The organism is Lactobacillus colini, assembly GCF_017874575.1.
GTDB classification, from domain to species: domain Bacteria; phylum Bacillota; class Bacilli; order Lactobacillales; family Lactobacillaceae; genus Lactobacillus; species Lactobacillus colini.
Genome location: NZ_JAGGLU010000012.1, coordinates 1 through 53,582, shown reverse-complemented (window position 1 = coordinate 53,582; position 53,582 = coordinate 1). Strand labels below are relative to the sequence as shown.

General features: G+C 34.4%; 74 protein-coding genes, 1 tRNA gene and 1 pseudogene (1 of these 76 running past the window's edge). 61 read left to right on the top strand and 15 right to left on the bottom strand.

Annotated features, from left to right (window positions below):
• The 3 genes from J2Z60_RS09170 to J2Z60_RS09160 form a co-directional block, all read left to right on the top strand.
• Nucleotides 1–911, top strand: partial view of a thymidylate synthase gene (locus tag J2Z60_RS09170; RefSeq protein ID WP_209687400.1) — the 3' portion only. Its footprint begins 46 nt before the window's first position; only the last 911 of its 957 coding nucleotides appear in the window; its start codon lies beyond the left edge, outside the window; the stop codon is at nt 909–911.
• A 10-nt stretch (nt 912–921) separates the two neighbouring features.
• Nucleotides 922–1,428, top strand: a complete 507-nt coding sequence (locus J2Z60_RS09165; protein ID WP_209687399.1) for a dihydrofolate reductase — start codon at nt 922–924, stop codon at nt 1,426–1,428.
• 226 nt (nt 1,429–1,654) lie between these two features.
• Complete coding sequence (locus J2Z60_RS09160; protein WP_209687398.1) at nt 1,655–3,319, top strand: YSIRK-type signal peptide-containing protein; 1,665 nt, start codon at nt 1,655–1,657, stop codon at nt 3,317–3,319.
• A gap of 411 nt (nt 3,320–3,730) precedes the next feature.
• Here the strand turns inward: J2Z60_RS09160 and J2Z60_RS09155 are convergent, their stop codons facing one another.
• Genes J2Z60_RS09155 through J2Z60_RS09145 form a run of 3 tightly spaced genes read right to left on the bottom strand, consistent with a single transcriptional unit; the run spans nt 3,731 to nt 6,838 of the window.
• Nucleotides 3,731–4,561: an energy-coupling factor transporter transmembrane component T family protein gene (locus tag J2Z60_RS09155; RefSeq protein ID WP_209687397.1), complete on the bottom strand. Its 831-nt coding sequence runs from the start codon at nt 4,559–4,561 to the stop codon at nt 3,731–3,733.
• A gap of 2 nt (nt 4,562–4,563) precedes the next feature.
• Nucleotides 4,564–6,276: an ABC transporter ATP-binding protein gene (locus tag J2Z60_RS09150; protein WP_209687396.1), complete on the bottom strand. Its 1,713-nt coding sequence runs from the start codon at nt 6,274–6,276 to the stop codon at nt 4,564–4,566.
• 1 nt (nt 6,277) lies between these two features.
• Entirely contained in the window at nt 6,278–6,838 is a 561-nt protein-coding gene (locus J2Z60_RS09145) for an ECF-type riboflavin transporter substrate-binding protein (RefSeq protein WP_209687395.1), read from the bottom strand.
• A 196-nt stretch (nt 6,839–7,034) separates the two neighbouring features.
• On the opposite strand from J2Z60_RS09145, the gene J2Z60_RS09140 reads away from it, so the two are divergent.
• Nucleotides 7,035–7,622, top strand: a complete 588-nt coding sequence (locus J2Z60_RS09140; RefSeq protein WP_209687394.1) for a DUF4767 domain-containing protein — start codon at nt 7,035–7,037, stop codon at nt 7,620–7,622.
• Between the two features lie 47 nt (nt 7,623–7,669).
• On the opposite strand, the gene J2Z60_RS09135 is transcribed toward J2Z60_RS09140, so the two are convergent.
• Nucleotides 7,670–8,560, bottom strand: coding sequence for a metal ABC transporter solute-binding protein, Zn/Mn family (locus J2Z60_RS09135; protein ID WP_209687393.1), 891 nt, complete (start codon nt 8,558–8,560; stop codon nt 7,670–7,672).
• 166 nt (nt 8,561–8,726) lie between these two features.
• Here J2Z60_RS09135 and J2Z60_RS09130 point away from each other — a divergent pair, with 166 nt between their 5' ends.
• The 3 genes from J2Z60_RS09130 (at nt 8,727) to J2Z60_RS09120 (ending at nt 10,691) form a co-directional block, all read left to right on the top strand.
• Complete coding sequence (locus tag J2Z60_RS09130) at nt 8,727–9,362, top strand: DUF4767 domain-containing protein (protein ID WP_245328780.1); 636 nt, start codon at nt 8,727–8,729, stop codon at nt 9,360–9,362.
• A 158-nt stretch (nt 9,363–9,520) separates the two neighbouring features.
• A complete protein-coding gene (locus J2Z60_RS09125) occupies nt 9,521–9,874 on the top strand; it encodes a hypothetical protein (protein ID WP_209687392.1) in 354 nt (117 codons plus the stop codon).
• Nucleotides 9,875–9,899: 25 nt separating this feature from the next.
• Nucleotides 9,900–10,691, top strand: a complete 792-nt coding sequence (locus J2Z60_RS09120; RefSeq protein ID WP_209687391.1) for an SGNH/GDSL hydrolase family protein — start codon at nt 9,900–9,902, stop codon at nt 10,689–10,691.
• Nucleotides 10,692–10,705: 14 nt separating this feature from the next.
• Here J2Z60_RS09120 and J2Z60_RS09115 read toward each other — a convergent pair whose 3' ends face one another.
• Nucleotides 10,706–11,287, bottom strand: a complete 582-nt coding sequence (locus J2Z60_RS09115) for a hypothetical protein (protein WP_209687390.1) — start codon at nt 11,285–11,287, stop codon at nt 10,706–10,708.
• Between the two features lie 115 nt (nt 11,288–11,402).
• Between J2Z60_RS09115 and J2Z60_RS09110 the strand changes: the two genes are divergently transcribed.
• Nucleotides 11,403–11,654, top strand: a complete 252-nt coding sequence (locus J2Z60_RS09110) for a hypothetical protein (RefSeq protein WP_209687389.1) — start codon at nt 11,403–11,405, stop codon at nt 11,652–11,654.
• A 58-nt stretch (nt 11,655–11,712) separates the two neighbouring features.
• Here the strand turns inward: J2Z60_RS09110 and J2Z60_RS09105 are convergent, their stop codons facing one another.
• Together J2Z60_RS09105 and J2Z60_RS09100 are read right to left on the bottom strand one after the other, a co-directional pair.
• Nucleotides 11,713–12,288 carry a DUF4811 domain-containing protein gene (locus tag J2Z60_RS09105; protein WP_209687388.1) on the bottom strand — a complete coding sequence of 192 codons (576 nt, stop codon included), beginning with the start codon at nt 12,286–12,288 and terminating at the stop codon, nt 11,713–11,715.
• Nucleotides 12,288–13,760 (bottom strand): MDR family MFS transporter, encoded by a 1,473-nt coding sequence (locus J2Z60_RS09100; RefSeq protein ID WP_209687387.1) that lies wholly within the window; start codon nt 13,758–13,760, stop codon nt 12,288–12,290. The genes J2Z60_RS09105 and J2Z60_RS09100 overlap by 1 nt, the downstream gene beginning before the upstream one ends.
• A gap of 163 nt (nt 13,761–13,923) precedes the next feature.
• On the opposite strand from J2Z60_RS09100, the gene J2Z60_RS09095 reads away from it, so the two are divergent.
• Nucleotides 13,924–14,367 carry a MerR family transcriptional regulator gene (locus J2Z60_RS09095; RefSeq protein ID WP_209687386.1) on the top strand — a complete coding sequence of 148 codons (444 nt, stop codon included), beginning with the start codon at nt 13,924–13,926 and terminating at the stop codon, nt 14,365–14,367.
• Between the two features lie 41 nt (nt 14,368–14,408).
• Here the strand turns inward: J2Z60_RS09095 and J2Z60_RS09090 are convergent, their stop codons facing one another.
• On the bottom strand, nt 14,409–15,143 hold the full coding sequence (locus J2Z60_RS09090; RefSeq protein ID WP_209687385.1) for a MurR/RpiR family transcriptional regulator: 735 nt from the start codon (nt 15,141–15,143) through the stop codon (nt 14,409–14,411).
• A gap of 226 nt (nt 15,144–15,369) precedes the next feature.
• Here J2Z60_RS09090 and J2Z60_RS09085 point away from each other — a divergent pair, with 226 nt between their 5' ends.
• Together J2Z60_RS09085 and J2Z60_RS09080 are read left to right on the top strand one after the other, a co-directional pair.
• On the top strand, nt 15,370–16,848 hold the full coding sequence (locus tag J2Z60_RS09085; protein ID WP_209687384.1) for a glycoside hydrolase family 1 protein: 1,479 nt from the start codon (nt 15,370–15,372) through the stop codon (nt 16,846–16,848).
• Between the two features lie 106 nt (nt 16,849–16,954).
• On the top strand, nt 16,955–17,674 hold the full coding sequence (locus tag J2Z60_RS09080; RefSeq protein WP_209687383.1) for an SDR family NAD(P)-dependent oxidoreductase: 720 nt from the start codon (nt 16,955–16,957) through the stop codon (nt 17,672–17,674).
• A 713-nt stretch (nt 17,675–18,387) separates the two neighbouring features.
• On the opposite strand, the gene J2Z60_RS09075 is transcribed toward J2Z60_RS09080, so the two are convergent.
• A complete protein-coding gene (locus J2Z60_RS09075) occupies nt 18,388–19,119 on the bottom strand; it encodes a DUF554 domain-containing protein (protein WP_209687382.1) in 732 nt (243 codons plus the stop codon).
• 110 nt (nt 19,120–19,229) lie between these two features.
• Here J2Z60_RS09075 and J2Z60_RS09070 point away from each other — a divergent pair, with 110 nt between their 5' ends.
• From J2Z60_RS09070 to J2Z60_RS09015, 12 genes and pseudogenes are all read left to right on the top strand, one after another.
• The gene (locus J2Z60_RS09070) at nt 19,230–20,090 is read left to right on the top strand and encodes a LysR family transcriptional regulator (protein WP_209687381.1); all 861 of its coding nucleotides are present in this window, start codon (nt 19,230–19,232) and stop codon (nt 20,088–20,090) included.
• Between the two features lie 99 nt (nt 20,091–20,189).
• Entirely contained in the window at nt 20,190–21,671 is a 1,482-nt protein-coding gene (locus J2Z60_RS09065) for a UbiD family decarboxylase (protein WP_209687380.1), read from the top strand.
• A gap of 18 nt (nt 21,672–21,689) precedes the next feature.
• Nucleotides 21,690–22,259: a UbiX family flavin prenyltransferase gene (locus J2Z60_RS09060; protein ID WP_209687379.1), complete on the top strand. Its 570-nt coding sequence runs from the start codon at nt 21,690–21,692 to the stop codon at nt 22,257–22,259.
• Nucleotides 22,252–22,695 (top strand): prenylated flavin chaperone LpdD, encoded by a 444-nt coding sequence (lpdD, locus tag J2Z60_RS09055; protein ID WP_209687378.1) that lies wholly within the window; start codon nt 22,252–22,254, stop codon nt 22,693–22,695. Before J2Z60_RS09060 ends, lpdD begins: the two co-directional genes overlap by 8 nt.
• A 34-nt stretch (nt 22,696–22,729) precedes the next feature.
• Entirely contained in the window at nt 22,730–23,713 is a 984-nt protein-coding gene (locus J2Z60_RS09050; protein WP_342590249.1) for an alpha/beta hydrolase fold domain-containing protein, read from the top strand.
• A 106-nt stretch (nt 23,714–23,819) separates the two neighbouring features.
• Entirely contained in the window at nt 23,820–24,149 is a 330-nt protein-coding gene (locus J2Z60_RS09045; protein WP_209687377.1) for a hypothetical protein, read from the top strand.
• A 214-nt stretch (nt 24,150–24,363) separates the two neighbouring features.
• Complete coding sequence (locus J2Z60_RS09040; RefSeq protein WP_209687376.1) at nt 24,364–25,212, top strand: PRD domain-containing protein; 849 nt, start codon at nt 24,364–24,366, stop codon at nt 25,210–25,212.
• A gap of 132 nt (nt 25,213–25,344) precedes the next feature.
• A complete protein-coding gene (locus tag J2Z60_RS09035; RefSeq protein WP_209687375.1) occupies nt 25,345–27,336 on the top strand; it encodes a beta-glucoside-specific PTS transporter subunit IIABC in 1,992 nt (663 codons plus the stop codon).
• A 377-nt stretch (nt 27,337–27,713) separates the two neighbouring features.
• Nucleotides 27,714–28,613 (top strand): ROK family protein, encoded by a 900-nt coding sequence (locus J2Z60_RS09030; RefSeq protein WP_209687374.1) that lies wholly within the window; start codon nt 27,714–27,716, stop codon nt 28,611–28,613.
• Nucleotides 28,613–29,494 carry an AraC family transcriptional regulator gene (locus J2Z60_RS09025; protein ID WP_209687373.1) on the top strand — a complete coding sequence of 294 codons (882 nt, stop codon included), beginning with the start codon at nt 28,613–28,615 and terminating at the stop codon, nt 29,492–29,494. Before J2Z60_RS09030 ends, J2Z60_RS09025 begins: the two co-directional genes overlap by 1 nt.
• Before the next feature lie 94 nt (nt 29,495–29,588).
• Complete coding sequence (locus tag J2Z60_RS09020) at nt 29,589–30,491, top strand: alpha/beta hydrolase (RefSeq protein ID WP_209687372.1); 903 nt, start codon at nt 29,589–29,591, stop codon at nt 30,489–30,491.
• 14 nt (nt 30,492–30,505) lie between these two features.
• A pseudogene (locus J2Z60_RS09015) lies at nt 30,506–31,474 on the top strand (MFS transporter); the annotation flags it as partial.
• Between the two features lie 94 nt (nt 31,475–31,568).
• Here the strand turns inward: J2Z60_RS09015 and J2Z60_RS09010 are convergent.
• Nucleotides 31,569–32,708, bottom strand: coding sequence for a tyrosine-type recombinase/integrase (locus J2Z60_RS09010; protein ID WP_209687370.1), 1,140 nt, complete (start codon nt 32,706–32,708; stop codon nt 31,569–31,571).
• 130 nt (nt 32,709–32,838) lie between these two features.
• Between J2Z60_RS09010 and J2Z60_RS09005 the strand changes: the two genes are divergently transcribed.
• On the top strand, nt 32,839–33,483 hold the full coding sequence (locus J2Z60_RS09005) for a hypothetical protein (protein WP_209687369.1): 645 nt from the start codon (nt 32,839–32,841) through the stop codon (nt 33,481–33,483).
• On the opposite strand, the gene J2Z60_RS09000 is transcribed toward J2Z60_RS09005, so the two are convergent.
• Nucleotides 33,480–33,635: a hypothetical protein gene (locus J2Z60_RS09000; RefSeq protein WP_209687368.1), complete on the bottom strand. Its 156-nt coding sequence runs from the start codon at nt 33,633–33,635 to the stop codon at nt 33,480–33,482. The genes J2Z60_RS09005 and J2Z60_RS09000 overlap by 4 nt on opposite strands.
• Nucleotides 33,636–33,725: 90 nt before the next feature.
• Here J2Z60_RS09000 and J2Z60_RS08995 point away from each other — a divergent pair, with 90 nt between their 5' ends.
• Nucleotides 33,726–33,971 (top strand): hypothetical protein, encoded by a 246-nt coding sequence (locus J2Z60_RS08995; RefSeq protein WP_209687367.1) that lies wholly within the window; start codon nt 33,726–33,728, stop codon nt 33,969–33,971.
• A gap of 382 nt (nt 33,972–34,353) precedes the next feature.
• Here the strand turns inward: J2Z60_RS08995 and J2Z60_RS08990 are convergent, their stop codons facing one another.
• The 3 genes from J2Z60_RS08990 to J2Z60_RS08980 all read right to left on the bottom strand — a co-directional run bounded on the left by J2Z60_RS08990 (nt 34,354) and on the right by J2Z60_RS08980 (nt 36,010).
• Nucleotides 34,354–34,968, bottom strand: a complete 615-nt coding sequence (locus tag J2Z60_RS08990) for a hypothetical protein (RefSeq protein WP_209687366.1) — start codon at nt 34,966–34,968, stop codon at nt 34,354–34,356.
• Between the two features lie 270 nt (nt 34,969–35,238).
• Complete coding sequence (locus J2Z60_RS08985) at nt 35,239–35,649, bottom strand: ImmA/IrrE family metallo-endopeptidase (protein ID WP_209687365.1); 411 nt, start codon at nt 35,647–35,649, stop codon at nt 35,239–35,241.
• A gap of 13 nt (nt 35,650–35,662) precedes the next feature.
• Nucleotides 35,663–36,010: a helix-turn-helix domain-containing protein gene (locus tag J2Z60_RS08980; protein ID WP_209687364.1), complete on the bottom strand. Its 348-nt coding sequence runs from the start codon at nt 36,008–36,010 to the stop codon at nt 35,663–35,665.
• 239 nt (nt 36,011–36,249) lie between these two features.
• Between J2Z60_RS08980 and J2Z60_RS08975 the strand changes: the two genes are divergently transcribed.
• Nucleotides 36,250–36,459, top strand: coding sequence for a helix-turn-helix domain-containing protein (locus tag J2Z60_RS08975; protein WP_209687363.1), 210 nt, complete (start codon nt 36,250–36,252; stop codon nt 36,457–36,459).
• A 4-nt stretch (nt 36,460–36,463) separates the two neighbouring features.
• Nucleotides 36,464–37,279: a phage antirepressor gene (locus tag J2Z60_RS08970; RefSeq protein WP_209687362.1), complete on the top strand. Its 816-nt coding sequence runs from the start codon at nt 36,464–36,466 to the stop codon at nt 37,277–37,279.
• Nucleotides 37,280–37,363: 84 nt separating this feature from the next.
• On the opposite strand, the gene J2Z60_RS08965 is transcribed toward J2Z60_RS08970, so the two are convergent.
• A complete protein-coding gene (locus J2Z60_RS08965; protein WP_209687361.1) occupies nt 37,364–37,915 on the bottom strand; it encodes a hypothetical protein in 552 nt (183 codons plus the stop codon).
• 61 nt (nt 37,916–37,976) lie between these two features.
• On the opposite strand from J2Z60_RS08965, the gene J2Z60_RS08960 reads away from it, so the two are divergent.
• The 34 genes from J2Z60_RS08960 (at nt 37,977) to J2Z60_RS08805 (ending at nt 53,517) form a co-directional block, all read left to right on the top strand.
• Nucleotides 37,977–38,267, top strand: a complete 291-nt coding sequence (locus J2Z60_RS08960) for a helix-turn-helix domain-containing protein (RefSeq protein ID WP_209687360.1) — start codon at nt 37,977–37,979, stop codon at nt 38,265–38,267.
• Complete coding sequence (locus J2Z60_RS08955) at nt 38,236–38,445, top strand: hypothetical protein (protein ID WP_209687359.1); 210 nt, start codon at nt 38,236–38,238, stop codon at nt 38,443–38,445. Before J2Z60_RS08960 ends, J2Z60_RS08955 begins: the two co-directional genes overlap by 32 nt.
• 14 nt (nt 38,446–38,459) lie before the next feature.
• Nucleotides 38,460–38,675, top strand: a complete 216-nt coding sequence (locus tag J2Z60_RS08950; RefSeq protein WP_209687358.1) for a hypothetical protein — start codon at nt 38,460–38,462, stop codon at nt 38,673–38,675.
• Between the two features lie 20 nt (nt 38,676–38,695).
• Entirely contained in the window at nt 38,696–39,016 is a 321-nt protein-coding gene (locus J2Z60_RS08945; protein WP_209687357.1) for a hypothetical protein, read from the top strand.
• Nucleotides 39,016–39,150 (top strand): hypothetical protein, encoded by a 135-nt coding sequence (locus J2Z60_RS11015; RefSeq protein WP_281063423.1) that lies wholly within the window; start codon nt 39,016–39,018, stop codon nt 39,148–39,150. The genes J2Z60_RS08945 and J2Z60_RS11015 overlap by 1 nt, the downstream gene beginning before the upstream one ends.
• A 51-nt stretch (nt 39,151–39,201) precedes the next feature.
• Nucleotides 39,202–40,050 carry a DUF1351 domain-containing protein gene (locus tag J2Z60_RS08940; protein ID WP_209687356.1) on the top strand — a complete coding sequence of 283 codons (849 nt, stop codon included), beginning with the start codon at nt 39,202–39,204 and terminating at the stop codon, nt 40,048–40,050.
• Between the two features lie 5 nt (nt 40,051–40,055).
• Nucleotides 40,056–40,877 carry an ERF family protein gene (locus J2Z60_RS08935; protein ID WP_209687355.1) on the top strand — a complete coding sequence of 274 codons (822 nt, stop codon included), beginning with the start codon at nt 40,056–40,058 and terminating at the stop codon, nt 40,875–40,877.
• Nucleotides 40,855–41,850, top strand: a complete 996-nt coding sequence (locus tag J2Z60_RS08930) for a conserved phage C-terminal domain-containing protein (protein WP_209687354.1) — start codon at nt 40,855–40,857, stop codon at nt 41,848–41,850. Before J2Z60_RS08935 ends, J2Z60_RS08930 begins: the two co-directional genes overlap by 23 nt.
• A 19-nt stretch (nt 41,851–41,869) precedes the next feature.
• The gene (locus J2Z60_RS08925; RefSeq protein WP_209687353.1) at nt 41,870–42,070 is read left to right on the top strand and encodes a hypothetical protein; all 201 of its coding nucleotides are present in this window, start codon (nt 41,870–41,872) and stop codon (nt 42,068–42,070) included.
• Entirely contained in the window at nt 42,070–42,486 is a 417-nt protein-coding gene (locus J2Z60_RS08920; RefSeq protein WP_209687352.1) for a helix-turn-helix domain-containing protein, read from the top strand. Before J2Z60_RS08925 ends, J2Z60_RS08920 begins: the two co-directional genes overlap by 1 nt.
• Nucleotides 42,487–42,503: 17 nt before the next feature.
• Nucleotides 42,504–42,701, top strand: coding sequence for a hypothetical protein (locus J2Z60_RS08915; protein WP_209687351.1), 198 nt, complete (start codon nt 42,504–42,506; stop codon nt 42,699–42,701).
• Nucleotides 42,702–42,758: 57 nt separating this feature from the next.
• Nucleotides 42,759–43,043, top strand: coding sequence for a hypothetical protein (locus J2Z60_RS08910; protein ID WP_209687350.1), 285 nt, complete (start codon nt 42,759–42,761; stop codon nt 43,041–43,043).
• 18 nt (nt 43,044–43,061) lie between these two features.
• The gene (locus tag J2Z60_RS08905; RefSeq protein WP_209687349.1) at nt 43,062–43,433 is read left to right on the top strand and encodes a hypothetical protein; all 372 of its coding nucleotides are present in this window, start codon (nt 43,062–43,064) and stop codon (nt 43,431–43,433) included.
• A 13-nt stretch (nt 43,434–43,446) separates the two neighbouring features.
• Nucleotides 43,447–43,818, top strand: coding sequence for a helix-turn-helix domain-containing protein (locus J2Z60_RS08900; RefSeq protein WP_209687348.1), 372 nt, complete (start codon nt 43,447–43,449; stop codon nt 43,816–43,818).
• Nucleotides 43,819–43,940: 122 nt separating this feature from the next.
• On the top strand, nt 43,941–44,438 hold the full coding sequence (locus tag J2Z60_RS08895) for a hypothetical protein (protein WP_209687347.1): 498 nt from the start codon (nt 43,941–43,943) through the stop codon (nt 44,436–44,438).
• A 45-nt stretch (nt 44,439–44,483) separates the two neighbouring features.
• Nucleotides 44,484–44,948: a RusA family crossover junction endodeoxyribonuclease gene (locus J2Z60_RS08890; protein ID WP_209687346.1), complete on the top strand. Its 465-nt coding sequence runs from the start codon at nt 44,484–44,486 to the stop codon at nt 44,946–44,948.
• Nucleotides 44,941–45,144, top strand: a complete 204-nt coding sequence (locus tag J2Z60_RS08885) for a hypothetical protein (RefSeq protein WP_209687345.1) — start codon at nt 44,941–44,943, stop codon at nt 45,142–45,144. The genes J2Z60_RS08890 and J2Z60_RS08885 overlap by 8 nt, the downstream gene beginning before the upstream one ends.
• A gap of 13 nt (nt 45,145–45,157) precedes the next feature.
• Nucleotides 45,158–45,604, top strand: a complete 447-nt coding sequence (locus J2Z60_RS08880; protein ID WP_209687344.1) for an ArpU family phage packaging/lysis transcriptional regulator — start codon at nt 45,158–45,160, stop codon at nt 45,602–45,604.
• Nucleotides 45,605–46,216: 612 nt separating this feature from the next.
• A tRNA-OTHER gene (locus J2Z60_RS08875) sits at nt 46,217–46,305 on the top strand.
• 617 nt (nt 46,306–46,922) lie between these two features.
• On the top strand, nt 46,923–47,093 hold the full coding sequence (locus J2Z60_RS08870; protein WP_209687343.1) for a hypothetical protein: 171 nt from the start codon (nt 46,923–46,925) through the stop codon (nt 47,091–47,093).
• 223 nt (nt 47,094–47,316) lie between these two features.
• A complete protein-coding gene (locus tag J2Z60_RS08865; RefSeq protein WP_209687342.1) occupies nt 47,317–47,469 on the top strand; it encodes a hypothetical protein in 153 nt (50 codons plus the stop codon).
• A gap of 148 nt (nt 47,470–47,617) precedes the next feature.
• Complete coding sequence (locus tag J2Z60_RS08860; protein ID WP_209687341.1) at nt 47,618–47,836, top strand: helix-turn-helix domain-containing protein; 219 nt, start codon at nt 47,618–47,620, stop codon at nt 47,834–47,836.
• Between the two features lie 20 nt (nt 47,837–47,856).
• Nucleotides 47,857–48,303: an ASCH domain-containing protein gene (locus J2Z60_RS08855; protein WP_209687340.1), complete on the top strand. Its 447-nt coding sequence runs from the start codon at nt 47,857–47,859 to the stop codon at nt 48,301–48,303.
• A gap of 79 nt (nt 48,304–48,382) precedes the next feature.
• A complete protein-coding gene (locus J2Z60_RS08850; protein WP_209687339.1) occupies nt 48,383–49,051 on the top strand; it encodes a phosphoadenosine phosphosulfate reductase domain-containing protein in 669 nt (222 codons plus the stop codon).
• Nucleotides 49,051–49,428, top strand: coding sequence for a hypothetical protein (locus J2Z60_RS08845; RefSeq protein WP_209687338.1), 378 nt, complete (start codon nt 49,051–49,053; stop codon nt 49,426–49,428). The genes J2Z60_RS08850 and J2Z60_RS08845 overlap by 1 nt, the downstream gene beginning before the upstream one ends.
• Nucleotides 49,429–49,431: 3 nt before the next feature.
• A complete protein-coding gene (locus J2Z60_RS08840; protein ID WP_209687337.1) occupies nt 49,432–50,130 on the top strand; it encodes a ParB N-terminal domain-containing protein in 699 nt (232 codons plus the stop codon).
• Between the two features lie 14 nt (nt 50,131–50,144).
• Nucleotides 50,145–50,429, top strand: coding sequence for a hypothetical protein (locus J2Z60_RS08835; protein WP_209687336.1), 285 nt, complete (start codon nt 50,145–50,147; stop codon nt 50,427–50,429).
• A gap of 47 nt (nt 50,430–50,476) precedes the next feature.
• A complete protein-coding gene (locus J2Z60_RS08830) occupies nt 50,477–51,355 on the top strand; it encodes a DNA adenine methylase (RefSeq protein WP_342590250.1) in 879 nt (292 codons plus the stop codon).
• Between the two features lie 122 nt (nt 51,356–51,477).
• Nucleotides 51,478–51,690: a type II toxin-antitoxin system HicA family toxin gene (locus tag J2Z60_RS08825; protein WP_209687335.1), complete on the top strand. Its 213-nt coding sequence runs from the start codon at nt 51,478–51,480 to the stop codon at nt 51,688–51,690.
• A gap of 71 nt (nt 51,691–51,761) precedes the next feature.
• Nucleotides 51,762–52,157: a type II toxin-antitoxin system HicB family antitoxin gene (locus J2Z60_RS08820; RefSeq protein ID WP_209687334.1), complete on the top strand. Its 396-nt coding sequence runs from the start codon at nt 51,762–51,764 to the stop codon at nt 52,155–52,157.
• A 74-nt stretch (nt 52,158–52,231) separates the two neighbouring features.
• A complete protein-coding gene (locus J2Z60_RS11010) occupies nt 52,232–52,357 on the top strand; it encodes a ParB N-terminal domain-containing protein (RefSeq protein WP_281063422.1) in 126 nt (41 codons plus the stop codon).
• A 70-nt stretch (nt 52,358–52,427) separates the two neighbouring features.
• On the top strand, nt 52,428–52,577 hold the full coding sequence (locus tag J2Z60_RS08815; protein WP_209687333.1) for a hypothetical protein: 150 nt from the start codon (nt 52,428–52,430) through the stop codon (nt 52,575–52,577).
• Between the two features lie 191 nt (nt 52,578–52,768).
• Nucleotides 52,769–52,948 carry a hypothetical protein gene (locus J2Z60_RS08810; RefSeq protein WP_209687332.1) on the top strand — a complete coding sequence of 60 codons (180 nt, stop codon included), beginning with the start codon at nt 52,769–52,771 and terminating at the stop codon, nt 52,946–52,948.
• 89 nt (nt 52,949–53,037) lie between these two features.
• Nucleotides 53,038–53,517: a hypothetical protein gene (locus tag J2Z60_RS08805; protein WP_209687331.1), complete on the top strand. Its 480-nt coding sequence runs from the start codon at nt 53,038–53,040 to the stop codon at nt 53,515–53,517.
• Nucleotides 53,518–53,582: the final 65 nt, after the last annotated feature.

The window sequence follows — 53,582 nt, the reverse complement described above, 5'->3', positions numbered from 1 at the left end:
TGAATCAAGGTCATGATAAAGATGATCGGACGCAGACAGGTACGCGCAGTATCTTTGGGGCACAAATGCGCTTTAACTTAAGCAAAGGCTTTCCTTTATTAACTACAAAAAAAGTGCCATTTGGATTAATAAAAAGTGAATTGTTGTGGTTCTTACATGGGGATACTAATATTAGATTCTTACTTGAACATAATAATCATATTTGGGATGAGTGGGCTTTTAAAAATTGGGTAGAAAGTAGTGAATATCAAGGCCCTGATATGACTGACTTTGGTTTGCGTAGTCAAAAAGATCCAGAGTTTAATCAAATTTATCAAGAAGAACTGAAGAAATTTGATCAGCAAATTTTAGATAATGATGAGTTTGCTAACAAATATGGTGAGCTGGGTAATGTCTATGGTGCACAATGGCGTCATTGGGAGAAACGAGATGGTGATTTCATTGATCAAATAAAAAATGTTATTGACCAAATTAAACAAACACCATATTCTCGACGTTTAATCGTTACAGCTTGGAATCCTGAAGATGTGCCAACTGCAGCTTTGCCACCATGTCATGTTCTATTTCAATTTTATGTCAATGATGGTAAGCTGAGCTTGCAATTATATCAACGTTCTGGCGACATGTTCTTGGGTGTGCCGTTTAATATTGCCAGTTATTCATTATTGTTAAATTTAGTTGCTAGAGAGTGTAATTTGGAAGTCGGGGAATTTATTCATACTTTGGGGGATGCTCATATTTATAGTAATCACTTTAATCAAGTAAAAGAATTATTAAGTCGGAATCCCTATGATGCACCCCAATTATGGCTTAATCCTGATAAAAATAAGATTGCAGATTTTGAAATGAAAGATATTAAAGTGAAGAATTACCAGCACCATGGGACAATTAAGGCGCCGGTAGCTGTCTAGAGGTTATATAATGATAAGTTTTGTGTGGGCTGAAGATGAAGCAGGGAATATTGGCTATCAGGGTAAGTTACCCTGGCACTTGCCAGCTGATTTGCATCATTTTAAAGAAAAGACAATTGGTCATTCAATGGTAATGGGAAGAAAGACTTTTGATAGTTTTCCGGGAATTTTACCTAATCGTCAGCACGTGGTATTGACCCATAGTTTAAAATTTAAAGAAAAATATCAAAATGATTCTCGAGTAAAAGTGTTTACTAATATTATTGATTTAAAAAAATGGCTCAACAAGCAAGTTAATGATGTTGCTGTTATCGGTGGAGCTAGTTTATTCAAAGAGTTAGAAGATGAAGTAAATATCTTAGAAAAAACAGAAATACACCACCATTTTAAGGCTGATGTAAAGATGATACCAATTAATTATAAAAAATTTGAGTTAATTGATAAGCAGGCACATCATGCCGATGAAAAAAATAAGTACGACTATACTTTCTTAACATACAAAAAGAAGCTGAATTAGTTTTCAACTTCTTTTTTTAACGATAATTTTAAGCCGTTGTGAAAATAATTCTAACAGTTACTATTATTCTTAGCTGCAAAGGCTATAAATTATTTAATTACATCAACTATAATTTGAGATATGAGGGTTAAAAAATCTTAACCCTTTTTTTATTGCTATCAGAGTATGGAATATCCTATAATATAAGCGTTGAATAGTTTTTAACGATATTCGGAGGAATTCAACATTGAAAAAAGAAGAAAAGAAACTTAGGTTTTCAATTAGAAAATTCGCCATTGGTGCAGCATCTGTTGCCATTGGCGCAACTTTACTTGGTGTAGCTGGGCAAGGCCAAGTAGTTCACGCTGCGGATAATACTGCAACTGTTTCAAGTTCAAATACTCCTAGCCAGGGATCACTTAAGATTAATAATATGTCAGTTAATATGAGTGATGCTGAGTTTGCTAAAATTAACGATGTCGGCTTTTTCAATAGCGGTACTAATGCTCAAATCGTGATTGATTTTGCTAAGCAAGTGCAAAGTGATAATCCTGGATATGAAGTATCTGCTGATGCAATTGATGGTGAGGTTATTGTTAAGAAGGATAATACTACCGTTCAAACTATCAAGGTTGCAGAATATTTAACAAATTCAACAAGCTCATTGACTAATGTTAAATTTGTTACCCCTAATACTAGTGAAGATTTACATATTCCAGTTAAAGTTAAAAGTTTAACTTCACTAACTGATGACGAATTTAATCAAGTGCAAAGCTTAATTAAGTCTTTAAATTCTAATGTTGAATCTGTTACCCAATCAGGTACTAAGGTAATTATTAAATTTAGTGATGGTTCAACTAAGAATTTATCTAATAAAGCCTTGGTAAATGAAGGTTGGATCAGTACTTTTAACAGAACTGGTAGCTTAAATACTTCTGCAACTACTGTTAGTCTTCCGGATAAAAAGGTAGTTGTAAAGGATGCCAAGAATCTAACCGATAGTGAGAAAGCACAAGTAATTGAAAGCCTTGATAATGCTAACAGTGGCCTTTCTGATAGAGCAACGATCAAGGTTTCTGATAATGGTTACGTACGAGTTATTTTCAATACTAATCAAGGTGGATTTGTATGGCTTCAGCCTAGTGACATTATATCTACTGATGCAACCATTAAGGTTAATGGTACCGTTAAGGTAAAGAAGAATACACGTTTATATACTTCAACTGGTAAACTTACTAAGACCACTGTTAAGAAAAATAGCAAATGGAAGACTACTTCTAAGATAGTTATAAATAGTAAGACTTACTACCAAATCGATGCAAAAAAGAAGTGGATTCCAGCTTCTAGGGTTACTTTTACAGCAACAAAGAAAGCTACTACTTCTAAGAAGTCTAAGGCTACTTACCCAGCTTATTCAGCTACTGTAGTCCTTAACAATAATGTTAAAAAAGTATCGCTTTATGATTATAAGCTGAAGAAGGTAACTGCTACACTTTCTAATGTTTCTTATATCTACACTACTAATGTCAAAAAGGTAAATGGCAAGATTGTAGCTTACCGTTACAAGAGTAATCAATGGATTAAGGCTGAAGATGTTGCTAGTGTAGCTAAAGGACACCACAAGCCAGCTGCTAGTTCTAAGAACTCAACTTCATCTAAAACTAGCAAATCTACTACTAAAAAGTCTAGTTCAACCAAAGCTCCTAAAATGACGGCAACTAATCAAACTTGGAAGATTGGTTGGCCAACTAGCAAGGCTTACTTAATGGATGCTTCAGGCAAGAAAGTTAAAAATATTGCTTATGGTAAGACCGTTAAAGCTGTAGCAGTAGGAACTATTAATGGTAAGCGCGCATGGAAGTTAAGTGATGGTAATTACATCTATGCCATGTTCCTTGTACCAGTAAAGTAATTATAGATTAAATTGTTCATAGACCTAAACTAACTAATTAAAGCTTTTAGCTAATAAGATTAATTTTATGCGCAAACATAATACTTGAAGGGTATTGCTCAAGGTGAATTTTTCGATATTAAATTTACGTAAAAAAGTTAATTTTACCAACGAAAAGCAATATAATTATTAATATAGAGATACATTTAAATTCAATCTTGGAAACTTTTAAGAAAAAATATTAGCTTTTGTTAGTTTATATAACCGCAAATCTAATAATGATTCTTAAATCTGACATAGTCAGGGAAAAGAGTGAGTTTAACTGTATATAAGACAAGAGAGCTGAAACTTACCTAGAGGGTAGACAGCTCTTTTTGTTTTGCAAGCAAGTAAAAGCCACCTGTTCTAAAAATGAAGCAGGTGGCTTATTCATTAGATAAATGGATTATAAAAGCGTCCAGAATTGACTTTAAATAATATAACTACAATTATCACTGATAAGAGAGCTATTAGAATTACCAAATAATCGGCTAAATTAAATGATTGAGTTACATACCAAGTTCTTTTTTTCTTAGAGCCGAAGCGGCGTAACTCCATAGCAGTACTGATAGTGTCAATTTTATTTAAATTTGAAAAAATGAGTGGCGTTACAATATTTAAAGTACCGCGAATTTTTTGGCTTAGAGTTGCTTTTTTTGAAAGTTCGTTACCACGAGCTTGCTGAGCAGCAGATATTTCCCAATATGAAGTTTGAATATTGGGGATGTAACGCAAAGCAAGTGCAACAGCATAAGATATTTTATAAGATATACCAATACTGTTTAAACTGGATGCAAACTGGCTTGGATTAGTTGTTAGTAAAAATAGCAGGACCAGTGGGACAGAACAAATGTACTTTAGGATTAAATTCAATAAATAAAATAATTCTTGACTAGTTAACGTGAAATATCCGGCATTGACTAAAATATTTTTAGAATGATAGAGAGTTTGACCATATGTTGGCTGAAAAATAAATACAGCAATAAGATTAATTAGGGCAAATATAACAACGAATTTAACTATAAAGGAAATTTGTTTCCACTTAATATGTGCAACTTTCAATAAGATTAATGAAAAAATACAAATAACTAGCAAAAATCGAGTATCATACGTGATCATACAAGAGATAGAAACTAATAGCAAAAATATTAATTTTGTAGTTCCATTTAAAGAATGAATAAGACTATTTCCTGGTTGATAGCCTAAGATTTGTTCATCATGCATTATTATCGCTCCTGAAGATGCTTTCTTTCATCATTAATATAAGTTTGGACAAATTTGTTGGGATTAGGTAAATTGTAATGTTTAGCCAAAGTAAATAAACTTGTCCGTCTAAGCGAGGCTGCCTTAACTAAATTATCATCAGTTAGAAGTGCCAGCGGTGTGGTATCAGCAATCAGTCTTCCCTTGGCAAAGGCAAGACTGCGATTAGTATATTCCATCATTAAGTGCATATCATGTGTAATAATCATAATAGTCTTACCTTGATGATTAAGCTGATTAAGAAAGTTCATGATTTCAGTATATGTTTTCCAATCTTGACCAGCAGTTGGTTCATCTAAGATTATTAACTCGGGTTCTAGAACTAAAATTGCTGCAATAGTTATACGTTTTTTCTGACCAAAACTTAAAGCTGATATTGGCCAATGACGGAAAGGATATAGACCACAAATCTTAAGGGTTTGGTTTACACGTTCAGTGATTTGATCTTCATCTATGTGACGTAATCGTAAGCCTAGGGCTACTTCATCAAAGACTATTTTTTGTGAGATCATTTGGTTAGGATTTTGCATGACATAGCCAATTTTTTCGGCTCTTTGCTTAATTGATAGCTCGGCCAAGTCTTGATTAGCCAAGCTGATCTTACCTTCATAGTTTATAAAGCCACATATTGCCCGACATAAGGTGGTCTTGCCAGCCCCATTTTGTCCTACAATTGAGACAAAATCACCTTGTTTAATTGTGGTAGTAACATCTTTTAGTGGATAGAGTTGTTTTTTATTATAACGATGACCGATAGATTTTAAGGTCAAGAGGGGGTGTTTACTTTCATTGCTAGTATTTTCTGAATTACTTTCAATCCAATGGGATAATTGCGCACCAATCTTTGGACCCGTAGGCAGATTTTTAATCTTTTCAAGTTTCGGTATTTTATTTATGTTTATTCCTGCCTTTTTTAAGGCATCGAGGTAAAGAGGAGGTCGTACTCCAGAATCTTGTAGTTTATTTTGATGTAACAAGTTATTCGGTGTAGTATCAGCTAAAATTTTACCATCATCTATTAGAACTATGCGATCAAAATCATGACCCAATACTTCTTCAAGTCTATGTTCAATTATGATAACAGTTGCGTGAAGCGAATACTGAACTTGATCTATAACTTGCATAGTCTTCTCACCTGCTGCAGGGTCTAAGTTGGCAAGTGGTTCATCAAATAAAAGAATCGGAGATTCATCAACTAAAACACCTGCTAGTGCAACTATTTGCTTTTGACCACCAGAGAGAGCTTGTGGAGATTGTTGCAACAGGTTGTTAATATTTAGTTTTTTGGACCAGCTTTGAATAGTTTTCTGCATCTTTTCTTGTTTTTGACAGTCATTTTCAAGGGCAAAAGCAATATCTTCCCCAACTGTTAAACCAATAAATTGGCTGTCAGAATCTTGCAAGATAGTTGATGTTGTAAAAGAAAGATCAAAAATAGAAGATTGAATAATATCTTTCCCATTAATTCTGCAAGTTCCTTGAATGTCACCTTCATAGATTTCTGGTATTAAGCCATTTAAGCAGTGTCCAATAGTTGATTTCCCGCTACCTGAAGGACCAGCTATTAGTATTTTTTCACCGGCATTAATTGTTAAATTAATATCTTTAAGAGTTGCTTCAGCTTGGCTAACATATTTAAATGTAAAATTTTTAAATTCAATAATTGGCTTATTCATTTTAATATTCTTTCTTTAAACTGCCTTTTTTGATTTTAGTTCCAGCATATGCTTTTAATAAAATGGTACCTAAAATTAAAGTGGAGATTGAGTTAACTATAGTAGCACTAATTCCCTGTAGAAAAACCTTATTTGCTGGTTCGCTATAAATTAAAATATCTCCGACTGGAGCTATTATTAACCAGCTAATTACATTGGTGATAATCTGTACAATATTAAAGGTAATTATCTGCTTAGTATTAAAGATACCATTTTTTAGATCTAAAAAATATCTGCCATAGGCACCCACTAATAGTCCTAAGCTAGCAGTTGCTAGAACCCAACTCCACCAAGTTTGCCCATACATCAAAAAGTCAGATAGGGTATGTCCAATGAATCCAACACTAAATCCAACTTTGGGACCATATATAGTAGCCAACAATACTAAAAAAGGATAAACGATTTCAATATTTGTATTAGGAATCCCGGTAGGAATAGAAGTAAACCGCGCTAATATAACATAGATAGCAGTACCAATCCCAATTGCTACAACATTTCTTATTGAGGTGCTTGTCTTATTCATTTTAAAGCTTCTTTCATTATTAACTGTTTCAAATTTAGAAAAAATTTTGTTTTTAGTCAAGATGTCTAGTCAATGTAAACGTATACTAGTTCTAAATAAAATGTTAGGAGGTAATTTTTAACTAGAAACTTTATAAATCATGGTATGATTAAAATTGTATTTACTGCTTCTTTGCTAATGTGAGGTATTAACACTGATGAAAATAATTTATTTTATAAGTATAATTTTAACTTTGACTATTATGACTGGATGTAGCCAATCATCATCGTCATCAAGTTCGTCTTTCCATAATCAGACTAATAAGAGCTCATCAAGTATTAAAGATATTTCTAAGCAAGATTCAACTACCCCAGCCAAGCAAAAATCTACTGAAGAAAAACATCCTTGGACCAAAAAGCAATCTAAGGAATTGAAGAAGTTCGTAGATAAATGGAGTTTAGCTGCCGACCAAACTTATCGTGAATATACTGGACATGGTTCAATCAAAACATTTGGCGGTGTTTCTTATCCGCAAGCTTTTAATCACAAAAAGTTTTCAATTGATAATCATCAATTAATTAAGCTAGGCTGGAGTCCAAACGGAGAGGATAAGTATGAGTATAATGTTGTAGCTATATATAATAGAAATGTTGCAATCAATGGCTGGCATACTACTTATTTATTCTGCTTACATAAAGGCAAGCCAGTAATCTTAGTAGATTCAACTAGCAATGTAGAGATAATTGCATTAACAATTAATATGGATGAAAATTTAAATAAAGGATTTGAAAAAATCGCAAATTAAAAGAGTTCTGATCTATTATGTTAGACCAGAACTCTTTTAAGCAATAATTATTGCTTAGAAATTTTAGCTAAGTTCTCATAGTTTTGAGTAATCCATTGCAAATAAGTAGTATTGTTAGGCATAGTTTCTCTTACTGAAAGGACAGGGATATTCTTTGACTTAGCTTTTTTAACAAAGTTAGAAACGGTTGAACTTTGAACTTGTGTGTTGTTAACAAAGAATGAAATTTCCTTGTTAGCAATTTGCTTATTCATTTTGTTAATGACTTGAGGAGTTGGATCAGTGCCATTTTCGATTGCATCTTCAAAGTCACTGTCACCAATCTTAAAGCCCGCAGCTTGTAAAGCATAGTCAAATACTGGTTCACTTACAAAAACAGGTTTAGCTTTTTTACCATTGATATTGTTAGCTATTTTTTTAACTTTTTGAACTTTGGCAATGAATTTTGCGCCATTTTCCTTGTAGTATGAGGCATGTTTTTTGTCTAATTTAGATAGGCGAGCAACTAAATAATTAGTATACTTAATTGGCATTTCTAAGTTGTACCAAATATGTGGGTTGGAATTGCTCTTGAACTTCATAATATCATTACCAACTTCAACGACTTTTTTGTTATTAGCATTAGCTAACTTGTTTAACCAACTATCGTATCCTAGGCCGTTAGCTATAATAATATCAGCATTTTGAATTTCTCTTGCATCACTAGTTTTAGGCTCAAAGTCATGTGGATCAATTGAGCCAGAAGTAATGATGGCTTTAGCCGTACCATATTTACCGACAATATTTTTTGCAATATCGGCGTAGATATTAGTACTAGTTACGATAGAAATTCTACCATTGTTATTAGCTGAATTGGATTGTGACTTACTGCAGCCAGTCAGTATAATTAGCGTTAGTGCTAATAATGAAAGTAGGCTAAATAATTTTTTCTTATTCATAAACATATGAAATCTCCTTTGAAATCTTGACTTAGTTATTAGCTAAATCATAATAGAATACATTAATTGTTAATCCTAGTCAATAAAATGGGCAATTTATTCATAATTTCTTATCATTTAGTGATAGGATTATATGTAAGGAATATACTAATTGGGAGAAAATATTATGAAAAAAGTTGTTCTATTAGGTACAATGATGCTTGCCTTATCTGCAATGATGACGGGATGCAGGCAAATAAAAATATCAGACGATGGTAATAACATAATTATTGGTCAAGACAAAAAGGCAATTGAAAAAAGTAAACAAAAGTCTATTCAAAAACGTGAACAAGCAGCTAAATCTCGTAAATTAAAAAGTGAACTAAAAAAAAGGGAGTTAGAAGAAAAAGCTAAAGTTACTTGGACTACAAAAAAGGATAAGTATTTAACCTCTGCCATGAAGTCCATATCTAAAAAGCAAAAAATAACTTATACTAAATATGATGGCAAACACCCACTTAAGGCTAATAATGTCCGTGTTTATCCTGATACTTTTAAGAAGGGAAAGTTTTATTTAAATAACAAAATAATTAATATTGGTTGGGATCCACAAGCGGATAATAAATATGATTACCGAGTGCTCTCTATTTACAATCGTGATTTAGGCAAAGAGAAACATGAAACATATTTATTTTGCTTATACGATAAAAATCCAATTATTTTAGTTGATAGTGTTGTGGCTGGTAACAAGATTAATTTAACCAAGAGTAATAATAAAGTTTTAAATAAAAGTTTTGAAAAGACTATGAATGGCAAGTTTTAAATTATAATATTTTCATATGGAAGGGCTGCTGAAATTGATTATCAGCAGCCTTTTTAGTTCTTCTTTAGAATATAAATTCAAGCTTTTTGCTGGATTGGGTATTAATTATACTGGTACTTATGCTAAGATTGGGGCGTAGGAATAAGAAGGTGAAAATTATGATGGATAGTGAACAAGAACTTATTGAATCAACAATTTATTTACTTACTGATAGTGTAATATCCGTCAATAGTGCTTTTCAAAGTGATGAATTTCAACGGCAATTTGCTGCTTTTAGTCTACCTCAAAAATTAGCATACTATACTACTAAGATGCTAGTTGACTCAACAATTACTTTTGGTAAAGAGGCTAAGCCCTCTATTGATAGCTATAATACCATGATTGATAATACTGACGGCATTCAAGAATTTATCGTTCATGTTGTGGAACATAGTGATAGAATTCCGCAATTTGAATTTTTTAGTAATTTTTATAATTATTACAAGAAGATACAAACTTCACTTAATAGCTAGAACTAAATAAATATAAGGTAGTAAAATGAAAAAGAAAGACTTTTTAGCATTATTAGAAGAAAGAAACGATCTCTCAGCGATTGCAAGGGCAGAGATCTCAGCAGATTTAAAAGCACACCCTGAACGAGCTAAAATTTATAATCAATATTCTAAACTAGCTGGCAATGCACCGGAATATAGTATTAATCAAATCAAAACTAAAGTTAGTAATTTGAATAATCATCAAGTTTTATTCTTAGGATCATCTGTAACTTTTGGCTTTGGAAGTTTGGGAGAGAGTTTTGTTGACTTTTTATGGAAAAGAGATGGTCTGAAAGCAATTAAAGATGCTGAAAATGGGACTACTTTAGTAAATATAGACGCTTTTACAGCAGGAGATTCTTATGTTGCGCGTTTCCAATCTGACTTGAAAGATCCAGCGCCAGAAGTTGTTGTATTGCAGCTGTCAACTAATGATGTACGTCGTGGTAGTAAGAAGTTAGGTGAGATTAGTGATAATCACTATGATACTAAGACAATTACAGGCGCAATTGAATATATTCTTGCTGAGATTAAACTGCTTTGGCAGTGTCCAGTGATTATTTTTACTAATCCAGATTTTGGAGAGCCACTTTATGGTAAAATGGTTGACCGAACTTTAGAATTAAAAAAGAAATGGAAATTCGAATTAATAAACCTATATCATGATCCAGATTTTAAAAACCAACCTAGCCTTTATATGGCTGATCCGATACATCCTACTAGAGCAGGTTATCGAGATAAGTGGTTACCAATATTCGAGCAAAAGTTAGAAAAAGTGTTACTAAAAGATAGTTAAGTTGTGAATTAATACTATTTAACTTGGGAAAAATCATATTTGCGATACTTAATGGCAGTTTGAGGATTTTTAAATAGGGCGCCATGTATCTCATAGTCACCAAATGAATATGCTAGATATAGACAGGGATGTCCTTTAAAATTGCCAACCAAATAGATAATACTAACACTTCCTAAAACATCACGTACACTTAAGCTTTGTCGGCCCTTTATTGTTCCAACTTGACCAATAGAAATGTTACCAGCGTATTCTTTATTTTGCTTTTCAGAATTATGATCTAGACGAATTTTACTTACTTTTTTATAAAGGACAGAATCGTCTATAAGGTGTTTAGTAATAATTAATTTGCGCGTATCTTTAGAATTAGCATCACTACGATACCAAGTACCTCTAAATGCTTGAGGAGTTGACATTAATTGCAGACCACGATATTTTTTATCGATATTGGATTTATTATCTGATACTGATTGTCTAACAATGGTAGTATTGCCACTAGGCTGGGTACGCGAATTAGTTCTTGAATTTGGATTGTCCTTAGAATTTGAACAACCTACTACAAAAATTAAGATAAATATTAATAGTATAATTTTTTTCATTTTGACGTTCTGATCCAATAACTAGATTATTTCTCAACCATATTAGATGAAAAAAGCCACAAGTGCAACTATAATTAGATATGAAAGTAGAAAATAAGAGAAAGAGGTGTCTTTGATGAGTAAATCAACATGGAAATTAGCAGCTGGTATTACTGGGACAATAGCAGGTTTAGGCGCTGTAGCTTATGCTGCTAAGAAAGCAATTGATTATTATAAGAATGATAATGATACTAAAAATGATGAACTTAAGCAGCAAAATAAAGGTCCGACTATTAGCAATGAAGTAGTAGATCTGCCTGAAGCAGCTGCATACGCAGATAGAAATGACGTTGAATATGGCGAAAGTCCATATAATCCAGCAAATTAAATCTTAAAAGTTAACAAAAAGTAGGATTGAAGCGATTTTAGCTTAATCCTACTTTTTGTTACTTATTTGTAAGTATTTGTCGTTTTTTCATTAATGCAGCGCGTTGTTGCATTTGTTTTTGTAGTTGTTTAGCTTTTTTAACAGAAAGAACTTGCCAGTTTTTAGGAAGATAGAAGATATATTCGCGTTCCTTTAATTCTTCATTACGACCAAAAATACTAAACATTATTGTATCTAGCTTACTTTTATAAACATAGCGTGTAGTTTTAACAGTAATTTTAGCTGTTTTGGAATTTTTATTAACAACAGTAGTTTTTAATTTATCGGTCTTGGTAGTGAGCAATTTCTTAGGCTTATCGGCTGTTTTATAGAGATAAACTTTCTCTGTACCATTACCAAGTGGCTGATAAAGCAAAATAGGTAGCTGTGGGCTGGCACTAGAGGATAAGCGTTGTGTTTCGGTAGTTGTTTGTTCTTTCATTCCCCAGTGATTATAATCATGTTCAACAATTCCAACTATGCATAGACCAGTAATAATTAATGAGATCCATGCTACAGGAGTGTGGAACTTACCTGGAATAACGTTAAAATAAATAAAGCAAATTATCGCAATTATTAAAAGTACAATAATCATTAACCTTTAACCTCCTCATTGTGTTGACGAGACTGATTACCTTTTTTTAAGAAGAAGGTAAGACCTAAGGCAATTAAGGCGAATACAATACTAATTCCAAATGATGCTCTAAACCCATCAAGAGTAGCGTTAATAGCGTTAGATTTGTATTGAAGAGGAAGAGTGTGAAGCAAATGCTTAGTTGGCATATTATCATTAGTGGTTGTAGTTAAGACAGACACTAGGATAGCTGTACCGATAGAACTAAGTACTTGTCTAAAAGTGTTATTTACGGCAGTACCATGAGAGATCTTATTTAATGGTAGTGAGTTCATACCTGAAGTAGTAACGTTCATCATTACTAAAGAAACACCGATCATTCTAACGGCATATAAGATAGTAATCATTGTCAAGGAACTATCTTTTGTTAAAAATACGAAAGGAATGGTTCCTAGAGTTAATAAGACCATGCCACTAATAGCCATCTTTCTTGCACCATAGCGGTCAAAGATACGTCCTGTAATCGGAGATAGCAATCCAATCATCAAAGCCCCTGGTAGAAGCATTAAGCCTGACTTGAAAGCAGAAATACCACGTAGATTTTGGATATAAAGCGGTAAGACCATCTCAATCCCAACCATTGCTAAGTTAGTGATACCGCTAAGTACAGCAGCAAGTGAGAATTCAAAATGTTTAAAGACCGTAATGTCCAAGAATGGCTGCTCCATGTGAATTTGGCGAATACCAAATAAGATAACAAAAATAATACCAACAGCAATAAAAGCTAATATTTCTGGATTAGTCCAGCCTTTATTACCAGCTTCTGAAAAGCCATATAGTAAACTTCCAAACCCTAAAGTAGAAGATGTTATAGACCAAATATCAATTTTTTCTTTTTTAGTAGGTAAAACATCTTTAATCAAAAAGAAGGCCAAAATTACGACGATACCCGCAATTGGAGCAATAATACTAAAGAGATAACGCCAAGAAAGATTATCGACTATCCAACCAGATAAAGTAGGTCCAATAGCTGGTGCTAATCCAATAACGATCCCAACTGTTCCCATTGCTGCACCACGCTTATCAGGAGGGAAGATTGATAACATAATAGTTTGCAAAAGTGGCATAGTTACCCCAACGCCTAGGCCTTGGATAATTCTCCCAGTTAATAAGATGGGAAAGTCTGGGGCTACAGCAGCTATAACAGTGCCAATAAAGAAAATTGACATCGCTGTTAAATACATCTTACGAGAACCAAAGCGATTTATTAGCCATGCAGAAATAGGGATCATTACACCATTAACTAGAAGAAATGCGGTGGATAGCCATTCTGCAGTAGCTGTACTAATTTTAAATGATCTCATAATTGATGGTAGAGCTGTTGCTAGTAAAGTACCATTAAGAACGGTACAAAACGAGCCAATAATCAAAACAAGAACTAATAAGTTGCGATTATAAGCCTTACCATGAATATCTGTAGGTTGCTTATTCATTAAATTCCTTCTTTCTAAAAAAAACTAACATCGTTTAAAACTATAGTCCTAAATTTAATCTTTGTCAAATTATCTTACAAACATGTAATATTAATTTACTAGAGTGTTGAAAAACTTCACTAAAATATTTAAAATAAATATGGAAAGTAGAAAGTAGGAATCTATGATTACAAAGAAAATTTTGCATGAACTTTATGCAAATGTAGGTGTCGGAATTGGAGAAGTAAGCAAGATTATTGGTGTTTCTCCACGACAATTACGTTACTGGGAACAAAAAGGATACATTAAACCTATAGAAGATAAGGAGTCAGGTATTCGGCGCTATAGTCTAGGAACTGTGTTCTTAATTTGCTTTATTAAGGATCACTTAGATCAAGGCTTTACACTAGCAGCAGCTTATGAAAAGTCTAAAGATGTTAGTGTTAAGACTAAAATTATTAGAAAATTTTTCCAAAGTGCCTTTTCTGATGTAAAAGTTACTGATACAGAAAAGGCCTATGGTGAAATAGACCTGGGTAATGTTAAGCTTAGCAATACCGAGAACTATCATATTAAAGGCATAGTTGATGAAAAAGGAAACTATTTTAAAGTAGAAAAGGACAAATAAAAGGGTATATCAGCGTCGCTTAGTAGATATACCCTTTATTTTTATTCTTCCTTAGCAGTGAGCATCTCAATGAATAAACAAAATAATGATTGAGGATCAATAGGTGAGCGATAAGCGAAGCTCTTGCCAGGTAAAACTATTGTATGCCTAAAATATTTTTTAATTGAAGCATCTGGATTAAAAGTAATTAAAAATGAATTATCTGATTTTTGAATATTATCATTGATGTAAGTGTTGATGTCGTTCTCTTCACCAGTAATAGAAAAGAGTATCAGCGTGTCATTTTTAGAATATAGTGGCATTAAATGTGAGATATTAACCAAGTTATCGCTGCCGAAAGCAGTTTTATCTTGATCAATTAAAGTAAAGGCCAGCATTTTAGCAGGAAGGCCAGAATAAAATAAGCCAAAGGAAAAAATTTTATCTGATTTGTGAAGAGCTTTTTTGAGAAGAGAGAGCCCTTTTTTGTCAATATTGTTGAATTGCTTAACGACTGAAATATATTCGTTAAGGTATCTTCCTTGTTCGGAATTGCTGTGGTGAGAGTTATTAATTAAATAGCTTTTTAGTTGAAATTTAAATTCTTTGAAACCTGAATAGCCCATTTTTTTACAGAAACGTTGAACAGAAGCTACTGAAGTATGCAAATTGCCAGCTACCTTCTCAATTGTAATATATTGCATTTTTTCTGGATATTTAACAATGTATTTGTAAATCTTTTCATCTGTTGGTGAAAGATTCAGATTCTTTGGGAAAAACTTTTTAATATCTATCATATATAGCATCCTTTCTTATAGATAATTTTATCATTAATATCAAAAAAATTTATCTTTTTACTTGAAAGTGGTTACATTTGATGATACTATATTTTTGTAAAATTTATCAAATATTATAGATAAAAATATCTAGTAGATTAAATAAGAATGCTTGAGAGTGTATTACGGTATCTAATAACAAGAGGATTTGATAAATTTATTTTTAATTAAAAAGGAGCAATAAAAGATGAGTTTTCCAAAAGGATTTTTATGGGGTGGCGCAACAGCTGCTAACCAAATTGAAGGTGCCTATGATGTTGATGGCAAGGGACTATCAGTAACTGATATTACTACTTCCGGTAGTTTAGAGGCACCAAGATACTTAACTTATAAATTAAATGGTGAATTAGGAAAGGTTCCAGCAATGCCAGGCGCAGGGCTTCCTGAAGGAGCTGAGGGTGCAATTGATCCTAACAGTTACTACCCTAATCATGTAGCAATTGACTTTTATCACTACTACAAAGAAGACATTAAGATGTTTGCTGATATGGGTTTTACTACATTTCGTCTTTCAATTGCTTGGACTCGTATTTTTCCTAAAGGTGACGAAGAAAAGCCAAATCAAGCAGGTCTCGACTTCTATCGTAAAGTCTTTGAAGAATGCAAGAAGTATGGTATTGAACCAATTGTTACTATCTCTCACTATGAAGATCCATTATATTTAAGTGAAAAGTATAATGACTGGCAAGATCGGACAATGATTGATATGTATGTTAAGTATGCTAAGGCATTGTTCGAAGAGTACAAGGGATTAGTCAAATACTGGCTAACTTTCAATGAGATTAACTCAACATTATTAATGCTTTCTGCTTTTGGTAATAATGTTACTGATGATGCTACTTTCCAACATGCTTATCAAAAATTACATTATCAATTCTTAGCTTCTGCTAAAGCTGTTAAGTTAGCTCATGAAATTGATCCTAATTATGTTGTCGGTAATATGATTTGTGGTATTTTGGATTACCCAATGACTCCAGATCCTAAGGATGTCTTAGCAACCCGTTATGCAATGGAACAAACCGTTCTTTACTGTGGTGATGTACAAGCTAAGGGTGAATATCCAACTTATTCTAAGAGATTGTGGGATGAACACAATGTTCATTTAGACATTACTGAAGAAGATAAGAAGATCCTTAAAGAAGGAAAAGTTGATATTTACACCTTCTCTTACTACATGAGTAATGTAATTACCACCCATGAAGTAAAGGATAAGGTTGGTGGTAACTTCGCAGCTGGTGCCAAGAATCCATACCTTGATTATTCTGAATGGGGCTGGGCAACTGACCCAACAGGTCTTCAATACTATCTTGAAGTAATGTATGACCGTTACCAAATTCCAATGATGGTTGTAGAAAATGGCCTTGGTGCAGTTGATAAGATCGGTGAAGATGGCAAGATTCATGATGATTACAGAATTGACTATCTAGCACAACATATTGCTGCTATGGGTAAGGCCGTTGATGATGGTGTAGATTTAATCGCCTACACTACTTGGGGCCCAATTGACCTAGTATCTGCAGGTACTGGTCAAATGAGTAAGCGTTATGGCTTTATCTATGTTGATCGCGATGATGAAGGTAAAGGTAGCTTGAAGAGAATGCCTAAGGATTCATTCTACTGGTACAAGAAGGTTATTGCCTCTAACGGTGAAGATTTAAGTAAGTAACAATTTATTTTTTAGTCAATTAAAGTTCCTATATAAGAAGGCTAGTTTATATAGATGCGTAAGCATAAGTATGGGCAGCCTTTTTGTTTATATTTAGGAGAAAAGTATGAAAATTTTTATTACAGGATCAACAACTGGTTTAGGATTTTTAGCAGGAAAAAAGTTAATTGAAGATGGACATGATGTCTATCTTCATGCTAGAAATCAGGAAAAAGCAGTTAAGTTAAAGCAAGATCTACCTCAAGTTAAAGGAATTGCTGTTGGAGATTTAAGCAGACAAGAAGATGTTAAGAGTATTGCTAAGCAGGTAAATGCTTGGGGTAAGTTTAATGCAATTATTCATAATGCAGGTGTATATCTTGTTTCGCCTGAATTAACCTATAGTGTGAATATTGAAGCACCATATTTATTGACCACTTTAATTAAAAAGCCTGAGCGTCTAATTTATGTTTCATCGGGGATGCATAGAGGTGCTAGACTAGATATTAATAATTTAGAGAGTAATTTAGATTATTCTGGTTCTAAATTAGCAGTAACGCTATTAATGAAGAAAGTAGCGCGTGAATTTCCAAATATAGCAACTAATGCTGTTGACCCGGGTTGGGTACCTACAAGAATGGGTGGTAGTAGTGCTAATGATGATTTGACTGCGGGTTATATGAGTCAAGTTTGGTTAGCTGAAAGCGACGACGAGTTGGCGCATAAGTCAGGAAATTATTATTATCATCGTAAGTTAGAAAGATATGATAATCGTGCTGATGATGAAAAGTTACAAGATGAATTAGTTACTAAATTAGAAGAATTGACTAAAGTAGAATTTGGATAGAGCGTGTCAAAAGAGTCCTTCAAGCTGACTTTGAGTAGAAAAGGTGGTTTCATCAGAGACGCTCTCAGCTGAATCCTAAACACTTTCTAATTTATTCCAGACGTAGTTCATTTTAAAACCAAAGAAAGAAATTTAATAACTGAAGCTAATGTTAAAATTATAATTCCTGAGGTTAATAAGATATCTTTCTTTTTAAAACCATAGTTTAATTGCATGGAAGTTAGTAATATAAGCTCTGGGGTAAAGTTTCGATTAGTCCAAAAATGGGAAATTAAGAATATTATTAATAGTATCCATTGTATCTTTAACCATTGTATTCTTTTTAAAATCATGATCTTTAATGTCCTTGATACCTAAAAAATTGCACTAGCGTCAGCCAGTATCCCTAGATTTACATTAATTATTGCTGTAATAACATTAAAAAAGTCGTGATTACTGAGTCATCATGATCAATGTAAGCGGTTAGGTAAACTGGTTAATGCAATTATATCATGAGGAGTATATAAATTAATTGAAAAGCAATAATCCCACTTGTATGTATTGTTTATTTCTTAATAATTTATCAACTTTGGAAAATCTTTATTAAAGATTATCAAAGTACAGGCGGCTAAAGCTAAACATAAATAAAACCTTGAAATTCGAACAAATGAATTTCAAGGTTTTATTACATATAAGTATTTTTTGAGTCTAAAATTAACAAATCTTAGCATGAACTAATGAATTAAGGGAGTGATAACGTTCATCCACAACCATGACAGTGGCATAACTAAAATCATTGCAGGGATCATTTCTGCAATTGGGAACATCTTAAGCTTAACCATTCTGAAGCCAGTAGCAAGCATCAAAAATCCACCACAAGCCTTAAAGTCAAAAATCATCGTTGAGTTAGTAAACGGAATAATAAAATTGGCTAAATAAAATAAAATGACAAAAATAATTAACTGCGGAATAGCAATAATTGATACTGCATAACCTAGGCTAGCAGCAAATATTGCAGCAGTAAAGAAGTCAAGGATTGACTTAGAAACCAAAATAGTTAAGTCGCCAGACATCCCTTCGGCAAGTGAACCATAAATCCCTGTTCCACTAGCACAAAATAAAACAGTTGCAGTAACCATTAAACTAACAAATTCCTGATGTGAGATGGTCAAGTTTTCAGTAGGAATCATGCGAGTAATAGGCTTTTGCATTAAGACAGCACCTTTATTAAATATACTACCTAAATGAATTAATAATCCAACAATCGTTCCCAAGATAACTGCAAAAATTACTGCTGGCATATTTTTCATTGGTGCAATAGAATAAATTCCCATACCCATTGAACAAGCACCAAAAATCATATTTAACTTTTCTTTGAAATCTTCAGAAAGCCTATTTCCAAAAAATCCTCCGAAAATACCTCCAAGCAATACCGCTGAAGCATTGATAATAACACCAGTTGGCATATAATAACCTTCTTTTCTTTAAAGTCATTTCTAGTATATTTTTTAAAGTACTTGCTCTCAATTCTAAAAGATAGTTTAATTATTCTAAATTGGAATAGTAGGTGAGATTAATGGAGATAAACCGGTTAAAAACATTTGTAGACTTATCACAGACGTTGAATTTTTCAGAAACAGCAGCAAATTTATATATTACACAAAGTAGTGTTTCTAAGCATATTAAATCATTAGAAAAAGAAATCGGTCATCCTTTATTTGTTAGAAATAATAAGCACGTAGTTTTATCTGATTATGGTAAGGTAATGCTGCCATATGCGGAAGTTATTTTACTTAAATATGAACAGATGAATATGAAATTTACAGAGTTAGATGCTCAAAGACGTAAACAGATTATTATCGGTACGATACCAACAATTGCAAATTATGATATTTTTACAAAAATAACAACTTATATTCAAAATCATCCAGAATTGCAAATCACCTTGAAAGAATGTGAAACTGCAGATATTTATAACAATTTGTTAGCTGGGAAGTTTGACTTAGCCTTTATTAGAAAAATTGATAAGTTACCGGCAAGCTTTAACCAGATCGACATTAAGCAGGAATCATTTAAACTTTATCTACCTGATGATGATGTGCTGACTCAACAAGAAGTAATTAATATTAGCGAATTAAAAGATAGAAATTTTATCTCTCTTGATCAAGATAGCCTATTACAAGAACCTGTTATCAAGTTATGCCGTAAGTCTGGATTTGAACCTCGGATTACCTTCGTTAGTGATCGAGTAACTTCGATTTTAGAAATGGTCAAAAATAAACAAGGTGTTGCAATTATGATGGATTCGTTGCCAGTATGGCAAGGAGTAGCAGTTAGAAAGATAACTCCTACAATTAATGGTAATTTAATGTTCATTAAAAAGAAGACTCTTAACTTTGCAGCTTTGAACAACTTGTGGAACTTTTTAAAAAAATAATAATTCCCAATTGGAATAATTGGATTAATGGTTGGAATTGATGCACCTCTATAATGCTCCTATGATAAAGATAATTAATTTATCAAAGGAGTGTTTTATATGACTCAATTACCTAAAGATCCATGGGACTTACGTAAGGTCTTGAATGAAATTAAAGATAACCCAGAAGATTTTCATGAAACTGATGTTGAAATAGATCCTGATGCTGAAATATCTGGTGTTTATCGTTATATTGGAGCTGGTGGAACTGTTGAAAGACCAACTAAAGAAGGTCCAGCAATGCTTTTTAATAATGTGAAAGGCTTTCCAAATAGTCGTGTTTTGATTGGACTGATGGCTAGTCGCAAGCGGGTTGGAAAAATGCTACATCATGATTACAAGACATTAGGCCGCTTTTTAAAGGATGCTGTTGAAAATCCAGTTCACCCAATTAAAGTTGATCAAAAAGATGCACCTGTTCAACAAGAAGTTCACCTAGCAACCGATCCAGATTTTGACATTAGAAAATTAGTCCCTGCACCTACTAATACTCCTTACGATGCGGGTCCTTATATTACTTGTGGTTTAGTTAAGGGCTCAAGCCCTGATAAGACCATGACAGATGTGACTATTCACAGAATGGTATTAGAAGATAAAGATACCTTAGGTATTTATATTATGCCTGGCGGTCGTCATATTGGTTATTTCCAAAAAGAATTTGAAAAGCTTAATAAGCCGATGCCAATCACTATCAATATTGGCCTTGATCCAGCAGTTACGATTGGTGCGACATTTGAACCGCCGACAACACCATTAGGTTATGATGAATTAGATGTTGCCGGGGCTTTACGTCAAGAACCAGTGCAATTGGTTGATGGTGTTAGTGTTGATGAAACAGCTTTAGCACGTAGTGAATATGTTTTGGAAGGTTATATTATGCCTAATAAAACTATTCAAGAAGATATTAATACTCATACCGGTTTTGCAATGCCAGAATTTCCAGGCTACAATGGCCTAGCCAATCCAGCTTTAAATGTTATTAAGGTTACCGCGGTAACTCACCGCACTAATCCAATTATGCAATCAGTAATTGGACCTAGTGAAGAGCATGTATCTATGGCTGGTATTCCAACTGAAGCTTCGATTCTAGAATTAGTAGATAAGGCTATTCCGGGTAAGGTAGTTAACGTTTACAACCCACCAGCAGGTGGTGGTAAGTTGATGACGATTATGCAAATTCATAAGGACGAACCAGCTGATGAAGGAATTCAAAGACAAGCAGCTATCTTAGCCTTTAGTGCCTTCAAGGAGTTAAAGACTGTTTGGTTAGTTGACGAAGATGTCGATATCTTTGATATGAATGATGTTGTATGGACAATGAATACTCGTTTTCAAGCAGATCAAGACTTCATTTGTATACCAGGGATGCGTAATCACCCACTTGATCCTTCAGAAAGACCCCAATATGATCCTAAATCTATTCGTGTGAAAGGTATGAGCTCTAAGACAATAGTCGATGGCACGGTGCCATTTGATATGAAAGATCAATTTAACCGAGCAAAATTTAAAGAAGTTGCTGACTGGAAGAAGTATTTAAAATAAGTGATAGGAATGATCTAAGTGAAAAGAATAATTATCGCAATTACGGGCGCCTCAGGAAGTATTTATGGAATTGATATCTTAGAAAAGCTTAGTAAATTACCAGACATAGAAACACACCTGGTAATTAGTGATTGGGCTAAAGAAAATATTAAGCTTGAAACAGATTATAGCCCTAGTCAAGTAATAGCTTTAGCAGACCAGGTTTATGATAACCATAATATGGGTGCAGCAATTGCTAGTGGTTCATTTAAGGTTGATGGGATGGTCATCGCACCAGCTTCAATGAAAACTGTTGCAGGGATTTCTATCGGTTTTGACAGTGATTTAATAATGCGGGCTGCTGGTGTAATGCTTAAGGAGCAGCGTAAATTAATCATTGTTCCTAGAGAAACACCATTATCTGCAATTCACTTAGAGAATTTAACTAAACTTGCTAGGCTGGGAGTGCACATTATTCCACCTATACCTTCATTTTATAATCATCCTAAAAGTATCCAGGATATTATTGACCACCAGTCTATGAAAATAATAGATAGCTTAGGAATCGATCATAGTTTTGGTAAACGGTGGAGTGGAAAAAATGATTGAAAAAACTTTTACTGTTAGTCAAGAAGGATATACAATTTCTGCTGCTTGCCAGCTTATTAATCAAGACTTATTAGTTAACTTATTTGGTGGGGATGTTCCTCATATTGGTGGAATTGTTAGTTGGGATAGTAAGACAAAAGAACAAGGAGAGATTCGTTTTGCCAGTCATAGTGGCAGGATACATAAAGATATTTTTTTAGCTGAAAAATTCGCTCAAAAAATTGAAAAACATTTGCCCGGCAATTTATGTGTTACAGCAGGTGTTCATGTTGATGGGATTACTCAAATGCAAATTGAAGCCTCTTTTCCAATGACTGAAGAACTATCTGAACTTGTACTAGCCTGGGTAAGAGAAAATTCTCAAAATATTAAACAACCAAAATATACAACTCACATCAAAAATTATGAGCTGACTAAGAAGTTAATGAGTAATTAAACAATTTCTATAACTAGTTAGAAAGAAGTTTATTGTGAAAACACAACACTTTATGAAAGAAAAAGATTTAGCAAAAATGCCAAATGATTATGTGGAACCTTTATCACAAAGCTATGAAGAGTTCCCTGCATCACAAGCAGCTCCAGAGGGAATGAAAATTTTAAATATAGATTTAAAAAATGTATATCCTAAATTAAACCTGAATGTCCCTTATGCACTTAAAGATGGGAAAAAACTACATTTACAAATTATTGTCCCTGCTGTAAATAACGAAGATGACAAATTTCCGCTTATTATGTATGTTCAGGGCTCTGCTTTTCATAAACAGAACTTAGGTGAACATATGGCTCATTTAACTGAAATTGCTAAGCATGGTTATGTTATTGCAATTGTTGAATATCGTTATGCACCTAACTATGCCTTTCCAGTACAGGTTAGAGATTTAAATTCAGCTACAAGATTTATGCTAAACCATGCTTATGAATATCATGTTGATGTTAATAATTATGCAGCTTGGGGTGATTCTTCAGGTGCGCATACAGCTAGCTTAGCTAGTGTCACAGAGGATAAGCAGTTTTTTAGTGATGAAGATATTAACTTTGATTCATTGGCATTTAAGGCAGTAATTGATTTTTATGGACCAACGGATATTAGCTTAATGAATAAGGTTCCTTCTACTCAAGATCATGTGACAGCACATAGTTTTGAAGGGGAGTTCTTTGGCAGCAAAAATATCTATCAAAATCATGATTTAGTTCAAAAAGCTAATCCTATTACTTACATAAATGCAGAAAATAAGATTCCACCATTTTTAATTATGCATGGTAATAAAGATCGGACAGTGCCATTTGAACAAAGTTGTATCTTATATGAAGCTTTAAGAAAATACGGGAAAGAGTCGGACTTTTATCAAATAAAGAATAGTGATCATGGTGGTGATGGCTTCTTTAGCCCAGAAGCGCTGAAGATTGTATTAAGTTTTTTAAGTAAGTATTTAATTACTCAGAGTTGTTGGTAATAATTCCAATAATTGGGGCACTAAAGGCAAAAATGGTGCTAATTTAACCTTTACTGCTAACAAGCAGATTTTAAAGGGAAATATTGTTGTCGATAATATTTCTAAGTTGAACTTCTATTTACTTAATAAGTCTACTTATACAGGTAAGACCAGCATTAGCTCTAATTCGAATGCGACATCAAGTTCTAAAACTAAAACACCTTTGACAATGAATATTGATAAGAATTCTAAGTGGATAGTAACTGGCAATTCTACTCTTTCTAAGCTAAATTTAGCTAAAGGTGGTCAAGTAGTTGACTCTAAAGGTCGCAAAGTAACTATTAAAGTTAATAATAAGGTAGTTCAAAAGGGAACTAGCCCATACACTGTAACTGTTAAGGACGACTTTTCAAATAAGGTATCTACTAACAGCAATAATAAGTTAAGCAAGCTTTAAACGTATTGAAAAACTGGATTCTAGAGGAGTCCAGTTTTTTTGAAAACATTTACAAAAATAACTTGACACCGTTTTCATTTGTGATATTATATTTAGGTAAAGAGAAGCGGATAACTGATTCGATCAGGTCTTAGCTACTACATAATAAGTATTGTTTAGTGTGCTTATTTGTGGTAGCTTTTTTTGTAGAGTAAGTGGGATAGGAAGTGAGAATTTGATAGTTATTAAGGCGTTGAATAATAGCGCAGCTTTGGTTAGAAATGCTGAAGACAAAGAAGAGATTGTGTTAGGCAAGGGAATTGGTTTTGGCCTGAAGATGGGTGACAAAATTGATGAAAGCCGCATAAAAAGACGTTTTGTTTTGGCTAGTGACCAGGTTGATTTTAAACAATTGCAATCTATCAAGGCAGATACTTTCGATCTTACTAACCAGGTTGTTCAGTTAGTAGAGCCACTTCTTGATATAAAGTTTAGCAGTATGCAGTACTTGGCTTTAGCGGATCATATTGATTTTGCAATTACACGGGCTAAGGATAATATTGATGTTAATATTAATAATACTCGTTGGGAAGTTAAGAATTTATTCCCTAAAGAGTTTAGGGCTGCTAATGAGGTTATTAATTTTATCAATAATCAGATGGATATTGAATTACCTGCTAGTGAAATGGTCCTGATGACTTATCACTTAGTTAATGCAGAATCTGACGATTCTCAAGTTCAAGAAACGGTACAGATTACTAATTTAATTAATGGGATTATTTCAATTATTCAGTATGAGTATAAGATTGAATTGGATACAGATTCATTTAATTATAGTCGCTTTATTACCCACTTGAGAGCACTACTTGTACGCTTGTTAAGGAATCAGCCAACTGATACTGCTGAACTTGATTCATCACTGCTTTCATTCATGAAGATTAAATATCATCATGCCTATGAAACGGTAGAGCGAATTGATAAGTTTTTAAATTCAAAAATGGACTGGGAACTTAAGCCAGATGATAAGTTCTACTTAGTGTTACACATTTGGCGTGTGACTAGTCGTCAAGAAGAAAGTAAATAATTAAACAATACACTAAGGTGTGTTACTAATTAGATTAGGCATTAACCCAAGTTATTGTATATAGAAAAAACTTCCCCTGATTTTTCTATATACATTAGCTTGGGTTTTGCTTTGCTAAAGGGAGGAAATATTATGGCTAACAATTATGATAGTTTAGCAAAAACAATCATTGATAATGTTGGTGGGACAGCTAATGTTAATAGCCTTGTCCACTGTACTACACGTTTAAGGTTTAAATTAAAGGATGAATCTAAAGCCAATGACGATGTTTTAAAGGATACAGATGGTGTTGTAACTGTTGTTAAGGCAGGCGGACAATATCAAGTTGTCATTGGAAATGAAGTTTCTGATGTATATGATGCCGTTTTAAAGGTCGGACACCTTCCGGGTGGAGGCCAGGTTGCTGATGACGATACAGATGATAATACTAAGTTTTTGGATAAAGCGATTGCTTTAATTTCTGGTATTTTTACTGATATTTTGGCACCACTTAGTGCTGGAGGTATTATTAAGGGCTTAGTTGTTATGGTTGCTGCCTTTGGTTGGCTATCTAAAACTTCTGGTGCTTATCAAATTCTCTATGCAATTGGTGATTCAATCTTTTACTTCTTGCCAATCTTCTTAGGAGTTACGACTGCTAGAAGATTTAAGATGAATGAGTTTATCGGTTTAGCAATTGGTGGAGTCCTTACTTATCCAACAATGGTAGCTTTAGCATCAAGTAAGACTATTTTAGGGACGGTCTTCCAAGGGACTCCATTTGCCTCAGAAATTCATACAAGTTTCTTTGGTATTCCCGTAATTACAATGAACTATACTTCAACTGTTTTGCCAGTTATCTTTGCAGTATGGTTTGGTTCAATTATTGAACACTGGGCAAAGAAGTGGGTACCGTCAGTTGTTCAAACTTTCTTAGTTCCAGTAATAACCATGGTTATTACCTTACCAGTTGCCTTTATTGTTATTGGACCTGTTACTACTTGGTTAGGTGACGCAATTGGTGCGGTAACTTCAGCAATTTATCACTTTAGTCCAATTTTAGCTGGTGTAATTATGGGGGCTTTATGGCAAGTTCTCGTTATCTTCGGTGTTCACTGGGGAATTGTAGCTGTAACTACTGCTAACTTAGCTTCACTTGGCTATGATCCCATCTTGGCTATGACTTGTATGGTTTGTTATGCTCAAATCGGAGTTGTCCTTGCTATTATCAGACAGACAAAAGATCCAAGTCTTAAGAAAAATGCTCTTGGTGCGTTCTTTTCAGGTTTATTCGGTGTAACTGAACCAGCTATCTATGGTGTAACTCTACCAAGAAAGAAGTCATTTATTTTAAGTTGTATTGCTGGTGCTGTATCAGGAGGTATTATTGGTGCATTTGGCTCAGTTATCTACATGCTTCCTTCAATGGGAATCTTCGCTATTCCTTCATATGTTAACCCTAAGGGTGGATCAATGACGCCAGTTGTTGGTGTAATTGTTGCAGCGGTTGTTGCCTTTGTAGTTGGTTTTGCACTTCAATTATTCTTTGGTAAAAAGGGTGTCGATGAAGCTTACGATGAAAAACAAGCTAAAAAAGCTGCTGAACAAGCAACTAAGGCTGTAACTACTCCAGAAGTAGCTTTGAATGTTTCTACTAGCTTAGTAAGTCCATTAAATGGTGAAACAGTTGCATTAAGTGATGTTAAAGATGAAGTATTCTCAAGTGGTGCGATGGGGGATGGGATTGCTATCGAACCAAGTGAAGGCGTATTGCACGCTCCTGCTGATGGTAAGATTATTATGACTTTCCCAACTAGTCATGCTATTGGAATGAAAACTAATGACGGTGCTGAAATCTTAATGCATATCGGTATGGATACAGTTAACTTGCAAGGTAAAGGCTTTGAAACTATGGTTGAAAAAGGACAAAAAGTCAAGGCTGGTGATGTATTAGTCAAGTTTGATATTGATAGTATCAAGCAAGCTGGCTATCCAGTAACTACTCCAGTAGTTGTAACTAATTCTAAAAATTATAAGAATGTTACAGTAGTTAGAAATGGTAAAGTAGAAGTTGGTCAACAGCTTCTTGAATTAGATGGTGCGGCTAGCTCTGAAGCTAATGAAACTGCTGTAGATATGGCATAATATGAAATATAATGTCTCCGATGAGGGGGCATTTTTTGTTAAAATTATAATTAAGTTTAACTTACAATATCAGATGCTCAAGCAATAGATATTTTTGGCGAAGGCGGAAATAAAAGAAGAAAGCTAGATAACAAGCGATAATGTAAAACAGTAGAATTTAAATGATAGCTTACAAAAAAACAATGGATGCTGTAGCTAAAACACAAGAGATGTTACTACAAGAACGTGAAAAAAAGAAGCATGGAATATTTTCTTGGTTTAGAAAATAAAAAGTGCTATTACGCCTAAAATATGTCAATATTTAGCTTGTTAGTTTATAAAAGTACCTCTAAAATATCAATGTAAGCGCATAATTTAGAAAGATGGAGAAGGAAATTATGAAGAATTATTTAGGAATTGACATCGGTGGTACAAATATTAAATATGCCTTGTTGGATCGGGCTGGTAACATTTTAGAGCAAGATAAAGTAAAAACAGCTCAAAATAAAGAAGATTTTTTAAATGAAATTGATAAAATTGTCGATAAATATCATAGTCAAATTAAAGGAATTGCATTTTGTGCTCCGGGTCGCATTGTCGATAGCACGATTTATTTAGGCGGAGCCTTACCATTTATTGATGGGATTAACTTAGGCAAGAGATATCAAGATCTTGACATTCCAGTAGCCGGGATTAACGATGGCAAGGCGAGCGTTCTAGCAGAGAATTGGTTAGGTAATTTGAAGGACTTAGACAATTGCGGAGCCTTAACCCTGGGGACAGGTGTTGGCGGCGGCTTAATAGTAAACGGTAAGTTAGTAGCTGGCGAGCATGCTCAAGCTGGTGAGATTAGTTTTATGCGGGTTGATCCTAACCAAGATGACTTTAATGGTTATGCTGGTACAATTGGTTCAGCTGTAGGAATGATTAGTCGAGTTAATCAAGCTGTTGGTAATCAAGATCTTCAAGATGGTTTAGCGGCCTTTAAGGCAATTGAGTCTGGTAATCAAAAAGCCCAGGACATTTTTAAAAATTATTGTCAAAATATCGCAGGCATTATCTTTAATATTCAGTCAGTAATTGATTTAGAAAAGATTGCTATTGGTGGCGGAATTAGCGCTCAACCAATTGTAATAGAAGAGATAAACAATCAATATCAAAAATTAATCCATAGTCATGAATTAATTACTAAGACTTTAATACCAGTAAAAATAGTTGCTGCTAAATTTAAGAATGATGCTAATATTTATGGTGCCTTATATAATTTGCTGCTTAAAATTAATCAGGAAGCATTGTAATGACACGAAATAGTCATGAAATTGTAAAAACTACAGATCCTCTGCCAATCTGGTTGCACATTTTTGAAAATAGTACTACTCAAGAGTATATTGCGCCACATTGGCACCGTGGAATTGAATTGAGTTTTACACAATATGGTCAAATAGATGACTTTGTTATTGGAAAATGTCATTATACTACCGATTCAGGACAGCTTTTGGTAGTAAATAGCCAAGAAATTCATTCTATTGCCACACAGAGTAGGTTGGGAGAGCGTGCAATATCAATAATTTTTCCTTATGAATATGTCTATAAGTATTATCCTGACATAGAGCATGAGTTAATTGAAATAAATGAGTATGACAAACTGAACTCTAAGCAAAGATTAGCCTATGCCAAGATGCAGGGATTGCTTACTCAGATAATAACAATTTATGAAACAGATTCTAAGTTAAAAAATTTAGCCTTAGTGCAATTAGTAGATCAAGTGTTATTTTTGCTGCTAGAATATTTTAGTATTAAGCAGCAAGATAGTCATCGCACCTCTCCTAAGAAAGTTTATATTATTAATCGTCTGCAATTTATTACCCAATACGTTAATAGTAATTATCAAGAGAGGATATCTTTAGATGATATAGCTCAAAAATGCAACATTTCAAAGGAATATTTAGCTCGCTTTTTTAAGCAAGAGATGGGAATAACCGTTGAAACTTATATTAATAATGTACGTGCTCAAAATGCACGCCAAGATTTATTGGGTCAAGTGGGCAACTTAACAACAATTGCCTTGCATAATGGTTTTTCAGGCATTCGGACAATGAATCGTGCTTTTAATAATTTATATGGGATAACAGCTTCTGATTTTAAGCGGAAATTAAATAAAACAAATTTAGACAAATAAATTGGCTAACTGGCGCCAGTTTTTAGCTAAGATGTCACTTTTTGTGGCATCTTTTTTTGCATATAATGTAAGCGAATACAGAAAGGAAGAAAAAATGATGAAGCAAGAAGTCATAGATTTAGTTAGTGACATTAGAATAAATTGGAAGAAAAATGATGATAAGCGTGACTCAGGCTTGCCAACAGAAATTCCTGAAGTTCAAAGATATAATGATTTGCAATATGGTCCTGATGAAAAGTGGAATTTGCTTGATCTTTATGTACCGAAGAATGTTGAAGGCAAGATTCCAGTAATTATTAATATTCATGGTGGTGGCTTCGTTTATGGAACCAAGGAAACCTACCAATTCTACGGTTTAGGGATGGCTAAACGTGGCTTTGCCTTTGTAAATCCTAACTATAAGTTAGCACCAGAAGTTGAATACCCTGGAGAACTTGACCAAGTAGTTGACTATATCAAGTGGGTTGATGAGCATGCTGATGAATATAATTTAGATCGAAACAATGTCTTCTTAATTGGTGACTCAGCGGGCGGTCAAATGGCTGAACAGTATACAGCTATTTTGACTAATCCAGCTTATCGCAAGGAAATGGGCTATGACTTATCAAACTTAAAATTTAGAGCAGTTGCATTAAATAGCCCAGCAACTTTTATTACAGATGTAGAAAATGGCTTAATGACAGGTGCCCCGGCTGCTTACTTTAACGAAAATATCCAAAATGATCCTCAAAAAATGAAGCAACTGCACGTTGAAGAATATATTACAGCTGATTTCTTACCAACATTTATTACTACTGCTAATCGAGACTTTATTCATGATTGTTCGATTCGTTTAGATGGCTTTTTAAGAGCGAAGGGAATTGAAGTTATCTGCAAATCATTTGGCGATGAAGAACACCCTGAACCTCACGTATTCTTGATTAATCAAAAAGATGAATTAGCAAGTCAGGCTAATGACGAAGAGGCAGAGTTCTTTAGAAGACATATGGATAAATAATGTGAGGTAAAATGATGAAAGAGAAACAAATTCAAGATCACATTATCTTTAAGGTATCGCTGCTGTCAATTTCTCTATTCTTGATGATGGCCCCAGCAATTTCGCCAGCGCTGCCGCTGATGTATCATGCCTTTCCTGGTGTTGACAAGGCTGGAGTAGAAACTTTGTCTACTATTCCTAACATCGGTATAGTTATTGGGTTGTTAATTAGTCCATTCTTAATTAAATTTATTGGTGAGAAGGCAACTATTATCTTAGGATTAATAGTGACGCTTTTAGCCGGGACCTTCCCAATGTATAATTCAGTCTACAGTTTAGTCTTGATTTCAAGATTTTTAATTGGTGCAGGAATTGGTTTATTTAATTCATTAGCTGTTAGCTTAATTCCGCAATTTTATTCAAAAAATGAAGATGAGCTAGCAACGATGATTGGCTTTCAAAATGTAATGGGTGGGTTAGGTGCTGCCATTGCATCATTCCTAATCAGTTATTTGATTACCTTATCATGGCATGCAGCCTTTGCAATTTACTTCTTAGTTATTCCAGTCTTAATTTTGTTTACTTTATTCGTGCCACTTCATAAAGATCCTAAGCAAGTTAAGTCATCTGAAAGTAGTCATAACAAGCAGACCAAACAACATATTAATGGCAAAGTAGTTTTAATTTCAATATTAATGTTCCTAATCTTTTTGTTCTATATGCCAGTTTCTTTCAAATTGCCAACCTTTGTAGTTCAAGAAAGATTGGGTAATATCAGTGAACTTTCACTTTTAACTGGTATTTTGAATTTAGTAAGTATTCCTATTGGTGCTTCGTTCGGTTTCTTCTTTAAGAAGTTGCATGACAAGATTTTTCCAATTGGTTTTGGAGTTGTAGCAATTGGGTTAGCAGTTATTTGTTTTAGTCCCAGCTTTGCAGTTTTAGCAGTAGGTAATTTAGTCTTGGGAGTTGGCTTTGGCTTAGCTGTGCCATATATGTACAACGGCTAGGTTAGGATATATTTTTGATAAATGCTTATATATCAATTGTTTTAATGGACTTAATGCTTAAAAATTCGAAAAAAGTTTGAAAAGAAATTTATAAGTCCATTTTTTTGAGTGCTTCAAGTATTCTTTGCGACTCTTCTGCGGTTTTGTGTGTATAGTGATTAGTCATTGATATACTATCATGACCCATCGAAAATTGCACGTCCAGGTCTTTGACATTACTACTGTTTCTCATGATGGTAGCAAATGTATGCCTAAAGCCGTGTGGGGTTATTACTTTTAATGTTGGATTATTCCTATATATAACTTTTAGCCAGTCAGATGGATATCCTTTAGACAGAGCATGGTATCTAATGTGGAATACTAAATCAGTCTTATCAGTTTGAGTAATAGCTTTATATTTTTTTAATTCTTTGGTAACACTAGTAGATATAACGACTTTTCGTGTGGAATTAGGGGTTTTCGTACCATTTTTAGTTATCTGTTTATTATTTTTATCAATTGTTCTTGTCTTAGTGATTGATATAGTTTGATTTTCAAAATCAACATCTGACCACGTTAAAGCATTAGCTTCTCCCTTACGCATACCAGTTGTTGCTATTAGATAAAAATATACATACGACCTGTAGCTATAACTTTTTGCCGCTTCTAAAAATTCTTTTAGTTCTGACAATGTGTAAAAATTATCTTTCGTATCTTTACCTTTTTTGCCTTTTTTAGGAATCAGGGCATAAAACATAGGGTTATCTTGTGGCAGACAATACTTCTTTATAATTCCATATTTATAAATTCTGTTAAAAACAGCGATAATAGCTTTATAGTTTACTATACTATCTGCCAGTTCGTTTACCCATTGCTGAAAAGCACTTGATTCTATTTGGTCAATGTACATATCGCCTAATGCAGGTTTGATGTGCAATTCATAATTCCTAGTAGTTACATGATAAGTTCCGCCAGTAACACTCTTTTCATAATATTTTACCCACTCTTGATAGACTTCATCAACCGTCTTTTGCTTTGAAGCAGCATAGTTATGACCTACACCATCTGCGCGAACTTTATCATATGCTACTTTAGCTTCATTGTACGTCTTAAATGTTCCAGATTTAAAAACGCGCTGTTTTTTTCTCGTTCCGGGTACAGCAACAGAGCCGACGTAAGTATTAAATTTATACCGCTTTTCACCGCTTTTAAGGGTGACAACTTTGATATTTTTATCTCTTTTTGGCATTTTAAATACTCCTTGATATAATACAACTACGGAACATCCGTATGAAGCTAAATTTATAGATTTTTTTGCGTCTACCATTTCAAGGTAGGCGTTTTTTTCTTGGTACAATAAAAGTCTAGGGGGGATTAAAATGTATAAAGTTTTTATTGAAATGTTCTCGGTACTACTTACTGTTGGTGGAGTAGGTATGATTAACTATATAATTGCAGAACAATTAGATGCGGTTGATACTACCCAGCAAGGAAGTAGCAGAGAGAAAGCATTAGCTATTATATTTTCAATGTTAGATTTAGTACTCTACTTAGCTGTTGAAAGTATGCTAAAGTTATGGCTAAGCGGGTCATTACTAACCTTAGTGACAATGTTAGTAACAATTTTGGGTTCTGTATTATTTACAGTAGTTTTTGCCAAGAAGATAAATAATATATTCTACAAAATGATTAATAAAATTCGTGGCAATACTGGTCAAAGCTTCAGGAGCTCTAAAACTGTTTGGCAAGATGTTTTTGATCTTCACGGGCACAAATATCAGCGTGTATTCTTATATGACTTTGACCATAAGCCACAGGGTTTTGGGTGGAGAAGAGGCATTTCGAATGACAAATACAGTAAGTATTCAATTACAATTCAGCCTGGATTTGATGACGTTCAACCGCAGTATGACGACCTGATAAAAGAAATACAAACCGAGGAGTTTCAAGATAAATACGATGTTCTGCAATTTTGTAATTTTGAGCAGAAATTTATTGCTATAGTTGCAACTCTAAAAGACTAGTTGTCTTTTAGGTCATTCTTTGCTTCTTCTTTTTTAGCTTTCATCTTGTTCTTCTTTGCAACGTTTCTAGGAACTGGAATGCTCCAATCAAAGCTGTCATTACGCAACACTGTTTTTGGCTTTTCTTCCATATTTTTGTTTTTATCATTCATATTAATGTATCCTTTCTGCACCTTTCGGGGTGCTTTTTTATTTAGTTGCCGGAACTCTGGTATAATGAGAGCAGAAAGTAGGTGGGTATTTTGTATCAAAAATTAGTAATATTTTTTACAAAAGAAGACGGAAAGAATAAGTATCTTACAGCTTCAAATATGTCAATAATTGACTTAGGTGAAGAAAGAGTAAATAATAATCCACTGTTTGAAGCAATTTTAGGGTATAAACCTCACAACTTGTATGCATTGATAGATGGAGTAGAATTTGAAATTATTAAACACCCCAAAGACACAATTGAAAGAGTTAAGAAAATTGAAAGCCGGTATTCTTAGAAATGTAATCTTCTAGTACTTTTGATGCGACTTGTGAAATAAAAGTAAAAGTTGCTAATACTATTACTAAGCTTATTACTAAAATTAATGATGCAAGCTAATAGTAGCAATAAATAGTGAGATTATTTTTATAAATCAGTCGAAATCGACGGGTTTAAAACACGAACAATGCAAATCTATAAAAATGTTCTACTATCTATTAAAGCTATTGATATGATTACCTATAGTAGATCAGTTTGAAAGTGGGTAATTAAAGTGAAAGAGTTCTTACATAATATTTTTCAAAAATTGGCTGATAAAACTGGTAATACTTCTGAGTCAAAAACAGCTATGAAAGAGTACAGACCGGATGAAATTAATCGTCAATTAATACTTAATACAATTAATGATGTTCTTTCTTACTCTTCAGAAAAAGAGGTGGACGCCATTCAATTAGTTTATATTCCTCGTTTTGAAGAAAATTTTCGGGAGATAACAATTGAAAATCCTGTATATGCTCGCCACGAGGAAAAGTAAATTTAATTCTAGCCTGTTGGTTTTCAAGAACCGCATTGGGCGGTAAGCACAAATGAATATTCAATGTTCCGTTAGAAATTACTTGTTGAGGGAATATATAGTTTTCAAATTCTTTAAAACGGACAGTTTGTGCAGGTATATTTAGATTATCTGCATATTTTATGTAAGCATAGTTTAAGTGAAATCTGTCTGGTAGGGTCGGCATCCATCTGTGTTCCTTGGGGAGCCAGTAGGTAACCTTTTCAATAGTTCCATCTTTATTGCCAATATTGCTAATGACAATATTCAGTGATAAGTGAGGTCCGCCAAAACGGTTACTACATACTTCTTCGGGAATATTTAAGCAAGGATAATCTTCTTGTGTTTTAAACTTAAATATAGGTTTATTATTTTTTACCTCTTTTAAATGCAGTATTAACTCGCCTATACTTAAAATTGCTCCCGTCCATGCAGCACCAGCATTAATTACATTCCAATCCATAATTAATTCCTTCCTAGCACCCTCAGGGGTGCTTTTTCTATTTGGTCCACTTTTTGATTACATTGCTTTGATTATTCCTAATTAAAAATTTCGCAAAAAAAAGCCCTCTATCCAATAATTTGAATAGAGGGTAAGGGACCAAGTCCCACGTCATAATTGTAAAAAGGAACTAAATTCCCAGTACCATTATTATGACGCATTTACGTTTCGCATTCAAACTATTTGGATATATAAAGACGCATTAACTCATTTATTCAAAGGCGTGTCGGACTAAATTAGTTCACGTTTCACATATTTTGATAATTCAAGCTTAACCTTATGATAATTTTTAGTACCTAAAAACTGGGCTAGATTTACATAGTTAGAACTTAAAACATCATTGCCTAATGCTACGTATTCTTTAACTTTTTCTTTAATCATAAAATCATCTGCATTATTTTCACATAATAAACGGGTTAGGTAATTATTTTTATAATTTCCTATTACCTTACTATCGTTTATGGCATGTCCGATTTCGTGTAATATGACTCTTTCGATTTGTTCATCCGTAGCATCTTGATTAATTAAAATTACATCAGGGTAATTATCAGGAGTATGAATAATGTAACCTTCATTGTCTAAGTCATCATATCTTGGTACTAGATTGTGCTTCTTTAGCATCTGCTTAATTTTGCTATCCACACTTAACACCTCTCTAGTCGGCAAATAATGCTTTTAAAATGTTACGAGCTTTTTCACGGTCGTGGTCAGTCATGGGCTTACCATTAAAGGCACGCGCATTGTCTAACATATTGTCTAAGTCAGTTGAAGTTACTGATGGTTTAGACGCAGGGGAAGGGTCGTCGGTACGTCCTAAAAGATAATCTGTAGAAGTTTTAAAATAATCTGCCACTTTTGTTAATTTATCTGATGACGGGCTGGACTTCTTCCATTTATATAAATAATTTTTACTTAAGCCTAACTCAGCTTCTACATCAACAATTGATTTTCCATGACGTTCAGCAAGTTTTTTTATACGATCAAATACAGTGTTATCAACCATTTTCATCATCTTTCTAAAAATCTACCAAAAAAAGTAGATTTTTATATTGACATCTACCACATTTGGCAATATACTTATTCGTGTAAGTTAACAAATGAGCTAATCATTAAGCTTTCAAAAAGCGATAATTAGCAAACTAAAACTAATAGTATTAGTTAATTAGTTAGCTTATTTAATATACCCATAGTCTACCACCAAAGGTAGATGTAAACAATATTTTTTAGAAAAAAGGTGAAAAGATGGGAAGTTTAACTTATCCAGAAAAGGTAAAAATCCAATTGATGAGAAATAAATCAGTTGGACTAAAACCTACAACTCAGAAAGACATAGCTAAAAAATTCCAACTTAGCGAACCATATGTGTCTGACATCATTAAAGGTGCCAAGACTGGCCCTAATGCTAAAAAATGGATTAAAAAATTTAATAGCTATTTAGGAATGGAGGACTAACAAAATGAACAACTTACAATTATTCAATTTCGAGGGTAACCAAGTTAGAACTGTTTTGATTGATGAAACACCTTACTTCGTTGGTAAAGATGTGGCAACGATCTTAGATTACAAGCTACCTACGAAAGCAATTCAAGATCATGTAGATAACGAAGACAAAAGAAGTGAGATTGTGAAAGCTTCACAAATTTTCCAAAACGGAAAAGGTTTTATAAATGTTGACTTAATCACTGAATCAGGCGTTTACTCATTAATCTTTGGTAGCAAAATGCCAAACGCCAAAAAGTTCAAGCACTGGGTTACAAGCGAGGTCCTACCATCAATCAGAAAGCATGGAGCTTATCTCACAACCAAGAAGGCTGAAGAGATACTTTTAAACCCAGACACAATTATTAACCTAGCTAAACAAGTAAAAGAAGAACGTGCTAAGCGTCAAGCACTTGAAAATGAAAATAGGAACTTAGCCGGTCAGCTTGAAGAAGCTAATAAGAAGGTTGGATATTTAGACATAATCTTGAATACTCCAGACGCTTTAACCATCACTCAAATTGCTGCCGACTACGGTATGAGTGCTAAGAAGCTGAACAAGTTACTACATGAGTATAGAGTGCAGCGTAAGGTAAGTGACCAATGGATTTTGTACAAGGTTTACATGGGTAAGGGTTACACAGTAAGTAAGACAATCCAATTCCCAGATAGAGAAGGTAAGCTACATACAAAATTACAAACCAAGTGGACGCAAAAAGGCCGCAAGCTTATCTACGATGTACTGAAAGAGAATGGAATTTTGCCATTAATTGAACGTGATGATGTGGCTTAGAGAAGGAAAGAAATGATTAAGATAGCTACTTTAATCATAAATATTCTCACTATGCTTTTAGCAATCGGAATATTTGGAATGAGTTTACATATTTATCTCGAAAAGCGTAGAACGTTTAAAGATTGGAAAGATAAGAAAACGGACACCAATAAAAACCCTTCTTGTAAAGACAAGCTCGACAGATGATGGCTTTTTATCAAGATAGAATTTTAGGTCTTTAGAGGTTCCGGAACTCACTAAAAATGGAATAACAGTAGGTTTCGATTCTGGGTGCAATTTTATTGGCTTTATTTTATAAGGATTCATACCAGTAAAATAAGCTACATCATTACGATGTTCTTCATCATATTTGCGAGCTTTTTCAGTTCGTAAAGCATCATCGTATTTTTCTGGATTGAAATCCAATATTGGAATTTTATTATTGGCGTTATCTCTAAAAATAACCTCTTTAACTTTAATTACTGTTGAGGTTCCATTCATGAAGCTAAAAGTAATACGGAAATGACCACGATCTTCCTCTAAGACAAAGGTATCTACATCAAAGTAGCCTTTATTAAAAGCAAGTGTAAATACATAAGTTGCAATCATAAAGATAAAAGTTATCACTCCAATTCCAAAGTTAATTTTATCAAGCATAGCATCACCACCATATCTACAGACTAATCAAATTTTAACACTGAGAGGGAAAGAAATAATTATGACAGCAGCAGAGCAGGCAGGCGACTTGATACAAGAAGCTTTTAAGCTTATTTATCAAGACGCAGAAGAAAGAGCACCAGCAATGAAAAATCCAATGTACGGCTGGTACAACGCAACAAATGCAGCAAAATACATTGGAGTTAATAGAAGCACTTTTTACAAATGGCGCAAAAAGTATGACATACCGTTTGCAATGGTTGACGGTGTCATTAGATATGGACAAAAAGATTTAGACAAATTTATGGAGGATCACAAACATGTTATCAAAAAATCAAACCACAAAGGTTGAAGAAAAAGACTCAATTTTACTTGCAAATTCATTTGGACAAAGTCCAAGCGAGCGCTTGAAGAGAGCTAAACAGCAACAAGCCGCAATTGAAGAAGCACAACATCAACAAGATTTGAGAGCCATCGGCTGGGGGCTGGTTGGCTTGATGATCGGTGTGTTACTAGGCTTAGCACTTTAGGGAGGTGATGCAAAATGCGTACAAATAGTTTTGATCCAAAGAAGACTATCGACTATCTGAACCAGCTAGCTTACAAGATTCAGCGTGGCGAAGTTGAAGACATCCTTATCTCTTACGTAGATAAGGAAGGCACGGTAAGCGGTGCTGTACAAGCTAGACCTACACCATTCTTGATGATGCTTTCGGTTATGAGCGAAAAGTATGAAAAGAAGACAGAAAGGAATAACTAATTGAAAGGGGATTATAACAAATGGGCAATGTTGCAAGATTAGACGCTGAAATGCAAGCACAAAAGGATTTTATCAAAGGATCATTAGCTGATGACTTGAAGGTAGTTTATGACGGTCAAGAGTACGTTTCTATTGGCGTAGGCGGTGACTTCGTGACTGACTACGATTTCATCCTATATGACTTACTCAAAAAAGGCGATGTGGACATGTTAGACGAGTTTATTCAGGAATTAAGCGAAGTCTGCTATAAAGATGGTCAAAAAAACGAACAAGTATCTAGTATAGATGACTTTTGTAGTGATTATGTCTATGGAAGTTACGAAACAATGGAGAACGAATAATGTCGCAAGATACCCAAGATAATTTAATTAAAGCATCAAACGCCTTAGATGTAGGCGTGATGGTCCTAGAAGGGTTTGAAGAAATAAAAAAGAGCCTTAGCACTGGAATTGCTAAGACTCAATCAAAAAATTAATTCAAATACAAAATCTGTACTTAGTATAGCAGATTTTGTGGGAGGCTAACTATGAAGAATGAACTAATTAAATTTGATAGTGGAGATTTTCTGCTTGAATTCCAACCCAGTGAAGTAAAATTCCCAGGTTATGACGATTTAGAAAAGAAGATTGATGAAATTGCTGATAGATTCAGCAATATCGTTGTAACTCCTGAAAGCTACAGCTCACTTAAAAAGTCTAGAGCTGAAATTAATCGCCTTGCTAAGGAACTAGATCAAGGCCGTAAGGCGGTTGCTGGTAAAGCAAATAAATCTACTTCGGATTTTGAAAACCAGGTTATGGAGCTTGCTAAGAAGCTTAAAGCTACTGCTAAAGCTCTAAGTGATGGAATTAAAGAACTTGATACCAAAGCAATTAAAGAAAGACACGCTTTAAATGTTAAGCGACTAAGTAAGATTGCTGAAGGTTACGGTGTTGACTTCGGCAAGATTGCCTATAACCCAAGTTGGGACAATAAAACAGCTCGTTGGACTTCAATTGAGATTGAAGCTCGTCGCTTAATTGAAATTGCTGCCAAAGAGAAACAACAACAAGAACAAAATATCCACATTGTTGAAGAAAATGCCAAGTCATTAGGCTTGCTACCTGATTTTTACATTCTAGATTTAGAAAAATACGGTCTAGAAGCAACTTTAAAACGCATGAATGTAGAACATGGCTTTTTATCCGAAAACGCTTTAGAAGCTGAAAATGAAGCTCCTAAATTAGAGCGAAAAGGCAACAACTTAATTAATCCTAAAACTGGAGAAATTTTTGCAGGCTTAAACCTGAAGCTTGATACATTCTTGACGCAAGAACAGGCACAAAAGCTAGGCAAGTTTTTAAAGTGTGAAAATATTGAGTTTAAGAGAGTGTAAAAATTATGGAATTTCAAGGGAATGATATAGCCTCATGGGCTAAGCATTTTATACAAGTAAAAGCGGCGATTAAACAACCGAAGAAAAATCATAAAGTTGAAGTCTATTCAAAAAGAACTGGTAAGACATTCAGCTATTCTTACGCCGATTTATCAGACGTTGATAAGGCAATCATGGACGCTATTAGGTCAACAATGGAGGACGGAGTAGCTACACTAAGCTATATTTTCAACGTTGCACAAGACAAAATCTCTGTTTCTGTTTCGACTGGCATCATCGACATTACAGGCACAATAGGGACAACGCCAGTAATTACCTTCCCAGTTAACGCAGCAGATCCGCAATCAGCAGCAAGTGTCATGACATACGCCAAAAGATATTCTCTTTCAGCGGCATTTGGTATAGCTAGTGAAGATGATGATGATGTACAAAGTGCACTTGCTAATAGTTACCAACCACGAGTCTTAACTAAAGCCGAACTTGAAAATTATACGGTCCAATACGGCATTGACCCTAAAGCTAATTTAATGGACTTATACCAAGAAGCAGCTGAAGGTATAAAAGAAGCTCGTGATTGGCTAAAGCAGCCGCATGATCCACAAACAGCACAAGCAATTCATCAAATTGCTGACATCTATAAGAAAAAGAAGCAGCAAGAAGAACAAGCCGCCAAAGAAGCTGAGTTAAAGAAACAAAAAGAAATCGAAAAGCAAGAAGCACTTAAACAGGTGCGACAAGCAGAGCAACAAGAAAAAAGCGTAAAGCAAGAAAGCTTTTTAGATGAGATGTTTGGAGTAAAAGACAATGGCTCGAAGAAGGATGTTTAGTCAACTGGTAGTTGATACTGATAATTTTATGGATTTACCTGCAACCGCTAAGGTCTTGTATTTTTACTTAAATATGCACGCCGATGATGACGGGTTTCTAAGTAATCCTAAAACTATTAAGCGCATGATTAACGCTAGTGATGATGATTTAAAAATATTAATAGCTAAAGGATATATCTTGACATTTGATGATGGAGCTATAGTTATCAGACACTGGCGTATCCATAATTCCATTAGGAAAGATAGATACAGCGAAACAGTATTCCAGGAAGATAAAGCACAGTTGATTATTGATAGTAATGGACAATATCAATTAGCGAAAGATGTTATATCTGCTAAAAATATTGAAGAGGATAGGCATAAAACGTCAGAGAAAGGCATAGATAGTAAGCAGGTTGACCAACGGTATACCAATGGTCAACCAGTGGTTGCCAAACGGTTACCTCAGGTTAGGTTAGGTAAGGTTAGGTTAAGTAAGGATAAAGATATATATGTCGAGTCTAACGACTCCGACGCCACCCGCCCTAAAACTAAAAAAGAAAAAATACCTTACAAAAAAATTATTGAGTATTTGAATGATAAGGCTAATCGTAGCTTTAACCCAAATACTAAAGCTTATCGTAACTTAATTAGAGCTAGATGGAATGATCGAACAGATATTAATGGGCATAAGTTAACACCTGATGAAAAGCTGGCGCAGTTTAAGCAAGTGATAGATAACAAGGTGGCTGAGTGGGCTGGTGATGAAAAGATGGTCAATTTTTTAAGACCTAACACCTTGTTTGCTGCTAGTCACTTTGATGATTACTTACAGCCTCCAGTTACTGTGCAGAATGCTAATCAAAGGCAACAGCGGAATACGTTGACGACTGGTGTGGACTGGGACAGCTACCACCCCGAAAGTGAAAGAAGTGCCCCTAAAATGTCGCAGGAAGAAATCAATGCGATTTTTAGGAAGTACGGTAAAGATTAGGTTTGAGAAGTAGATAAAAATGAGAAGTAACTTTCAAAAAGCAAAAATTAAGATGTTTTTCTTCTTCATGCCTACTGATAAAAGCATTGAAGATGAAGTTAATAAATGTATTGAAGATAAGGACGTTATCGATATTAAATTTACAAATAGCGACAACAGACGATGCTTTACAGTGATGGTGATTTACAATGCTTTAAAGGAATTTATGGAGGAAAACTAATGAAAAACAGAATTAAGGAACTAAGAGAGAATTCCGGGTTATCTCAGCTAGAATTAGCAGAAGAACTGAATATAGACCAAGCAGAATTTTCAGCTTATGAAGGCAATTTTATCCGCGAGTTCCAGCTTAAAGATATACAAAAGATTGCGCGATTCTTTAGTGTATCTGTCCCTTACTTGTTAGGTTTTAGAGATTTGCCGCAGTCAGAAATAAAGCAAAATACGTGTAACTTCTGTCATGTCTTTGGCGGCATGCAGCATACTATAGGCGCCGTACGTTACAATGACGACTCGGAATTAACCATCTTGCTGAGGGATAAGGATTTAAGAGTTGAATTTAATCTGACCAATATGACAGATATAGATGTAGCATTTGAAATTGAGTACTGTCCAATGTGTGGGAGAAAACTGAACTAAAAAGGGAGTAGCAAAAAATGATTGATATTAGGCTAGAAAATGGCGCTTGTGTGCTTGCTGAAGTCTGTGCGGTAGATTTGCTACCCAAGTTAATCAAAACCAGCGACAACGGCGATTACTGGATTGTGGAAAGCATGAGGACAGGTACTGTAATTCACGTGCTAGATCCAGAAAAAAGCATTGTGGAGGTGCTGAAATTTGAAAGAATTGATTGAATTAACGGTCTTCTTTGGTCTGCTAGTGTGGGTCATTTGGGCTGTAGGAGGTTTGTAATGAGTGGTTTTACCGGAAAAATGCTTGATGATTTAAGAAGCATGCTGAGAGTAGTCGATCACAAAATTGACGCTTATTTTGAAAGGACTGAAGCAAGTAAATCAATCGTGATTTTTTACTTTGGTGAAACAAGCATTATAACCATACTTACGCTTTACATTGGGTGTAATGGTCGAATCTATGGACAACCTACGGAGTTTCTGGGTGAGGATAATGTCCCACCTGAAATTACTAATCAGGTGGATGAAGTAGTAAGCGAATGGACAAAGAAATTTAAGATTTAACGGAGAAGAAAACAAAAAATGAACAACACACAAGAATTTAAGGACGTATATGACGCAGTTTTCAATTGGTATTACAACAAAGAAACTAAAAAAATTGAGCCCCCGATGCTAAGATTATCTATTCCAAGTTATGTAAGAGATAGACTGGATTGGATTACAGAAGAAGCAATGGTAAATCCAGCACTATCTTTTAAAGGAATGGTCATGATGATGCTGAATACTCATGCTCCTGAGAAAAAATTAAAAGAAGAATGGGAATTCGGTGCAAACTCCGATTATATGCCTATGAGTCAAGAATATAAAGATTGGATAAGTGACCCGATTTTGCATGATTTTAGAGAAATGTTTATTACTACCGCACTTATCTATGGCTATAAAGATAGAGATTAGGAGACGGTAAAAGATGGCTAACAGAATAAAAGAATTAAGAAAGCAAAAAGGTTATACGCTTAATGATGTAGCAAACAATTTAAAAGTTACGCCTATGACAATTTCACGTTACGAAAACGGCAAACGTGAGCCAAAACTTGAAACCTGGCAAAAACTAGCTAACTTTTTTGGTGTGTCTGTACCTTACTTACAAGGTTGTGATTATTGTGATTTTGGTTCAAACAATCGTGCTACCTTAGTTGCTAGAGGGCGAGATGAATTTACATTTGTATATGTTGGCAACGATAAGGCAATCCACATCCGCAACAATCGAAAGCTAAACATAGCGACAGACCAAACGATTAATTATTGTCCTATGTGCGGAAGAAAATTGAGTCAAAAATAGGAGGTATTATGGCAAAGGGGTTATGTCAATCCGAGCAAAGAAGATGTAGCTTTATTTAGCTACTACATGAGTTGGTTAGACCTTTAATAATAAGCAAAGCACAAGTAATGATGGGGGCAAAAATGAAGTTAAAATATCCAACAGAGCGTAAATCAATGCTTATCACAAGTCAGGGCTTAAAGCTCTACTGCGACTTGGATACGCAAGCAGTTAGTCGACGCCTTCAAGCAGGTAAGACATTAAAAGTTACAGACTTGGAGGACGTAGGAATTTGGTTTATAAAGCGTTTTGAATTAAAAGACATAAAAAGTATCATTCCTAAAGTAAAGAGGGTTAAAAGGGCTGATAACAAGCTTAGCGACAAAATGCTGAAAGAGCTTAACCTATACACTGAAATTGGGCAAGTACTTAGACAAAAAATTAACGAGCGCAATTTATCTATCACATGTGTGGCGGATTATCTGCAACGCAAAATCACCACAGTATATAGACATCAAAATGGTCAAGGGCTTACTTTTAGAACTCTAGAAAAATACGCCACTCTATTTGAGAGTAGCGTTGATGATTTAGTAAGCGAAGCACAAATTTTAGCAAATAAAAAGAGCCAAGCAACAGCTTAGCTCGGTAAAACAACAACTAAGTATAGCATAAAAGGAAGGAAGTTAATGGCAGAACTTAAATCTTTTACATTTATAGTACCTGGGAAGCCACAAGGTAAAGAAAGACCAAGGTCAGGACGTAATGGGCACTTTTATACACCTAAAAAGAGTCATATGTATGAGGACTTAGTAAGATACAACGCGAAGGAAGAGTACAGCAAGGTATATGAGAATACGCGCCCCTTAGAATGTGCTGTAAGCGTAGATATAGTGGCTGTGTATGAAATACCTAAAAGTTACCCAAAAAAGCGTAAAGAAGCTTGTATGAGTGGTCAGGAGCTACCAACTAAAAAGCCTGATAGTGATAATATCATTAAGTCCATACTTGACGGAATGAACCCCAAAAAGAAGCACAAATTAATGCTAATAGAAGGAATTTATAAAGATGATAGTCAAGTCACCGCATGTTCATTAAAAAAAGAGTACGGGGCTAATCCTGAGGTTAGAGTGAGGGTTAGCTGGTATGATTAAGGAAGATTTGCAAAAAGAATTAATTTTAGAACTTGAAAAGGGCGGCTACAGCCAATTAGCTGGTCTTGCCAAGTGGAACCCAAACCTCGTTACAGAAATTATTTGCTTATATGATGATCCGATGAAAAAAGTCATGAGTCACTTGAATTATGAGTACTACATGCAGATAAAGACAAGAGTAGATAAAAAATTGTAAGCGAGGGATAAGCGTGGAACTACTGAGAGAAATTGACGAAAAAGAAACTTGCAAAAATGTGCGTAAATTGCTGAAAAAGGATTTAAAAAGATTGCAATTTATGGCAGGTGTAAAGCTAGTTAATTTGTCGAGTCCCACGCTTGACCAAGCTGGTGGTAGTCATACTAACACGGGTAATCACAATGAAGATAAAGTAATAAATGGAATTGATGTAAGCATAGAAATTGATGCTATTGTAAAAACCGTGCAAGGAATACCAGAACCTTATAGGACTGTTTTAGTAGATAGGTACTTCACAGAAAAAGGCTACCGCGAAAGAATAAGCCGATCACGATACGAACAAAATGTATATTATAAACGGCTACATGCTGCAGAGATTGCCTTCGCTGACCTTTTTGAGTACTGGCAGAGAAAATTACATTGCTCCAAGATTATAGACTTGCATGTTTATAAAGACTAATAAAAGTCAAGGGGCAAAAGCAAAAAAATAAATGTTGTCGCATTTATTTATTATGCCTATCATTGTGAATGTGGTTGAGGAAAGCAGAAAAACGCAACTTTTGAGTAAATATGTGGTAATTAGTTGGTAAGCTTTTAAAGTAAAAAGGGTGTAAATTGGTATCGTGAGGTTTTAAAGATAAAGCTTCACAGATTCACTAAGGAATGCACATCTTATATTTTTATTTTCATTTTTTACTCCGAGTTGCCACGAGCGAACCTTTAAGGCAGGAGCTCCATAGGTTGGTTCGATTCCAGCTGTGGCAATTGCCTACTTTACCCAGAAAGCAGGCAAAAAAACACGCACGAAGAAAATAATAAATTTAGTCTTTTTTTACAACTTAACTTGGCACGCTTGCTTGTGCATTAGGTACTCGCGCAACCGAGGTTGGACTCCTCGGCAAGTTTTAGCCTAGTATGTGAGTTGTGCTAGGCGTTAAAAAGTAAAAGCGATGACCCTGAAATGGACGGTCTAGAATGCGGAAACATTCAACTACCTCGGCTGTATATTTCAGGAGAGCGAGCCAGCGGTAGGTTAAATTAATGGGTCATTATATATATTGCTGGCTTTTATGGTGTCGTACCCAAGTGGTTGAAGGGGCAAAGCTCTTGTTTACCTTGTTAATTCGACCAACATAAAGAGTTCGAATCTCTTCGGCACCGATTGTCTGGTTAGTTAGTGGTTGCTGCGGACGCGCCCATTCTCAGAGAGATGGTCAACGAACGAAAGCCTAACGCAAGTCGGCTCCCTAACTGTAAAAGCGTTGCTGTGCAGAAGCGGCTTCCCAGTTTTGCACGTATAGTGTAATTAGTTAGCACATCACCGCCGTTGAAGCTGTGATAGGCTGGGAGCATAACCCGGTGCGTGCATTGCCTGCAATGCGGGCGAACAATTTTCATTTAAAAACTTCTATAAATATTTTTTACTTGATAAATCTATCCATCATATTAAGCGGCAAGAAGCCACATTCTCGGTGCAAGTCTGAGAGCCGCTTTAGGTAGCCATAAGGCTACCATTTCTTTCATTATTTGAAGCAAGTTCTTTTTTTGACTCGTTTTGGGTTAACTAATTACGTCTTTTTGACAGGAGGCAGGAACGCAATTGGCTTTGGCGGTTCAATTCCGCCGCGTTCCTTTATTTATAAATATACTAGCTAGCTTAACAGCTAGCTTTTTATTTGTGAAAAAATGTTGTTTGGCCACGGTGAGTAAAGTTCATTTAAGGTTGGTAAATCAACATTTTGAGTTTGTGAAATTTTAAAGAAATGAGGGCATAAATTATGCGGCTTTTATTAATAGCTTTAGCGATTATTTTCATCATTCTGAAGATATTGAATATTATTGCCTGGTCGTGGTGGTTAGTTTTACTACCTGTATTTATTTATATAGCTATATGGCTATTGGCAGTTATTGTAGTGGCTATTCTTGATTGGCTAGGATACGGCGAATGAAGCGATTAGATGATATTGGCTTAGTAAGCTGCAACTATGAAGCTTGGCTTATTCATAAGCTGAATAAAGAAATGAAAAAGAAAAAACACGAGAAGTAGTGATATAGCTCTAGGCGTGTCTAAAAAATAGTCTATAAATTTAAAATTTTTCTTCTTATTCTCTTTACATATAAACGATATCGTACTATAATATATATGTAATCTGAAGGAAGGAGGTAAAAGGTATGTCAAAGAGAAGTAAAAAGAAAAAGCTTACTCATGATGAAGTATCCGAAAAGATTGCAAAGTATGCAATGATCGGAACTTGGAGTTACCCAGCAACTGAGTTGGTTAAGCAAGTTGGTAAGATACTCCAAGAAATCATCAAACATAAGTAAGCTTTAAAGAGAGAAGTCAACAGGCTTCCCTCTTTGACATATCTAATTATACCATGACACACAAAGAAAAAATGAATCGTTATTTTGCACTTACTGTACTGGCAATTGTGTTAGGGACATTAATTAAAGCTATAGGGAGTGCGTTATAATGATAAATCTTAATAGTCCGGATATTATGGACGCAAAACAAGCCTCAAAAATTTGGGGTCATGCTGAAAATTATGTAAGACGTATTTATATGGCTAATCCTGAAAAGTTCCCAGAAGGTTCAATTAGAAAATTTGGAAAACAGTGGGTAGTTACCACGCAAGCGATGGAAGCTATCACAGGAAAAAAAGACCCTAGAAAAATAACTAAAAAGACTTAGAGTTTATTAGAGGTATAGTTATGAAAGCATTATCTATTAGAGGGGACTATATTCGTGATATTATCGAAGGTAGAAAAACCATTGAATATCGTACATGGCAAACTAAGTATCGTGGTCCCGTTTTATTATGTTCAACCACTAAAAAGGTTGATGGTGGCTTACCTGGGTATGCAATTGCCGTAGCAAATTTAACTGATATAAATTGGAACGGATTTAATGAATGCTACTATTGGCATTTAGCACCGTTTGAAAAAGGCGGAAGTTATCTCATTGAACCAATTAAGGTAAAGGGACAGTTGAGGCTTTTTAATGTAACTGATGAATTAATTAAGCCTGCACCATTTATTAAAGTAGATCATGATAATCCAAAATTTGAAAAATGGTGGCAAAATAAAGTAGAACCCCTTGTATATCATTCAAAGAAACGCCGAAAAGCAACGACTTTTAGAAAGTTTAGAATTAGATGATGGTATAACCATATATTTATAAAGTACTGTAAGCATACAGTGCTTTTTTATTTTTCATGAAGAAAGAGAGAAAAGAAGCATGAGCTTACTAGATGCAATTAAAACACAAAGTCAAATTACAGATAGTGTGATTGTCTCTTTTTCTATGGGTAAAGATAGCATAGTAACACTTGATTTATGTATGAGATATTTTAAGCATGTAGGAGCGTTTTTCATGTATCTGGTACCTGGCTTAGAGTTTCAAGAAAACACGCTGAAAAAGTACGAAAAATACTATGGTATTGAAATTCTGAGAGTACCTCACTTTGAAAACTCTAATTTTTATCGTTATGGCTCTTTTAGAGATCCAGATTTTACAGTACCCCTAGTAAAAATTAATGATATTTATGCTTATGTTCGTAAACAAACAGGAGTTGAATGGATTGCTGGCGGTGAGAAAATTGCCGACTCTATTGTTAGATTATCAATGTTAAAACATTCTGGTTCAGTTGACGTTAAAAGACGGCGGTTTTATCCAGTTATGTACTGGCACGATAAAGAGATTAAAGAATATATCAAGTATCATAGATTACTATATCCAGAGTTTAATAGAAAGCTTGGTTTTAGCTTTCATAGTTTAGCTGGTAAAGAACTAGCAGCAATTAAAGATATATATCCTAAGGATTATCAAAGAATTTTAAAATTTTTTCCTGAAGCGCAAGCTGGTGTCTTACAGTATGAAATGAATAAGAAAAGTGGTGAAAAATAATGGCTAGTTGGATAGAAACACCGCCAGGCGTTAAACAACCAGAAACAACTACCTGGGCTAGAATTCATAAAAGAAGTGTTCGTGAATGGGAAGCTAAGTATGAGAAACATGTAGCAGAGGAAGAACGCCGATGGCGAGAAGATGGTAATTATCGTCGTGATATAAAGAATGAACGATTGCGTGAAAATGCGGCAGAAGTTCCAAGAATTAATAGATTTAGGGCTAGAATTAACCGTAGAGGCGGACTGGTTATATACGGTAAGCGTAGATTACTTAAAAAAGCTAAAATGCCTTCAATCCGCTATTTGAGTAGATCAGAAATAAATCAAGTTAGGTCTAGAGTTAAAAAAGCAAGTACTGGAAGGAGTGGAAATTAAAAGATGTCTAAACCGTTGCAACAGTTCAAGTATGGAACTGTAAAACGTAGTGAAATTAAATTCGCTGATTATAATCCTAGAGTAATTGACGAAAGTAATCAAAAGAAATTAGTTAAAGCTATCCGCGAAAATGGTTTGATTGAACCGCTGGTATGGAATAAGCGTACAGGAGTACTAGTTGGTGGACATCAACGTTTAACCGCTGCTGATAAAATTTATCGTAAAAAAGATTACGATGTTCCAGTGGCAATTATTGACGTAGACGAAAAGACAGAAAAGAAGCTTAATGTACAACTCAATAATCCAAGCATGCAAGGTGATTGGGACTTAAACGAGCTGGCTAATCTTGCACAAGATGTTAGCTTTGAAGATATGGGCTTCACTAAATCTGATATTGACTTTATGTATGATGGCGAAATTGATTTTAATGGTAATCTTAACGATGACCCCCAAGATAAGAAAAACACTAAGTATGATGAAGAAGTTGAAGATGAAAAAGATCGTTTAGCTGGTTTAGCTGAGTTTGCTGCTGCTAAAAATTCGTTTAGGCGCAATGAAAATGACTCAACAATCATAAATTTTTACACTAAAGTTGTTTTTCCAAGCAATGAAGCCAAAGAAGAATTTTATAGAAAAGCTAATATTCCAGCCAATGAGGAATTTATTACGTTTGAACAAGTTAAAAGATACTTTGAAAAGTAAGGAGGTAAGTCAAAATGGTTGGTTCTAGACAAATGAATATGTTTAGTCTTAGCAAAATAGATAATTATCGAAGTAATCATAAGTCAGTCCCTAGAAGACTTCAAGGGAGTGGCGCTGGTGATAAGCGTATACAACGTATGATTAACCGTACTTATGGACGTCAAACTATGATGTTAAATAAAAATAGCTTGGATCGTACTGCAAAAAATGTAGATAAAAATTATAAAGCTTTAAAGCGAGCCTTCAAGCGCCAAGGAATTAGAGTTACACGAAAAAGTTTTGGCTCAAGTGGAGGTTAGTATTTTATATACCCCAGTAACTTAATCTAAATGAGTTTAGAAAGTTGGTGAATTTTATCAAGCTTAAAGATAGGTGGATGAGAGGGCTGCCTTACGTTGGCAATAAAAACCAAAAAGCGGATCAAATCATTGATATATTGCCAGAGGGTAAAAGACTAATAGATGTTTTTGGCGGCGGTGGTTCAATCTCTTTGCATGCTATTAGCGCAGGTAAATGGGATGAAGTCATTTATAATGACATTAACACAAGTATTGTTAATCTTTTAAAAGCCCTGATTACTAATAATCCTAAAATTGATTTAAAACGTTTCGCAGTTCCAAACCGTGAGACGTTTTTTAGATATAAAAAGCAAGAAAAGATTAGCATAGAGCGAGAAATTGTGTTAACGTGCTGGTCTTTTTCTAATGATCGTTGTAGTTTCATTTTTGGGAAAAATAATGAATTTAAGATACTTATATCACAAGCACTAATGTATGGTAATACGGGAACGGAGTATGATTTTTTGTATGACAGATGTAAGTCATCAACGATAACTGAAACTTATCAAAAATATCACAAAGTTAAGAAAGAGATATTGGCTAAAGGCTTGCGATATAGCAGGAGATTGCAACGTTTAGAACAGTTTCAAGCTCTAGAACAACTAGAAAGGCTTAGCTTTAAGTCCTGCGATTATCGCAGTCTAAAGCTTAGCACAGATGATATAATTTACTTGGATCCACCATACATAGGAACTGGCAACCAATACGGTGGATTTAATCATGAAAGATTTCATAAATGGTATAGCTCATTACCCAATAGTGAAATTTATATCAGTGAATATACTCAATTGCCTAATACAGAGATAGTTGCAGATATGGGCGTTAAGCATTCGTTTACGGCTACAGGTAAAAGGAAGCATGAATTGCTTTTGAAAGTTATCAGCTAGAGTATATAAAAGTCCTACATTATGCTTATAGCTTCTAATTTTAAATTTTACTTCTTTCTTATTTACATTGTGTATTATTATGTGTATAATATATATGGAATAAAGAAAGGAGAAAAAAGGATATGCCGATTAAGCCCGAAAAAATGATTCACTATCTTTTAAAAGCTGGCTTTAAAGAAGTTCCTAAATCTGGCGGACATCGAAAATTTATTCATCCAGATGGAAGAATGACGGAAGTTCCAATGCATGGTAAAGAATTACGAAAACGTACAGAACAAAAAATCATTCAAGAAGCTCAGCTAAAATTTGATAGGCGTGGCAAGCTTATCTTATAAAGAAAATGAATCATTTATAAACAAACGAACTTTGTAGCTCGTTTGTTTGGCACATTCTTTTAAAACATCAAATGAATAAAGTCAAAAATCTTATATACCCAGTTGTTGTTACAGAGTGCAATGATGAATCAGGTCATTATTTCAGTGTAGTTTCTCCAAATATCAAGGGTATGGTAACTGATGGTGAAACTTTGCAGGAAGCTATGGTTCATGCGGAAGATGCAATTGCTACCATGATTGCTGATACTGAGTATCCTGAAGTACAAGATCCTAGAAAGTGGAAGCTTGAAAAAAATGATTTTATTATGTGGGTGCCTGTAAATATGAGTAAATGGTTAAATCAGCATCAAAAAACTGTCAGAAGAAATGTATCTATTCCAGAAAATTTAAATGATTGGGCTAAAAAAAATAAAATTAATGTTTCTAAAGTTGTAACCGATGCTTTACGTAGTATGCAAGAAGTATAATTATAAGATGTAAAAAATAGTTATTGCCAGTTGAAAAACTGGTTTTTTTATATGTTTGGGAGAATATCAAAAGCATGAAAGTTAAAGAAATGAACATTGAAGATGTGAAGCCGTATGAAAATAATCCGAGAGATAACGATGGAGCCGTTGACGCCGTAGCAAACAGCTGTAAAAATAAAATAACTAAAAATAATAATTGAAACCTCTAACAATTCACTTGATTTTGTACCTTTAAAGGTGTATTATAATAAGTGAAAGGAGGAAAATGGGATGCATGACCCAATCGACAGTATAGAAAAAGTGGCTGAATTGATTTTTTACACCGTGTCTACTGTGGTACTGGTAAAACAGACATGGTTCAGTAAAAAACAAAACAGCCACAAGAAGAAACGCAAAAAGCGAAAAAATCGCAAGCGTTGATTCTTTATAAGAGGTTAGCAATAACCTCTTATTGCTGTACATATTTTATCATGTATTTCGGTTAATTATGAAAAAAATAATTTCAATTTCTTTAATTGCACTTATGTGGATTAGTTTCTTTTTGGCTAATGAACTTTTAAATGGAATAGTAGCCCTGATAACCACACTATATTTAATTGGGGGGTTACGTAATGACTAAACTAACAGAAGCCCGCAAGCGAGCTAATGCTAAATGGAAACAAGCAAACAAAGATAAACAAAAAATTTATCAATATAGATCCAGCGCTAAAAAGTATATTAAAGAATATGCTGATAGAGATGAATTAATAGAATTAAAAAATATTATTGATGACAAATTGAACAATTTATAGATTTAACACACTACTTATACGTGGTGTGTTTTTATTTGCTAATATTTGACCCTTTAAAGCTTTTTTGACTAAGAAAGGTGGTGTTAGGCTTGGCAAATAAAAAAGCTGGTAAACCGACGAAAATCACGCCAGAAGTAATTAAGGGAATGAAGAATTATATGATTGCCGGCTTAACGCTTAAAGACGCTTGTGAATTGCTTGATATTGGTACAACAACATGGAGAGATTACGAGCGTAAAAACCCTGATATGCGTCGAAAAAGAAAAGGCTGGCAGGGTATGTTAAAAGCACGATCAAAAATGCTCATAGCAGATCAAATAATAAATCGTAAGGACGTTTCGACCGCAGTGTGGTATTTAGAGCGCGCAGACCGCTTAGAAGATAAGAATGCACGCAACGAGCTTACACGAGCACAAGCCAAAAAATACCGAATAGAAGCAGAACTAGCAGAAAAACAGAATTTACAAGTTGATAACGCAACAAATGCAACTGTCGCTAAGATGAAAGATTTAAGCCTAGAGGAGCTTAGAGCATTAGCGAAGATGGCACAAGGGAATGAAGACAAATGAATTTGACAGATAATGAAGCATTGGGAATTTCATTGTCAGCAAGAAATGAACTCATAAGACGAAGT

What these genes read in the sequence shown, in the direction of transcription:
- J2Z60_RS09140 (WP_209687394.1), top strand. Translation starts at nt 7,035, where the DNA reads ATGAAAATAATTTATTTTATAAGTATAATTTTAACTTTGACTATTATG.
- J2Z60_RS08955 (WP_209687359.1), top strand. Translation starts at nt 38,236, where the DNA reads ATGTTATCAAAAAATCAAACCACAAAGGTTGAAGAAAAAGACTCAATT.
- J2Z60_RS09095 (WP_209687386.1), top strand. Translation starts at nt 13,924, where the DNA reads ATGATTACAAAGAAAATTTTGCATGAACTTTATGCAAATGTAGGTGTC.
- J2Z60_RS09025 (WP_209687373.1), top strand. Translation starts at nt 28,613, where the DNA reads ATGACACGAAATAGTCATGAAATTGTAAAAACTACAGATCCTCTGCCA.
- J2Z60_RS08925 (WP_209687353.1), top strand. Translation starts at nt 41,870, where the DNA reads ATGAGAAGTAACTTTCAAAAAGCAAAAATTAAGATGTTTTTCTTCTTC.
- J2Z60_RS08950 (WP_209687358.1), top strand. Translation starts at nt 38,460, where the DNA reads ATGCGTACAAATAGTTTTGATCCAAAGAAGACTATCGACTATCTGAAC.
- J2Z60_RS08870 (WP_209687343.1), top strand. Translation starts at nt 46,923, where the DNA reads ATGCGGCTTTTATTAATAGCTTTAGCGATTATTTTCATCATTCTGAAG.
- J2Z60_RS09150 (WP_209687396.1), bottom strand. Translation starts at nt 6,276, where the DNA reads ATGAATAAGCCAATTATTGAATTTAAAAATTTTACATTTAAATATGTT.
- J2Z60_RS08865 (WP_209687342.1), top strand. Translation starts at nt 47,317, where the DNA reads ATGTCAAAGAGAAGTAAAAAGAAAAAGCTTACTCATGATGAAGTATCC.
- J2Z60_RS09110 (WP_209687389.1), top strand. Translation starts at nt 11,403, where the DNA reads ATGAGTAAATCAACATGGAAATTAGCAGCTGGTATTACTGGGACAATA.
- J2Z60_RS09020 (WP_209687372.1), top strand. Translation starts at nt 29,589, where the DNA reads ATGATGAAGCAAGAAGTCATAGATTTAGTTAGTGACATTAGAATAAAT.
- J2Z60_RS08945 (WP_209687357.1), top strand. Translation starts at nt 38,696, where the DNA reads ATGGGCAATGTTGCAAGATTAGACGCTGAAATGCAAGCACAAAAGGAT.
- J2Z60_RS08815 (WP_209687333.1), top strand. Translation starts at nt 52,428, where the DNA reads ATGCATGACCCAATCGACAGTATAGAAAAAGTGGCTGAATTGATTTTT.
- lpdD (WP_209687378.1), top strand. Translation starts at nt 22,252, where the DNA reads ATGATTGAAAAAACTTTTACTGTTAGTCAAGAAGGATATACAATTTCT.
- J2Z60_RS09135 (WP_209687393.1), bottom strand. Translation starts at nt 8,560, where the DNA reads ATGAATAAGAAAAAATTATTTAGCCTACTTTCATTATTAGCACTAACG.
- J2Z60_RS09130 (WP_245328780.1), top strand. Translation starts at nt 8,727, where the DNA reads ATGAAAAAAGTTGTTCTATTAGGTACAATGATGCTTGCCTTATCTGCA.
- J2Z60_RS08885 (WP_209687345.1), top strand. Translation starts at nt 44,941, where the DNA reads ATGATTAAGGAAGATTTGCAAAAAGAATTAATTTTAGAACTTGAAAAG.
- J2Z60_RS09165 (WP_209687399.1), top strand. Translation starts at nt 922, where the DNA reads ATGATAAGTTTTGTGTGGGCTGAAGATGAAGCAGGGAATATTGGCTAT.
- J2Z60_RS08905 (WP_209687349.1), top strand. Translation starts at nt 43,062, where the DNA reads ATGAACAACACACAAGAATTTAAGGACGTATATGACGCAGTTTTCAAT.
- J2Z60_RS09010 (WP_209687370.1), bottom strand. Translation starts at nt 32,708, where the DNA reads ATGCCAAAAAGAGATAAAAATATCAAAGTTGTCACCCTTAAAAGCGGT.
- J2Z60_RS08970 (WP_209687362.1), top strand. Translation starts at nt 36,464, where the DNA reads ATGAACAACTTACAATTATTCAATTTCGAGGGTAACCAAGTTAGAACT.
- J2Z60_RS08850 (WP_209687339.1), top strand. Translation starts at nt 48,383, where the DNA reads ATGAGCTTACTAGATGCAATTAAAACACAAAGTCAAATTACAGATAGT.
- J2Z60_RS08975 (WP_209687363.1), top strand. Translation starts at nt 36,250, where the DNA reads ATGGGAAGTTTAACTTATCCAGAAAAGGTAAAAATCCAATTGATGAGA.
- J2Z60_RS08820 (WP_209687334.1), top strand. Translation starts at nt 51,762, where the DNA reads ATGAATAAAGTCAAAAATCTTATATACCCAGTTGTTGTTACAGAGTGC.
- J2Z60_RS09080 (WP_209687383.1), top strand. Translation starts at nt 16,955, where the DNA reads ATGAAAATTTTTATTACAGGATCAACAACTGGTTTAGGATTTTTAGCA.
- J2Z60_RS08910 (WP_209687350.1), top strand. Translation starts at nt 42,759, where the DNA reads ATGAGTGGTTTTACCGGAAAAATGCTTGATGATTTAAGAAGCATGCTG.
- J2Z60_RS08930 (WP_209687354.1), top strand. Translation starts at nt 40,855, where the DNA reads ATGGCTCGAAGAAGGATGTTTAGTCAACTGGTAGTTGATACTGATAAT.
- J2Z60_RS08860 (WP_209687341.1), top strand. Translation starts at nt 47,618, where the DNA reads ATGATAAATCTTAATAGTCCGGATATTATGGACGCAAAACAAGCCTCA.
- J2Z60_RS08935 (WP_209687355.1), top strand. Translation starts at nt 40,056, where the DNA reads ATGGAATTTCAAGGGAATGATATAGCCTCATGGGCTAAGCATTTTATA.
- J2Z60_RS09005 (WP_209687369.1), top strand. Translation starts at nt 32,839, where the DNA reads ATGTATAAAGTTTTTATTGAAATGTTCTCGGTACTACTTACTGTTGGT.
- J2Z60_RS09000 (WP_209687368.1), bottom strand. Translation starts at nt 33,635, where the DNA reads ATGAATGATAAAAACAAAAATATGGAAGAAAAGCCAAAAACAGTGTTG.
- J2Z60_RS08890 (WP_209687346.1), top strand. Translation starts at nt 44,484, where the DNA reads ATGGCAGAACTTAAATCTTTTACATTTATAGTACCTGGGAAGCCACAA.
- J2Z60_RS08965 (WP_209687361.1), bottom strand. Translation starts at nt 37,915, where the DNA reads ATGCTTGATAAAATTAACTTTGGAATTGGAGTGATAACTTTTATCTTT.
- J2Z60_RS08900 (WP_209687348.1), top strand. Translation starts at nt 43,447, where the DNA reads ATGGCTAACAGAATAAAAGAATTAAGAAAGCAAAAAGGTTATACGCTT.
- J2Z60_RS08915 (WP_209687351.1), top strand. Translation starts at nt 42,504, where the DNA reads ATGATTGATATTAGGCTAGAAAATGGCGCTTGTGTGCTTGCTGAAGTC.
- J2Z60_RS08835 (WP_209687336.1), top strand. Translation starts at nt 50,145, where the DNA reads ATGGTTGGTTCTAGACAAATGAATATGTTTAGTCTTAGCAAAATAGAT.
- J2Z60_RS08810 (WP_209687332.1), top strand. Translation starts at nt 52,769, where the DNA reads ATGACTAAACTAACAGAAGCCCGCAAGCGAGCTAATGCTAAATGGAAA.
- J2Z60_RS08990 (WP_209687366.1), bottom strand. Translation starts at nt 34,968, where the DNA reads ATGGATTGGAATGTAATTAATGCTGGTGCTGCATGGACGGGAGCAATT.
- J2Z60_RS09105 (WP_209687388.1), bottom strand. Translation starts at nt 12,288, where the DNA reads ATGATTATTGTACTTTTAATAATTGCGATAATTTGCTTTATTTATTTT.
- J2Z60_RS08855 (WP_209687340.1), top strand. Translation starts at nt 47,857, where the DNA reads ATGAAAGCATTATCTATTAGAGGGGACTATATTCGTGATATTATCGAA.
- J2Z60_RS08825 (WP_209687335.1), top strand. Translation starts at nt 51,478, where the DNA reads ATGCCGATTAAGCCCGAAAAAATGATTCACTATCTTTTAAAAGCTGGC.
- J2Z60_RS08960 (WP_209687360.1), top strand. Translation starts at nt 37,977, where the DNA reads ATGACAGCAGCAGAGCAGGCAGGCGACTTGATACAAGAAGCTTTTAAG.
- J2Z60_RS08940 (WP_209687356.1), top strand. Translation starts at nt 39,202, where the DNA reads ATGAAGAATGAACTAATTAAATTTGATAGTGGAGATTTTCTGCTTGAA.
- J2Z60_RS09115 (WP_209687390.1), bottom strand. Translation starts at nt 11,287, where the DNA reads ATGAAAAAAATTATACTATTAATATTTATCTTAATTTTTGTAGTAGGT.
- J2Z60_RS09035 (WP_209687375.1), top strand. Translation starts at nt 25,345, where the DNA reads ATGGCTAACAATTATGATAGTTTAGCAAAAACAATCATTGATAATGTT.
- J2Z60_RS09030 (WP_209687374.1), top strand. Translation starts at nt 27,714, where the DNA reads ATGAAGAATTATTTAGGAATTGACATCGGTGGTACAAATATTAAATAT.
- J2Z60_RS09145 (WP_209687395.1), bottom strand. Translation starts at nt 6,838, where the DNA reads ATGAATAAGACAAGCACCTCAATAAGAAATGTTGTAGCAATTGGGATT.
- J2Z60_RS09125 (WP_209687392.1), top strand. Translation starts at nt 9,521, where the DNA reads ATGATGGATAGTGAACAAGAACTTATTGAATCAACAATTTATTTACTT.
- J2Z60_RS08920 (WP_209687352.1), top strand. Translation starts at nt 42,070, where the DNA reads ATGAAAAACAGAATTAAGGAACTAAGAGAGAATTCCGGGTTATCTCAG.
- J2Z60_RS09085 (WP_209687384.1), top strand. Translation starts at nt 15,370, where the DNA reads ATGAGTTTTCCAAAAGGATTTTTATGGGGTGGCGCAACAGCTGCTAAC.
- J2Z60_RS09090 (WP_209687385.1), bottom strand. Translation starts at nt 15,143, where the DNA reads ATGATAGATATTAAAAAGTTTTTCCCAAAGAATCTGAATCTTTCACCA.
- J2Z60_RS11010 (WP_281063422.1), top strand. Translation starts at nt 52,232, where the DNA reads ATGAAAGTTAAAGAAATGAACATTGAAGATGTGAAGCCGTATGAAAAT.
- J2Z60_RS09155 (WP_209687397.1), bottom strand. Translation starts at nt 4,561, where the DNA reads ATGCATGATGAACAAATCTTAGGCTATCAACCAGGAAATAGTCTTATT.
- J2Z60_RS09120 (WP_209687391.1), top strand. Translation starts at nt 9,900, where the DNA reads ATGAAAAAGAAAGACTTTTTAGCATTATTAGAAGAAAGAAACGATCTC.
- J2Z60_RS09100 (WP_209687387.1), bottom strand. Translation starts at nt 13,760, where the DNA reads ATGAATAAGCAACCTACAGATATTCATGGTAAGGCTTATAATCGCAAC.
- J2Z60_RS08895 (WP_209687347.1), top strand. Translation starts at nt 43,941, where the DNA reads ATGAAGTTAAAATATCCAACAGAGCGTAAATCAATGCTTATCACAAGT.
- J2Z60_RS08845 (WP_209687338.1), top strand. Translation starts at nt 49,051, where the DNA reads ATGGCTAGTTGGATAGAAACACCGCCAGGCGTTAAACAACCAGAAACA.
- J2Z60_RS09075 (WP_209687382.1), bottom strand. Translation starts at nt 19,119, where the DNA reads ATGCCAACTGGTGTTATTATCAATGCTTCAGCGGTATTGCTTGGAGGT.
- J2Z60_RS08980 (WP_209687364.1), bottom strand. Translation starts at nt 36,010, where the DNA reads ATGGTTGATAACACTGTATTTGATCGTATAAAAAAACTTGCTGAACGT.
- J2Z60_RS08840 (WP_209687337.1), top strand. Translation starts at nt 49,432, where the DNA reads ATGTCTAAACCGTTGCAACAGTTCAAGTATGGAACTGTAAAACGTAGT.
- J2Z60_RS11015 (WP_281063423.1), top strand. Translation starts at nt 39,016, where the DNA reads ATGTCGCAAGATACCCAAGATAATTTAATTAAAGCATCAAACGCCTTA.
- J2Z60_RS09065 (WP_209687380.1), top strand. Translation starts at nt 20,190, where the DNA reads ATGACTCAATTACCTAAAGATCCATGGGACTTACGTAAGGTCTTGAAT.
- J2Z60_RS09070 (WP_209687381.1), top strand. Translation starts at nt 19,230, where the DNA reads ATGGAGATAAACCGGTTAAAAACATTTGTAGACTTATCACAGACGTTG.